The sequence below is a fragment of the Pantoea sp. 1B4 genome (assembly GCF_016925765.1).
Classification (GTDB): domain Bacteria; phylum Pseudomonadota; class Gammaproteobacteria; order Enterobacterales; family Enterobacteriaceae; genus Pantoea; species Pantoea agglomerans.
Window position 1 is genome coordinate 115344 of sequence record NZ_JAEUWZ010000005.1, and the last position, 55950, is coordinate 171293.

Here is a 55950-nt window from a genome sequence, read left to right on the forward strand (position 1 = left end):
CGCCCAGCCTTTCAGTACCAGAAAGACCGACAGCAGCGCACAGGGGATCGCCACCACCAGCGCAATCAGCAACGCGCTGTTCATAAAAGCGAACTGGAAAGGTTCAAAGATCCACATCAGCCAGGCTCCTTTTCGGGACGATGGCGGCCACGACGCCGGTTAGCCAGCAAGCCATGTTTGGGCGCAAAGATAAACGCCAGCAGGAACAACAACGTCTGCGCCACCACGATGATGCCGCCCGTTGCGCCATCCAGGTAGTAACTCGCCCACGCACCGAGAAAACTGGTGATACTGCCAATCGCTACGGCAATCATCAGCAGACGCGGGAAGCGGTCGGTGAGCATCCAGGCCGTCGCGCCTGGCGTCACCACCAGACAGATCACCAGAAATGCACCGACGGTTTGCAGCGCCGCCACGGTTGAGACTGCCAGCAGGGTAAAGAAGAGGACTTTCAGTCGTTCAGGTCGCAGTCCGATAGCGCGCGCGTGATTCTCATCAAAGAAGGTGACCATCAGATCCTTCCACTTAAACAGCAGAATGATGATCGACAGCCCGCCAATCAGCGCCAGCTGGAGTATATCCGCGGGCGCAATCGCCAGAATATTGCCGAGCACAATGGTCTGAATGTTTACCGCGGTCGGATTGAGCGACACCATAAACAGACCCAGACCAAAGAAGGAGGAGAAGATCAGGCCGATGATTGCATCTTCTTTTAAGCGGGTGCGCTGATTGAGTAACAGCATACTGCCCGCCGCCAGCCCACCTGAGAGAAACGCGCCCAGCGCAAAGGGCAGTCCCAGCATGTAAGCACCCGCTACGCCCGGCACGATGGAGTGCGACAGCGCATCGCCAATCAGCGACCAGCCTTTGAGCATCAGGTAGCAGGAGAGAAACGCACACAGGCCGCCGACCATGGCGGAGACCCACATCGCGTTGAGCATGTAGTGATAACCAAAAGGCTCCAGTAACAGTTCCATGGTCAGTTCCCGTCTTCAGGTGCCGTACGTGGCGCAATAAAAGGCCGCTCATCGTCGGTGATAATCTGATCGTCCAGCCCTTTCACCATTACATGACGCAGCACCCCACTGAACGCGCGCTCAAGGTTGGCGGCGGTAAAGGTGGTGCGGGTCGGGCCGCTGGCCAGAATGGTGCCTTTGACCATCACCGTGTAATCGCAGAACTCCGTGACCGATCCCAGATTATGCGTTGAGACCAGCATGGTCTTGCCTTCATCGCGCAGCTCACCCAGCAGGCTGATGATTCTGGCCTCAGTCTGAACGTCCACGCCGGTAAACGGCTCATCCAGCAGGATAACGCTGCCCTGCTGGGCAATGGCGCGCGCCAGAAATACCCTTTTCTTCTGTCCGCCGGAGAGTTCACCGATTTGACGATGGCGGTAATCCAGCATATCGACCCGCGCCAGCGCATCACTGACAATCTGCTGGTCGTGCGGTTTCGGTCGACGCAGCAGGCCCATATGACCATAGCGACCCATCATTACCACATCTTCCACCAGCACCGGAAAAGACCAGTCCACCTCTTCCGACTGCGGCACATACGCGACCAGACTCTGACGCAGTGCTTCACGAGTTGGCATGCCGAGCACTGAGATGCTGCCGCTGGCGAGCCGGACAAAGCCCATCAGCGCTTTGAACAAGGTTGACTTGCCTGAGCCATTGACGCCCACCAGCGCCGCAATCGATCCGCCCGGCACGCTGAAGCTGGCATCATGCAACGCGGTGTGACCGTTGCGATAGGTCACGGTAACATCGGAAACCACGATGGTGTCTGTCATTGCGCTTTCTCTCCCGCTTTGATGCCCTGTGCCAGCGTCTCCGTGGTGACTCTGAGCAAATCCAGATAGGTCGGCACCGGTCCCTGAGCGTTGCTTAATGAGTCGACGTAAAGCACCCCACCGTAATGCGCACCCGTTTCCCGCGCGACCTGGCGGGCTGGCTTATCCGACACGGTGCTTTCACTGAACACCGCCGGAATCGCATTTTTCTTCACCTGGTCGATCACTTTTCTCACCTGTTGCGGCGTGCCTTGCTGATCAGCATTTACAGGCCACAGGTAGAGTTCTTTCATACCCAGGTCGCGAGCCAGATAGGAGAATGCGCCTTCGCTGGTCACCATCCAGCGTTTATCCTCCGGGATGTCGGCAATCTGCTGGCGAAGCGGATCCAGCGCTGCGGTGATTTTTTGTTTATAGGCGGCGGCGTTCTGACGATAGGTTTCCGCATGCGCCGGGTCATATTTCACCAGCGCATCACGGATATTATCGACATAGATCAGCGCATTGTCCGGAGACATCCAGGCGTGCGGATTCGGTTTACCGTTATAAGGCCCCTCGCCAATACCGATCGGTTTTACCCCGGCAGAGACAATCACTTCCGGCACCCCATCCAGATGCTGATAAAAACGCTCAAACCAGCGTTCGAGATTAAGACCGTTCGCCATGATTAACTGCGCACCCTGCGCACGTTTGATATCGCCGGGCGTCGGCTGATATTCGTGTATTTCAGCACCCGGTTTGGTAATGGAAGTGACTTCGGCCGCATCGCCCGCCACGTTTTTTACCATGTCAGCGATGACCGTAAACGTCGTCACTACCTTAAATTTTTCTGCTGCATAGCTGCTGGTCGCCATCAGGGTTGTCAGTAGCGCACTCAGTAGCATCATGGTTATTTTTCTTTTCGGGACCATAGGGCGATCTCCAGAGGTGATTAAAAACAGAACACAATTAGCATAGGCTATTTTTTATAGCACAGGCTATACCTTTGTAACAGCGAAGGGTTGTGAAGTTTCTTCAGCGTCCGGGCCCGAATGTGAAGTTTTGTAAGCGAATCGCTTTACTTGTTGATATATAGAAATTTAATTTCAATGATGGGAAGTTTATGGAAAGCGTGATGTATAGCTATAACCGGGTTTTACGCCTTTCTCATCTGTGGTTGAGTAAACCGCAGGAACGATAACAGGATTACAAAAAGCCCATCCTGACGGCGCAATTTACCGAAAAGCGTTCTGACACCTGGCGGCACTCACATGACACGCATAGCAGACCGACAATTAAAATAATCTTATTGATAGGCTGAATTGATTAAGCTTCGTAAATTTTTTTGCTACAGTTAATGTTACTTACCGCAATCACCCAGGAGGATAATTTGTATTTTTCCAGCGACGAAAAAGCGAATGTCATCATTGGCGAAGCCGCAATGAACCTGTTTAATGCCGGTCAGGAAGTGAATGTTGAACTGCTGATTAATGAACTAAGGGTCATGGCTGACTCTGAAGTTAATGAGAGTCGCCTTGAGCAGATGCAGCATGCGCTTCAATGGCTGATGGGGTTCAAAACCATCGGTTCCCGCAGCACCGCCCCGGCGACCTGGCTTGCCAAAACCATTGGCAAAGAGCCCGCTGCTCCCGTCTCTGCTGATGACATCTTCTTTAAACACTAACCCAGGTGTGCCGTTCCTCTCCGGCCTTAATATTCAGGTCGGAGCGTCGGTGTGGTGTTAATGATACAAGAATCTGGTACAATTTTTACCTCGCTACAAACTCCTCGTAACACCCTGTTTTAAAAGCCTTAGCACTTTTTGCACAAAAAAATCAATCCCAAAAATCCAAAATTCTGTACAAGTTTTGCAAAGATGTATAACTTGCGCATCCAGAGTGCATACATTTAAACCACCTGAGGACAACAACATGCGTCAGAACGGACAAGCCCCGGAAACGATCAGCGATATTGCCCGTTACTTCAATCAGGCCAGCTCACCGTCGCAACAGGAGACGCTGGGTTCGGTTGTGGTGGAAATTCTGCGCGCAGGTCACAGCCTTAGTCGGAAAACGATTTGCAGTAAACTGCTGAGTCGCCTTGAACTGGCTGCCACGCCAGAAGAAGAGAGTCATCTGCATGAACTCATTGCGATGCTTTTTCGTCGCGAAGATTAATGCCCTCTCACGGTCGTGCATGTTAATCAGGACGCCTGTTTCAGCCATCACCCAGGAAGATCTATCCTAGCAATAAAGCCCAGTTCTGCTTCCCGTATCGGGTGCACTAAGTCGCACCCGCTGACGCATACGGACCCGCAGCATGGCCATTGATTCGCAATCAGAGAAGCCAGTATGTACAGAAGTGAAGATGAGAAACTGACAGATGTTATGATCGGCGAAGCCGTTCTGACATTACTCAAGTCAGACAAACCGGTATCCAGCAACGCCTTAATCGCACAGCTCGAACTGATGGCTGCTGATGCTGACGACGCCGTGAAAGTGTCAGTGATTCGCAAAGCCATCACTGAAGTCCGTAATGGTATGGTTGCCGCGCGCAAACGCGTGCAGGGCGACGGTGCCGAACGTGATAACACGGCTCATCGTATGAACAGTGATGGCCCGCCTGAAGGTTCGAAAAAGCACTGATTGAGCGTACTGCGTACCTGATACATGCGGCTAATTTTAAGCGAAGCGGCAGACCTGAACAGAATTTTTAAGGCGGGCTGGGCAAAACGAAAACTGCGCCTACACTCGTTTTTGACTTCAACCATTGCATCTGACCCATTTTCCTCAGAGAAAGAATAATCATGCAGCATTCATCATCAGATTCTTCAATCATTGACTACTTCCGTAGCGCAGGCGATCAGCTTGCTCCGGAAACTGAACTGCTGGGCGCAGTGATTCGTGACATTGTTGCTGATCAGGGACGTGTAACCAATAAAGCGATCATCCTCTATTTGATCGCTGAACTGGAATGCACTTCAGATGTTGTCAGGCTGGATGTGTTACGCAAAACGCTGGAAATCGTGGTTGGCCGCACGCCAGACGATACCGGCATCTGATACGCCATTCTGCGTTACCTCTGGTAACGCAGGATACTCTTCCCCCCTCGCCCGCTTTTGTTTCCTTCCCTCACTTTCGCTGTATACCCGATATGCCACACAGAAATTATCCGATATAAAAATTCTTTTGCAGGTTAATGATGTAGCAGGGATTTGATCCCGACGATAACGCTTTTTTTGCAATCATGCCAGATGATGATCATTCAGGCTTAATAAGACCTGCCAATGAAAAGGCGAACTTCTTTATCAGAAATTCGCCACCCCTAATGAATAATCAACAGAAAGATCTGACTGACATTTTTAATGCGGTCATCAACCGTCTCGCTGAATAAAAAACAAACGACTCACAAAAAATCCGTTTTAATGGCTGCCAGCAATATGCAATGCCTCTTATTCTCGCCGATGTCAAAGGTAGCAGGGCCGCTATCATGACACAGGCCGGGACAACGCCCGGCATCAGGCCTGGCAACCTTAATGCATCTTACGAGTGAAAAAGCTTATCGCTTCCTGACACAATGCTTTCAGCCTGCTGTCACGCGTCTCTTCGCTCAGGCGAAACAGCGCGTCCGTAATGTCGTGGAAATGAACCGGCTCTCCCGCCTTGATCAAATCACTGACTACCGCACCGACCAGCGCACGGATTTCATTATCGTTGTCGTACTTCACACGACCTCCCGATGGTGTATGCATATACAGTCTATCATTAGCGGGAGCCAAAAAAACAAAAAAAGCCGTCAAGCGGGAAATATAAGCGAAGCGGCAAAAAAGGTTATTAACTATACAACCTCAGAATATTATCTTGCTTTATTTTCACCCCATGCAGCCCTGAAGCTATAAATAGCCAAAACGTGGTAGCAACCGCTGTAATCTATTTATGCCCATGTATATTGAGAGTTGGATAGTTATATATCGCGGAAACAGACTTTTGGCTGAATGTGTTATAAACACTTTTACGACTCACTGTTTGTTGCGATAACCTGCGGGGCAGCTTTCCCGGCCTGATATGTGCTGACCAGCCTTTCACAAATGATCATCTGACAATGGCCAGCAGTATGATAAAACTATCGTCATCCTCTGGTGTCACGAGCAGCACATGGCTAAATTTACCCTGAAACAGATTGCTGCCCAGTCGGGACTCAGTCTGGCGACCATCGACCGGGCCCTGCATCAGCGCGGCAACGTGCATGCCACGACCCAGCACCGAATCCAGCAGGCGATAGCGGACCTGGAACTGATGCAAAAAGCGGGACTCGCCAGGGGAAGAACGATCTATTTCGACGTCATCATGCATACACCTGACCGCTTTCAGCCACTGATACGTGAGGCGTTCAGCAGTCAGATTGCCAGTTTTACTGCCTTTAAACTTCAGCTGCGTTTCCACTTCGGCGCGAATTTGACTGCGGAGGCGATTAACGCGCTGCTGAATAAAAAAGCGTTGCATAGTCACGGCGTCATTCTTAAGGCAGCCTGTTCTGGTGAACTTCATCCCACCCTTGAATCACTGCTGAAACAACGCGTTCCGGTGGTCACCATGATGAGCGACCTGCCCGGCAGCGCGCGCCTGCGCTATATCGGCATGGATAATTTTGATGCCGGTAAAGTGGCGGCTTTTCTGATGTCAAAATGGCTGCGGGTGAGTCGTTCGCATATTGTGGCTGTGACCGGCAGTCACGATTTCATTGGCGAACAGGAGAGAATTCAGGGGTTTCAGCGAGCAATGCAGGAGTTTGCGCCCCAGCATCAGGTGAGCGTGGTGGCAGGCGGTTATGGCATTGACGCCCGGATGCAGCAGTCGGTGACACAGTTTTTGCAGAGACATCCGGATGCAGATGCGGTCTACACAGTCGGTGGCGGTAATCCCGGCATACTGCGCGCTTTTGCCGAACAAAAGCGGACGGTTAACGCTTTTATTGGTCACGATCTCGATCGTGAGAATCGTGCACTGCTGCAGGCCGGTAAAATTGATGCATTAATCGAGCATAATTTACAGCTTGATGCGCTGCACGCTTTCAGAACGCTGCTGGCGTTTCATGGATTTTTGCCCGCCTCAGAACCGCCCGCGCCCTACTCTAAAATTAACATCATCACCCGTTACAACATGACAGCCTGAAAACTGTCAGGCAATTAATGAGCCCGGCTCATAACCGTTTGCCGACTGAGCGGGCTAATCACGCTCCGGCTTGCCGGTTACACTGTGCATGACACGTTAACAACAGGAGTGAGTAATGAAAATTATCGCCAACGGATCGCTGCCTTCGCGTAAGGGACCTGCTGAATATTTTACCGGCACGGTTCGGATTGATGCGCCATTCCAGGCAACCGAACCCGCCCGCGTGGGTGGCGCAACGGTGACTTTTGAACCGGGTGCCCGCACCGCATGGCATACCCATCCACTCGGGCAAACCCTGATCGTCACGCATGGCCAGGGCTGGATTCAGTGTGAGGGTGAAGCCATTCAGGTGATGAACACCGGTGATATCGTCTGGATCCCGGAAAACGTGAAGCACTGGCACGGTGCAACGCCGGATAACGCCATGACGCATATTGCTATCGCTGAGTCACTGAACGGCTCGCCGGTTGACTGGCTGGAGCAGGTCAGCGATCAGCAATATCAGCGCTAAATCAGACGTGCATTCTGTCGCTAAAGTCTGACGTGATCGATCAGCGCCCTCAGCTTGGGGGCCAGATTTTTGCGGCTTGGAAAATAGAGATAGAAGCCGGCAAAGGCAGGCAACCATGCATCGAGCAGGGTCACCAGTTCGCCACGTGCGATGTAAGGCTGGAAGGTTTCTTCCATGCCAAAGCTGATGCCGCCCCCGGCGCAGGCGGTGCGAATCATCACCCCCATGTCATTGGTGGTGAGTTGCGGATTGACGGCAACATCAAACTCGCGTCCCTGCTCTGCGAACTCCCAGCGATAAGGGGCCAGACCAGGCCCTTTTCGCCAGCCGATGCAGCGATGATTGACCAGATCCTGAGGATGTTGCGGCGTGCCTGCACGAGCCAGATAGGCGGGTGACGCCACCGCCACCTGACGCTGCGCGGTGGATACCGGTACCGCAATCATATCCTGAGCAATCACCTCCCCCCAGCCGCACGCCCGCGTCATAGCCCTGCCCGACAATATCAAACTCCTCATCGGTGACGGTGATTTCCAGCTCAACCTGCGGGTAAGCGGTAATAAAGCTCGCCAGTAATTTTCCCCCCAACATCCGCTCAGCAATCGAGGAGATCGCCAGCCGCAGCTGGCCCCGAGGTTCCGCAGCCAGTTCGGCAATATCGGTCACGGCGCGATTGAGCTGGTTGATCGCCGGCGCCACTTCGGCATAGAGCCGCTGTCCGGCTTCTGTCAGCTGAACCGATCTTGTGGTGCGCTGCATCAGCGTGATGTTAAGCCGGTCTTCCAGACGCCGCAGACTCTGGCTGATCGCCGGACGCGTAACACCTAATTGTTCTGCGGCCAGCCGGAAATTTCGCGTCTGCGCCACAATCACAAAAACTTCGAGAGCATTTTTATCGGCATTCATTGGTCAGATTGAGTTACCAGTGCGTAAAGCGTTCGGTGGATTATCTTTATAATGCAGTCGCCGTATGATCGCCAGTGACAACCTGACTGGAGAAACAAAATGACTCAGAAAGTGATTTTAATTACCGGCGCCTCAAGCGGCATCGGTGCAGGCATTGCACGTGAACTGGCGAAAACAGATGTCATTCTGCTGCTGGGTGCGCGGCGGGAAAGCCGCCTGGCCGCGCTGGCTGAAGAGCTGCAGTTCAATGGTGCAGAGGTGGCGATCAAAGCGCTTGATGTAACGCGCCGCGAAGAGATGACGCAGTTCGTTGAGTATGCGCTGGAGAGATGGGGCCGGGTGGATGTAATGATCAATAACGCCGGTATTATGCCCTTGTCACCGATGGCGTCGCTGCGGGTGGAAGAGTGGGAACAGATGATCGACGTAAACATCAAAGGGGTGCTGTATGGCATTGCGTCAGTGTTGCCGACCATGCTGGCCCACCAGCGCGGCCACATCATCAACGTCGCGTCGATAGGGGCGCTGGCCGTGTCGCCCACCGCAGCCGTCTACTGCGCCACTAAGTTTGCGGTGCGGGCGATTTCCGACGGATTACGGCAGGAGAACAGTCAGCTACGGGTGACCTGTGTCCATCCCGGTGTGGTGGAGAGCGAGCTGGCATCAACCATTACCGATCCGGCAGCCGCCGAGGCGATGCAGCACTATCGCGCTATCGCGTTGCAGCCGGACGCCATTGGTCGCGCCGTGTGCTATGCCATTGAACAGCCTGAAGAGGTAGATGTGAACGAAATCGTGGTGCGGCCAACCCGAACGCAGCAGTAAGCAACCCGCCCGATGCGCTGTGTGCATCGGGCGGGAGGTTTTACTGTCAGTAGAGGCTTCTGCGGGTACGCTGCACGGTGATAGCGATGGCCGTCAGTGCCACCAGCATCAGAAATATCCCCAGTCCAACCATGGCGTTAAAGCCATAGACTTTGAACAGCAGCAGACCGGCAATACAGCCGCTCAGGAATGAAAACACGGTAGTCAGATGGGTGTGCAGAACCTTCTGGAAAAAGCGACGATCGTCGGTTTCAAGATGCACGGCGTGCGACGTGTGGGCAAAGATCCACGACCCCAGCGCAATACCCGCATCGGTCAGCGTGCCGGTAATGTGGGTCGATCTGACGCGGCCATTGGAGAGCTGCGTCGATGTCGCATTATGAATCCCCATTAAAAAAGCCCAGCATTAACAGCACTTCCCCGTTAAAGCTTGGCCGGTAGAACACGATTTCAAAGATTGATGCCGCCGTCAGTGCCGCCCCTTCCGCCAGAATGATCAGACAGAATATGGTGCGTAACTTATGTTTGATCCCCACTACCACCGCCAGCCGGGCAACGGTACAGCCCAGCACAAAGGCAATAATCAGTGCCATCAAAAACAGCATGGTATGGAGGTCGCTGGTGGTCACTTCCTGGGAGATTTGCGAGGTGTTACCCGTCATATGCGATGGAAAAAATCCAAACGCGCCCAGCGCCATGGCATTAAGGATGCCGGCGGTGGTGGCAAGCACCAGCGCCAGCAGTCGATCTTCGGTATGCGAACGAACTTTCTTCTTTTTTATCAGCACAGGCTTCCCCACCTCAGGTGAATGCAAAACGTTCTTATAAGGCTTCTAGCATACAACCTGATGGAAATTATTCCTGTCAGAACCAGATAACTCTGATGAAATAAGCCATTAATTTTGCTGATTTTTATAAAGCTGATTCAGTTTACTTTTAAAAGTGTCAACGACGCGATGATTCACCAGCAGGTGATCACCAGAGAGGCTGATGGTGAACTCAGTCAACGATGAAGAGTTGCGCGCCTGTGGACGTAAAGGAGCGATGTGGTTCAGCATCGTCCGCCACCTGATAGCTGACGCCCGGTGTCAGCACGAAACGGCGACCATCTGCCAGTTCAGTATGCAACTCACCCGCCATGCACAGCAAAATATGGCCCTTTGTGCACCAGTGATCGGCGACATAGCCTGGTGAATAGTCGACCATCCGCACCCGGATATCGTTAAACTTCACGGTTCGCCAGGTCGCCTGCCCCTGGTCGCCGGGATGAATCGTCTCTTCAATCTGATCCCACTGGGTCAGGCCAAACGGCAGATTTTCAATTTTCATGCGATTCCCTCAAGGCTAAGTGCAGGATAAACGTCAGGCCAGCGCCTGGGTAACAGCCTCTTCCGCGTGGATAAGCGTGGTATCAAACAGTGGCACACTGGCATCCGTGGCATCCACCAGCAGTGTGATTTCGGTGCAGCCGAGAATAATGGCCTCCGCCCCCCTGCGCAACCAGTTGCTGCATGATCTCCCCATAACGGCGACGCGACGCGGGATTGATCTCGCCCAGACAGAGTTCGTGGTAAATCACCTCATGCACAAAAATCCGATCCTCTCTATCCGGCGTGATCACCTCAAGACCAAACTGCTGCTGAAGTCGCCCGCGATAGAAATCCTGTTCCATGGTGAATCGCGTCGCCAGTAATCCGACCTTACGCACCCCGGCCTGCTGAATGCGCCGTCCGGTGGCGTCGGCGATATGCAGCAGCGGGATGCCCGTTGCGGCGCTGATTTGTGTTGCCACTTTATGCATGGTGTTGGTACAGAGTACGATGAACTGCGCGCCAGCCCGTTCCAGATTGCGTGCCGCTTCAGCCAGTATCTCTCCCGCCTGCTGCCACTCTCCCGCGGCCTGTAGCTGCTCAATACGCTGAAAATCGACGCTATAGAGCACCAGCTCCGCCGAGTGCAGGCCGCCCAGCCGCTGTTTAACCTGCTGATTCAGAATGCGATAATAGAGCGCGGTAGACTCCCACGACATACCGCCTAACAGACCAATCACTTTCACAATGCACTCCGGGTTCAGGGGTTTTATTCCAGCATGCCAGATCGACATTGATCGGCAACGGCTTTGTTCAGTTGATACTGTTCTGAGGTCTGAAGCGTCGGGCAATCACCATTAACAGCACAACGCCAGCGCTCATGATCAGCCAGGCCTGAGTCATTGACGTTCCGCTATCACGCACCCAGCCTGCCAGCAGCGGCATCAGAGCCGCAATCATATATCCGCCTCCCTGCACGCGTGATAGCAGAATGCCCGCCTCTCTGGCACTGCGCGCATGATCCAGCGTGACGATCAGCGACAGCGGAAAGAGCGCACCGATGCCCGTACCCAGTAACAGTGAAGAGAGTATCGGCATCGTGCCCGGGTAAAAGACCAGACTCAGCAGCCCCAACAGCAACAGGGCCAGCACGCCGAGCAGCAGCGGACGGCGATCGGGAAAGCGATGTAACGTCGCCGAGACGATGAATCCTGCCACCACTTCGGTTAACGTCAGGGCCGCGAGCAGATAGCCACTGTGGCGAGCACTCCAGCCCAGTTGAATATAGAATGGCGGCAGCCAGGCCAGCACTAATGTATAAGCACCCGTGCCAATGCCGAAAAAGAGCATCAGCAACAGGGTACGCCGCACAGGCAGCGTCGCTGCATCAGAGGCCACGCTCACCTGCGGCGATCGTCTGACTAAAGTCAGCCAGATCAGCAGTGTGACCAGCGTTAACCCGCCGGAAAGCGCCAGCGCGGGTTGCAGGCCCAGCCATGAAAACAGCGGGTCGGCACCGGCAGCAGTCAGTGCCGCGCCCGCCATAATGCCCGTGCTGAACAGCGCCATCAGCGTCGCCGCGGCCTCAGCAAAGCGTTGCCGGATCAGAGCGGGCATCAGCGCCTGTATCACGCCAATTCCTGCGCCCCCCCGCCAGCGCGGTGAGCAGCAGCTGAGAGGGAGTAAGCGTAACGCCGCGCCACAGGCAGGCGAACGTCAGACAGAGCAAACCGGCGGCGATTCCCTTTACCGGCCCGATGCGGGCGATCAGCCACGGGCCAGAGAGTGCGGCCAGACCCATCATCGCCACTGGCAGCGTGGTCAGCAGACTGAACGTCGTCGACGACAATCCGGCCTGCAGTTGCAACACCGGGAACAGCGGGCCGATAATCGCCAGCATAGGCCGCAGATTCAGCCCGATAAGAAAAGCGATCACGGCAAACAGAATGGGGAACAACACCTTATTTTTCATCATCGACGCCTTAACAGAGGATTGACGATGACAGCTCCGGGCTGCCACCATTTATCTTAACGTTAAGATAAATTCCCCCCCGGTGTTAAGAGGCTGCGCACAACCCGACAACATAACCACAATATTTAAAGGTAATTTATGCATGACCATATTGATTTCGTTGTCAGTCAGTGGGACGACGCGATGCCCGATCTCGACGCCTCTTCAATGCGGATCTTCGGCAGGGTGCTGCGTCTGATGAAACATCTGGCGAAAGCGCGCAGTCAGGCACTGGAGCCTTTTGGTTTTCAGGAGGGAGAATTTGATGTGCTGGCGACATTGCGACGGGCGGGATCGCCTTTTCGCCTGTCGCCCACCCAGCTCTACCAGGCGCTGCTGGTGACTTCCGGTGCGATGACAAATCGTCTGAACCGGCTGGAGCAGCAGCATCTGATTGAGCGTATTGCCGCGCCAGAGGATAAGCGCAGCATGCTGGTCGGGCTGACGCCGCACGGGCAGCAGCAGATTGAGCATGCACTCCGCGTCCATACCGCTACGCAGGAGGCGTTGCTGGCACCGCTTGGCGCTTCAGAGCGTGCCGAACTGGAAAGGTTGCTGAAAACGCTGCTGCTGGCGTGTCCAGGCGAAGCGACAGCCGCAGAATAGTGCCGTCAGCGCTGCAGTTCGGCCACCGTCATGGTGAAGATAACCGGCAGGTGATCGGCGCTGGCATAGGCATGCGGCATATCGGTTCGCGCTACGGCTGCACAGCCCTGCTGCACCACGAGGGTCTGCTCACCCACCGTTAAGGCGAGCGTGCCCTGCTCGACATGCAACAGTTCGAGTGTGCCTGAGGAGTGACCGGCAGAACGGAAAGCTTCGCCCGCAAACATCTGCCAGCGCCAGAGCTCGATCATATCCGGCCCACGGGTTCCCGCCAGCAGTTGCGCATAACCGCCCTGCTCGCCCTGCCACAGCCGGGGCATTTCGCTGTTCTCAATCAGCCAGGCGTCAGGCGCATGCGCAACGTTGACGATATCTGCCACCGAGACGCCCAGTGCGGCAGCCACTTTACAGAGAATGGCAATGCTGGGATTGGCGACACCCTTCTCGATCTCCACCAGCATGCCTTTACTGACGCCAGCCCGGCGGGATAACTCATCCAGCGAGAGTTTCTGACTTTTACGCCAGCTTTTGATGCTGTCCGAAACAGCCTGATTGACACTGGCGACATCGGCACCCGCATCGGTCGTTATATTGACTTTTTTGGTCATCGGTCATTACTATGAAATAAATTAGTCACTGAGAGAGTATCCGATGTTATCTGTTCACCCGTCAATCGCTCCCGCTGTTTTCGCGCTCGCTCCCGGCTTTCGTGCCATGAGTATTGTGGTGGAAGCCACACCGATTACCCGACCAGAAGTTGCCAGCGAAGCACTGAAGAGCGCATGCCAGCAGGTGTTAAATGATGATGCGGCGTGGGCAGACGCGCATCTCGCCGCCTGGGCTGAGGTGTTTAAAGCCTTTGGTGCCAAAGCGAAACGTACACCCTGTTCGGCAGAAGCATTGCGTAAGCGTGTGCTGCGGGATGGCGCATTGCCTGCCATCGATCCGGTTGTCGATCTCTATAACGCCATCAGCATTCGTTATGCGCTGCCGGTCGGGGGTGAAAATATCGCGGCCTATGCTGGCGAGCCACGCCTGGTGATAGCTGACGGCAGTGAACGTTTCGATACCGTTAAAGAGGGCGAGGTGGTTTATGAGTCGCCGGAACCAGGCGAAGTGATCTGGCGCGACGATCAGGGCGTAACCTGTCGCCGCTGGAACTGGCGTCAGGGTGTAAGAACCCGACTGGATGCCAGTGCGCAGCAGATGTGGTTCATTCTGGAAAGTCTGCCCGCTATGCCGCTTTCCGCGCTGCAACAGGCCAGCGACGATCTGGTTTCGGGATTACAGCAGATGATGCCGGGTGCGCAAATCAGTACGACGCTAATTGAAGCGCCAGCAAACTGAACATTGCCTCAACAGCGGCTAAACGAGGTTAACGGTGAGCGGAAACTGTGGCAGGATACGCGCCCTGCGTCTGGCCATACCCGGCTGACTTAACGGCACTCAACCGGTGACTAAAATGGCTAAAGTAAAATATATCCTGCCCCTGCTGCTGATCCTCGCCCTGACCGCCTGGTGGTTTATCCCACAGGACAGTGAGGAAGATAAGGCGTATTACGTCGCGGTGTTCTGCGCGATTGATCATGATAGTAAGCAGCCCCTCGACCGGCAGATGCAGAACGTCATTGAAGGCGGCAACTCTGATTATGCGCTGCAAAAAATCACTTATAAATCGGGGCTGGGCCGCAGCGTGATTGCTCGCTGGCAGCAACTGACACCTGATGGACAGCAGCGCGCCGCCCAGGATAACCTCGCCTGCCAGCAGATGCTGAAGCGCTGATTTCTGACGGGCGTGTTGCATTGACAATGCTGATAATTTTCCAGGAGAACAGATCAACCACCACGGCCACATAAAGTCAGCCTTCATGCGGCCGGATGTACGTTATGCTCGTCACCCAGCGCTCATCAGGTGCCTCCAGATTGAACTGACGCTGGAGTCTGTTGGGTGACACTATGCTGGCTTCACCTTTGCGTGCTCGTAGGTTCCGGTACTCGATCTGAGCTTTTATTCCGGCACGCTTCATCAGTCGCCAGACCCGGTTCACTTCTTTCTGAAGTCGCCGACTCTCAGACCAGGTATCAGAATGCGCTTTAGTGGCTGATGAATCAGGGCCCTACTTTTTTACTCAGGCATAGAGGCTGTGCGTGATGATACCAGGACGGGTGGCGACACTTGCAAGGGAATGGCTACGATCAACGACCTGTTTAACCGCTTCGATTTTTGACTCTTCGGGATAACGTTTACCGCTCATGAGCACCTCTCTTTTGATAGCCGGTTGCAACCGTTGTCCTCAGCCGTCAGGCACGAACTCGCCTGCAAGTTTGACGGAGTGAAGCTCGACGACTGCCTGCCAGGGCAGGAGCCGGAGGGTTATGCAGTGAAGAGTTTGACGTAAATTCACGCATACTCCTGACCGGTTGCAAGCTGAACGCTCTCACAGCACCACTATTTTGTTTGCTGCACGCACGATAATGAGTCGGTTTTTTAGCTGTTGAGGTCCCGCCTGCCGCAGTTCTGATAATGCTTCATGAAATTTCTGAATTTCACAGGTTCGGTAAAACGAATTCAGAGTGGTTAAACAGTTTTCCCCATGACCATGCCTCATAAAAGTCAGATTAATTATATAAAAATGATATTTGCTTCTGTTTTTTTTTAAATTTAATTTTTTTTATTTTTCTGTTCTTTGACAAGCGCGCTACATTAATAAAAATGTAATGTGTATATTTTCATGAAAACAGTAAACTGTTAGCAGGATAATTATTAGTCTTTAATATCATTTAAATTTAAAGGCTTAACATTTAAATAACACCTCCGACAACTTCGATTTAATTCAAATAAAAACATTATAAAACATCGATAAACCTTTCATTACAATCCTTAGTTTTTAATTTTCAGTTAATTTACTTTTAATTAAACGGCTCATTAGCTACGGGATGGGCCAAAGATTATCTCATGTATTTCTTACCCTTTAAGGATGGATTATGAGACATAAAAAATTAGCTCTTGCTTTGGGTATTTTTGTTCTCTCTGCGGCGCGACTTTCTGTTGCCGCACCCTTACATAACGAACCGTTGACTGATCACTCCTCACATACCTTCTTACTTATCGACGATGCTAATGGTGGCAACGGCGGGAACGGAGGTGCTGGTGCCAATTCTCCTGGTGGCCCCGGAGGCGATGGCGGTAATAACAGCGGCAGCGGTAACGGGAACGACAGCGGTAATGGTAACGGTACTGGCAACGGCTCAGCTAACGGCAATGGTTCCGGAGACGGTGACGGTGGTGGTGATGGTGGTGACGGCGGTGGCGATGGTGGTGGTGCGTAATCAGGCTGCTGAATCTAACTAAAAATGGTCGCCTCCTGAAGGCGGCCATTAATTAAAGGATGAAACTTCTATGTCAAAGCTGCACAACACTCTGATTCTTTTCCCGCTTTCTGCAGGGCTGCTCTTTTCCCTGCCGGTATTCAGTCAGACATTCCCGCAAGGCATTATCCAGCTTTCTGCCTGTGAAAATCAGAACGGACAGGATGGGAACGCCGCTTCGCCTAACGGAGAAAATGGTAAAGACGGCGTGCCCGGCACCGGCTGCCTGAACGGAGGTAACGGCGGTAACGGTTCTGCTTCTGGGGGGTAACGGCGGAAATGGTGGTAACGGCGCAAACGGTGCAAACGCCGGGACTGAATCGCATCACAAACACCACAAACATCATAACAATGCACACGGTAGCGCTAATGGTGGAAACGGTGGTGATGGCGGGTCAACAGACAATGCCCCCCGGAGGTGCTGGCGGTGATGGAGGTAACAATGACCAGTCACAACATCTGTAAACGATGCCGGACCTTACTAAGGTGCTCAGCTCTGATACTGGCGGTTTTAACACATTACGGTTATGCCTCTCCGGCATACCCGATCCCTTCTCCTGATTCTTTGTCACTGATTTCTGATGGCGGAAACGGCGGAGACGGTGGTCCGGGTGAAAACGGAGGAAATGGCGGTAACGGCGGTAATGCTGGCACAGGTTCCGACTCCAATGGCGGTAATGGCGGTGATGGCGGCACAAACGGAGCCAATGGAGGGAATGGTGGCAACGGAGGAAGCGGGAATAATTCACCCGGTGGTGATGGTGGTGATGGCGGTGATGGTGGTGATGGCGGCAGCGATGGTGGTGATGGCGGCGGTATATAGTCCATAACTCAGGGGATGATATGAAAAACCTTCTCATGAAAGTTGCATACCTCATTATTCTAACCTCAGCATTACTGAGACCTTTCATTGTCGTATTCACTGTAACGTCCTCTCTGGCGGCCGGAATATTCAGCACTGCGGCATGGGCAGACGGTGATGGTGGCGACGGTGGTGACGGTGGCGGTGACGGAAACGGGGGAGACGGAGGGAATGCTGGTTCTGGCAGCAACGGAGATGGCGGCGACGGCGGTAATGGGGGTGAAAACGGCGGAAATGGAGGAAACGGAGGTAATGGTGATGGATCAGGTAATGGCGGAAACGGAGGCGATGCGGGGCCTGGCGGCGTCGGCGGTCAGGGTGGCAGCGGCGGGAGTCAGGGAGGACATGATGGTTCTCCCGGGATGAGTGGAGCTAAATAGCTATCCGTATGCCGTTAACGCGGTCTGCCGGAGGTTGATTGCTCCGGCGACCTCATTCCTGCAGAATAAACGGACAGCATAGCAATGCTGAGACGTCGTGCTGCAGGGCCTGAACGGCGAAAGTTCGTGAAGTCATATCAGTCGTTTTTACCAGCCCTGCAAACCCTGAGCATCCTAAAAAAATCGCATAGTTTCAGCCTGAGAAATGGCAGCTTATTCAGCACTACCCAACAATCCAGCTCCCGCCCGACCTCTGCCTACAGTTTCTACACTGGCAGGCCTTCTATTTCCCAGCGTTCACAAGCCTTCATGGAAGAGAATCCCTCACTCCAGCGATAAAACATGATCTCCAGTTCGATATGATGCAGCAGCGAATCTAACCAGCGGGATATCCATCTGATGACAGTTGCCGGCGTATGGAAAGCCAGATCAATCTCAGCCTGCCCTTTTGCCGTCTGATAAGTCCGTTTTCACTCCTCTTTCTCACGACGGAACTGGCGGGAATACTTCTCATCGCTAAGCTCCGTTTTTCGTCGCTGCCGCTCCGTGTCCTGACACCGCCATCCGGAAACAGATCGTGAGCATCATAACTGTTCAGTGGATGCGGGCAGTCCTCAACCGCTATAACAATCAGCCTATAAGTGCTGCCAGCCATGCCTGCCTGTTACCTCTTAATTCGCCGTCAGTCATTGAAGGCCGCAAAAAAGCGAATTTCTCTCTGTCTCCCCACTTGCTACCCCCCTGAGAACCCGAAAAAGGCTTGTGCATACGGATAGTCTGCACAATGCGCATTTCGTTCATGCCTGTTTTGACGACAGCAAGGGCCTGCATCGCTGCACGGCGTGCAGGAGAGAGCGGAACCTGTAAACGGCTGGCTTCCCGAACATCCTCGTTATTCAAAACATCCTTCAACCCGCTATCAACTTTCGGCCTGCTTTAATGCCAGTAGCTTGTATGGTATGAAATCCATTTAAAAGAGAAAAATATGACGATGCCAGAACGCAAAAATTACCCGCAACTGGGCGAAGTAAAAGCGCCTTATGTCCACGCAGTGAAGCATGGCGCGACGCTGTATGTCTCAGGACTGACCGCTTTCGGTACGGCGGCTCAGCAGGGAGATATGGCTGAACAGGCAGAAGCCATTTTTAATCAACTCAGGGCGGTTGCCGCGGCTGAGCATACGTCGCTCGCAGCGCTGCTGAAGGTCACGATATTCATCACCTCTTTCACAGAGATCACCGCGCTGCGGGAAGTGCTTTATCGCAACTACGGCGAGCATCTGCCCGCCAGCTCGCTGGTACAGGTCAGCGGACTTTTCTCCGCTGACCTGCGCATAGAGATTGAAGCCATTTTTGCCCTCTGAGTAGAAAACAGCGGCATTCCCGATGCTAGAGTTGCAGATCCGCGGCGGCTGCACCCCGTGCCAGATAACCGATGCGATAGACTTCCTGCTCGCCAGCGGGGCGCTGGTGTGAAGCGTTAACGTCTACTCCCTGCCAGCGGCTCACATCCCAGGCGCTGATCCCTGTTGTTACCGGCAGTGTCGTAAGGTCTGAATGCGGTGGAATCGTCCAGCGGTTCAGCGTTATAAAGCGGGCATCGGCCAGATCCGGCATGTGGGTCAGCCCCTCAAGCGCCAGCCAGCTTTCGATGATCGGCCAGCCAAAATCCCTGACCAGCGTCGCAAAGCCAGGACTTTGCAGGAAACGCTGCATACCACTCGCCTCCCGCCAGAAATAGAGCGGCGCATAACGGTTTTCATTCTGTCCGTCATCATCACGGCAAGTGTAAAGATATGCCTTGGCCACCAGCCCTGGAAAGCCATCAAGCCGGGCTCCGTTCAGACTGATGCGCTGTTCGATGATGCCCATGTCGTAGTCAGCGGGCAGGGTAAAACGGTAGTGCATGATAATCATAACGCCTCCTGTGCCAGCATCCGGCCGCCGCTAAAGCTCCACTCTTCGGTGCTGTTAAACTGAATAATGATCATCACGTCGTCAGGATCGATCGCCATCTCCGCCTGAAGCGTCGTACAGAGTGAATGATAAAACCGTTGCTTCTGTTGCCGCGTTCGCGGTCGGCCTGCCGTCACCTGAAACAGCACGAAATTGTCGCTACGCCCGCCGCTGAGATAGTGACGATCAAATACCCGCTGTCCGGCGGGCAGCATCTCAATCAACTGAAAGCAATCATGCTCAGGAACGTCAAATTCCGCGACCAGCGCCTGCTGAAGGAGCGTGGAGATCTGATGCAGAGCCGCCTCGCTGTAGCCCTGACGCAGGGTAATTCGGGTAAAGGGCATCAGTGATTATCCTCCAGATAACCCAGCGCGGTGACGGCGGCGGGCCAGCCTGCGTAAAACGCCAGATGGGTGAAGCTCTCCACCAGCTCATCCTGCGTCAGTCCATTTTGCCTGGCGAAATCGATGTGCCACGGCAGCTGCTGGACCCGCCCCAGCGCGGTTAACGTTGCCAGCGTCAGCAGGCTGCGTTCACGCGGTGACAACTGCTCGCGCTGCCAGATATCGCCAAACAGCACCTGCTGTGTCAGTTCGGCCAGTTTTGGCGCGCGCTGCGCCAGTGTTTCCCGATCAAGCGATTTTTTCATTGCACACTCCTCAGTGGTGAGACAGAGTGTCACTCAGGCCTTCAATCCTGAAAATCAAATTAATCAGCTCTTACCATCCATAATTACAGGACAATAATGAGCAAGGTACCGGAGTCCCTCGATATGGATGCGCTGCGCAGTTTCGTCGCGGGCATTGATGCCGGCAGCTTTGCCCTGGCGGCACAGCATCTGTGTCGGTCTGCCTCGGCCGTCAGTGCGCAGCTTAAAAAACTTGAGCAGCAATGCGGCACGGCGCTGGTGATGAAAAAAGGGCGTCATGTGCAGCTGACCCGCAGCGGCGAACAGCTGATGAGTTACGCCAGACGCCTGCTGTCGCTGAACGATGAGACATTGCGGGCAGTGAAAGGCGAAGCGTTGCAGGGCGAAATACGCATCGGGATGCAGGAGGATTTTGGCGAGGCATTGATGCCGGCCATTCTCGGCGCGTTCAACCGGCAGCATCCGGATGTGATGCTGACCGCACGCGTCGACAGAAATCTGCCGCTGCTTACGGCGCTGGCCCGTCATGAGCTGGACCTGGCGCTGCTGTGGCAGGCAGAGCAGCAGGCTGGCACGCAGTTAATTGGTCAGTGTCCGTTAGCCTGGATACAGCATCCGGCGTTTGATCTGGCGGGATATCTGCAACGCGGCGAGCCGCTGCCGCTGGTGGCATTCGATGCGCCGTGTGTCATGCGATCGCGCGCCATCGAGGCGCTGGATAAGGCAGGTATTCCGTGGCGGGTAGTGTTCACCAGCCACAGTCTTAGCGGGATCTGGGCGGCATTACAGGCCGGGCTGGGCATCACCCTGCGCACCCGCGCAGGGTTGCCGGAGACGCTGGTGATTGAATCACACCGGCTGCCAATGCCCGGCTATCTGGGTATCGCGCTCGCCCGCTCAGATCAGGGTGACGATCCGGCGCGAGCACTCTTGCAGCATCTGATCACGCAAGCCGCCCTGCCCTTTGTTCAGCGCTGACTACTGTCTGAAATGCCCGCTGAACCAGAGACGAACAGTATTCTGCTGAGATGTCGCGGTCGCCGAACAGAATATGAAACATCACCGGCGCCACGACCACATCGATGATGCGATCAACGTCAAAGCCTGATTCGCCGCGTGCCTCGGCCCGACTTTTCAGTGTTTCAAGATGCTGATAGGTAAACCCACAGCATTTCTGGCTCGCCACTTCAGCCTGACTTCCTATCACATCAGCCAGAAGCTCACGACCGACTTTGGACGACATCTCTTCAGCATACTGCTGGATGAACGCGGTAAGATCGCCGGCCGTCGATCCGGTATCTTCCGGTTCTGCAATGGGCCGCATCCGTGCCACGGCCACATCCGCCAGCAACTGGGACAGATCGCCCCAGCGCCGATAGATCGTGGAAGGTGTCACACCTGCCTGTTCGGCGATCATCGGCACTGTAATAGCTGAACGATCAAGCGTTTCAAGCAACCGGTTAACGGTGTTATGCACTTCCGCCTGAATACGTGCGCTGCGCCCACCCTGCCGAATCATCTCCCTCGCCATCACTTGCTCCCGCTTTTATCAGCCTGAACGTCATGGTTAAAGCAACGAAGTTGCATTAACAGATAGCGGCAGTGTACCGCATCTCAGACTGAGCAGGCGCTAATGTGTGCTATCGGACGATTGAGAATCAAGGCTGCAGTTTACTCAGGACAGATTTAACCGGCTCGGCGGTGAGATGTGACGAACGGTTATCTGATGCGCCTATCCATAAAAGACTGACTGCCATAACTGCTGAAATAAAAATTGTACGAATATCCATAAAGCCTCCCCCCTGATTAAGGTGGCTAAAGTAATCCACACAGCGGAGTATTAATCGCGGGATAAGAGAGGGTTTAAAGGGACTTAGTGCGAAAAGGTGGCGCAGATTTCGCCACGCCTGAATCACAAACGGGAAAGATCAGACAGATGCGGTAACGATGTTGCCAGCCGCAAGCCAGTCACGTCGTGTGAGGGTGTACATCAGGCTGGGAGGCAACCCCTCCGGATCGTCGACCTTTTTCAAAAAGGTTAAGCCGGCTTTTTCCAGTACCCGGCGCGAAGCCAGATGGTTTTCGCGCGTCACACCCGTAATGATGCTCAGCCCGGCCTCTTCGAATCCGTAACGAATGGCTCTGCGGGAAAGCTCGGTAGCATACCCTTTTCCCCAGGCAGCAGGCTCAAACCGGTAACCGAGATTATTCGTCTGACGACCGTCAAACTGGCTTCTGAACACACCGCCAAAACCAATAATTTTATCCGGATGGGCTTTCTCAAATATCGTCCAGTCGCCAAAACCCTGTTCCTGATAGCTCTGTAATATGCGCTCTATGGCCTGAATGGCATACGTTCTGTCGGGCCATGGACCTCGCGGGTTAAATTTATGCGTTTCGGGGTCGCCATAGATTCTGAAGAGGTCGTCAAGATCCTCACGAAGAGTATATCTGTAGAGCAGTCGCTCTGATTCCCAAACCATCCTGCGCTCCTTGTGGGTGCTGAATAAGCAATCTTTACTCTTTATATCAGCAACTTCTGCTGTCACCAACTCTGTTAATACTCTTAACGAACGGCGGCTAATTTCAGTGCACAAGTCGCGGTTTTCGTGCTCATCTGATTGCAGAAAATGGACCTCTCATCAGAGGCTGTCACTACGTTGTGTTGTGCTTCTGATATTGGTAAAGGGTGGAAAGAGGTTGCCGCCCCAGGTAATAAGCTGTTTTCGCGGCGGGAAGACGGATTCACCTGGGGCGATTGCCATAAAGGGTGGCGCACGGGTTCTGAATACGCTGCATGGGTGTTAAAGTGCTGCTTAAACTGGCGCGTCGGGTCTGTGTAGTCTCACCTTCAGCGTTATGAGGATCTGAATAGTGAAAGGAAAGTGCAAAAATGTCTGAACAGAGCAGCATTATCACTGAACTTACCGAACTTGAAGGTCTTTACGGCACGGTCGCCCGGCCCTCTGTCGCTAAAGAAACCGATCATATTCATCCCGCCTATCGTCCGTTTATCGCCGCCTCGCCTTTTGTGGCGCTGGCAACGTCGGGACCTGAGGGACTGGATGTTTCACCGCGCGGCGATCCGGCCGGATTTATCGAAATCGAAGATGACAAGACCCTGTTATTACCCGACAGACGCGGCAATAACCGCATCGACAGCCTGCGCAACATTCTGCATGACAATCGGGTAGCGCTGCTTTTTCTCATCCCTGGCATTGGCGAGACGTTGCGCGTGAACGGCACGGCAGCAATCAGCACCGACCCGGCGCTGCTTGAGCGCTTTGCCATCAACAATCAGCTGCCAAAAACCGTATTATGCATCACTGTGGAGAGCGTTTTCTTTCAGTGCAGCCGGGCGATTATTCGCTCCGGATTATGGGATGCCGAAACGCAGATCTCACGGCAATCGCTGCCCAGCACCGGTTCCATCCTCAAACAGATTGCAGAGATTGATGGCGATGCCTACGACAAAGCGCTGCCTGAGAGATTGAAGAACTCACTTTACTAATCGCCGTTCAGGGCCTGGAGGCTTCACTTGATCCGGCGTGCTGATGAGTGAAGTACTTATACTTTCGGAACGGAGATCACAAGTGCGCCTGCAGTCACGCCTCTAAGCGCAAACAGCGATAGCGTTACGCAAAGCTCTCCAGTATCTGCTTTGCATGCAGGTAGTCGTAAGAGGTCACTTCAATTTTATTATTGCTGAGATCGCTGAAATAGACGGACATCGACACGTCATGGTCGCTGACGCTGAAAGGGATTTTATTCTTACGGAGTACAGGCATAAGTTCGTTGAAAGATGAGGCTGCCACCCCGAAAGCCACCGTATGGCCTGGTGGCTGAGATTTTCGCAGGAAAAGAGAGAGTGATGCCCTGTTATTTCTTATGACCAGCGGCCCACCCTGTTCAAACCAGAAGTACAGGGAAGGGTCGCGTTCAAAGCCCAGGATCTCGTTGTACCACTTTTCTGCCTGTTCAATATTTTCAACGTAGAGATGGATATGATCGATCTCAGCTATCTTCATCATCTGGCTCCCTGATTGTTATTAACAGTGAGACTCGCCGAAATATTATTGATAAACAACCCGCAAAGCACATAACAACACGTATCAGGAAACGGACAGAGAAGAGTGCAGGAAAGCGGCCCGGAGAGACAAAGCGCAGGCAAAGGGAGAGCGGATGTGAGTTAGCATAAACGAGCCCCATTTGGGGTTGTAACGCTTGCATCAGGTCACACAATTACAATATGGACCAGACCTTTATGCTTTCCAGGAATTTATAATTATTAAGCTTTAACTGTCAGCCAGTGTTGATTTACCGCGGGTCGATAAGATCTACGACCAAAGACAATATTTCATCCATAACATGTGGCTCAACGGTGGCGGCATAGCTTGCCCTGCGCGCAGTCAGGTCAAGCGAGCGCACCTGATAGCACAGCGCCACGCCGGTCACTTTGCCGGTATCTGTGCTGTTACCGTCCAGATAAACGGTCACGCCCTGTGAGCGTGATGCGCCGCCGCCACTTGTTACCGGCACGCAAACTGCCGTTCCCAAAGCCGCAACCAACTCCCGTTGCGAGATAACAAGGTAATAATGCGGCCCTTTAAACTCTCGCCCTTCAACCGGATCGCCATTAACGTGCCAGATTTCGCCTTTCTGCGGCACTCTCCTTGAAACCATCAGATATGCTCCCTGCCCTGCGGCGCGTCGTTCAGCCCGTCGGCGGCCTCTTCGTTATACTGTTGAATTTCCTGCTGATCGATACCGGCCAGCAACTGAGCAACTGTGCGGCGACCGCGTGGTACACGCGTTACCGGCACAATATTCACGGATTCGCCTTCTGCGGTGACGTCCAGCTCAATGCCAACGGTCCAGCCCGCTCTGGCAGCAATCTCGCTGGGGATAGTCAGCACGACCGCCCCGCCCTGCTGACGAAGTCTTGTTGAAGCCATATCTCCTCCCATGTGTGACTTAGTAACACAAAGCTTACCACAGGGTGACACTAAGTCACACAGCAAAATAGGTTAAAGCAAAGATATTGCATTAAGGCACAGATAGCCGTATACCTTATTAAAAGCTAATACTTTGCATTAAGGTAATTTCATGAACCCCACATTGACGCCTCAGGCTGCTGCCCGCACCACGCTTTTCAGTTTTACCGGTGCGGCGCTGATCTCCGCCACCAGCAGTGCGCCAACGCCGCTCTACCCACTTTATCGCAGCCTGTTCCATTTGACGCCGACCATGCTGACGCTGATCTTTGGTGCCTATACTTTCGCGTTACTGGCCGCGCTGCTGACGGTCGGTAAAGTGTCCGACTATACCGGCCGCCGCCCGCTGATGCTGCTGGCGCTGGCGATCAATGCGGTCGCGCTGGTGATCTTTATGTCTGCCGGTTCTGCGGCGACCTTAATCGCCGCCCGGCTGGTGCAGGGCTTTGCAACCGGTATTGCCTTACCGACCTTTGGTGCCAGCCTGATTGACGCCAGTAAAACCCGTGGGCCACTGCTGAACTCATTCACCGCCTTTCTGGGGATGACGCTGGGCACGCTGGCGGGCGGCATACTGGTCACCTTTGCGCCCTTTCCCACGGTGACGCTTTACGCGCTGCTGCTGATACTGATGCTGGTTGCCATGGCGCTGTTGCCGCTAATACCAGAAACCATTGCGCCTCAGCCGGGTGTTCTGGCCGCACTGCGACCTCAGGTCAGCATACCGCGACGCGCGCTGGGTCCGCTGTTAATGGTGACGCCGGTTAATATCGCAACCTGGATGCTGGGCGGATTTTACCTTTCACTGATGCCCTCAATGGTGGCGAACGCAACCGGCCTGACCTCGCCTTTTATCGGCGGCTCGATTGTGGCGACGCTGATGCTGAGCGCAACGGCAGCAGTATTTCTCTTTCGCCCGTTACCGCCTGCGCGGGCATTAGTTATCGGTACGCTGATGCTGATAGCGGGCGTCAGCGTCACGCTTGCGGGCCTTTCTCTGCACAGCGTGGCCTGGCTCTATCTCGGCACTGCCATTGCGGGTCAGGGATTTGGATCGATTTTCTCCAGCGTGCTGAAGATCATTATGCAGTTAGCTGAAAGTCATGAACGCGCCGGACTGTTCTCCGCCTTTTTTGATCAAAAGCTATCTCGCCTTTGCCCTCCCTGCGATTGCCGCCGGAATGGCAGCGCCGCATATCGGGCTGAACCATACCGCCTGGTTCTATGGCATGACCATCATCGTGCTGGCACTGGTGTCGCTGCTGGCGATCAGAGGTCGCGCTTTAGCCGGAGCGGCCAGTTAATAAACGCGCCCGACGCGGCCAGATATCTGCCGCGTCATCCACAAACGGTAATTTTCACTTACACTCAACGGATTAATTTCAGGCGCAGTTGCTGCGTGATACCGTGAGTATGATGTCGAAATCCCAATCTGATGCGGTCTTAGCCCGGTTTTCATCCGCCACACGACGCTGGTTTTCTGCCACCTTTGCTGCTCCCACGCCGGTGCAGCAGGCGGCATGGCAGGCGATAGCCAGCGGAGAGCATGCGCTGGTGATCGCCCCGACCGGTTCAGGGAAGACGCTGGCGGCCTTCCTCACCGCCATCGACACGCTGTTTCAGTTCCGAACCACCCAGCCCTCACCTGCACGTGAAACGACCACCCGCATTCTCTATATTTCACCGGTTAAAGCGCTGGCCGCGGACGTACAGCGCAACCTTAATCTGCCGCTGGCAGGCGTTTACGCTGAGCGGCAGGCGCTGAATGAGCCAGAGATCACGCTGAATATCGGAATGCGATCCGGCGATACGCCCGGTGCAGAGCGCGCCAGGCTGGTGCGCCGCCCGCCCGATATCCTGATCACCACGCCCGAGTCACTGTTTCTGATGCTGACCTCAAAAGCGCGAACGACGCTGCAGGGCGTGACCACGGTCATCGTCGATGAGGTGCATGCGGTGGCGGGATCGAAGCGGGGTTCCCAGCTGGCGCTGAGCCTGGAGAGGCTGGATGCGCTGCTGCCACAGCCCGCCCAGCGTATCGGGCTTTCCGCTACGGTAAGGCCGGTTGAGCGGGTCGCCGCCTTCCTTGGCGGCTGTCAGCCCGTTCAGGTCGTTAATCCGGCCGCCGATCGGACGCTGCACCTGACCATCGAGGTGCCGGTCGAAGATATGACCGATATCGCCAGCCCCGATGACCTGACCGGTGAAGCCTCCTCTGCCAGCGGTTCGATCTGGCCGCACATTGAAGCGCGCATTCTGCAGCAGGTCATGTCCCATCGCGCCACGCTGGTGTTTGTGAATTCGCGTGGTTTGGCGGAAAAGCTGACTGCGCGTCTCAATGCGCGTTATCTGGCGCAGCAGACAACCGCTGGCGATTGGGATGCAGAACCGGACGACAGTGATGATCTTATTGCCCGCTCACATCACGGTTCTGTCTCGAAGGAGCAGCGAGGCGAGATTGAAGCCGCACTGAAGCTGGGCAGACTGCGTTGCGTGGTGGCGACTTCCAGTCTGGAACTTGGCATTGATATGGGGCCGGTGGATCTGGTGATCCAGGTGGGCGCACCGCTTTCAGTCGCCAGCGCACTGCAGCGGGTGGGACGCGCCGGACATCAGGTTGGCGGCGTATCAACCGGCATCCTGTTTCCGCGCACCCGGCGCGATCTGCTGGATTCGGCCGTCATATTGCAGTCAATGCGTGCGGGCCAGCTCGATGCGCTGGCTCCGCCGCGTAACCCGCTCGATATTCTGGCGCAGCAAACCCTGGCGGCCGTCGCAATGGATCCCTTAGATGTCGATGCGTGGTACGCGCGGGTCTGTCGGGCCGATCCGTTTCGCACTCTGTCGCGTCGGCTGTTTGATGCCACGCTCGATATGCTGGCGGGTAAGTTTCCCTCAGACGCTTTTGCTCAGCTGCGGCCGCAGCTGGTGTGGGATCGTCAGAGCGGATTGCTGACGCCGCGACCCGGCGCTCAGCATCTGGCAGTGACCAGCGGCGGCACCATTCCCGATCGCGGCATGTTCAGCGTCATCCTGCCGGAAGGCGAAGAGCAGGCTGGCTCACGTCGTGTCGGCGAACTGGATGAAGAGATGGTCTATGAGTCGCGGGTCAATGACATTATTACCCTGGGCGCAACGTCGTGGCGGATTCAGCAGATTACCCACGACCAGGTACTGGTGGTGCCTGCGCCAGGCCGTCCGGCTCGTCTGCCTTTCTGGCGCGGAGAAGGTGTGGGCCGCACGGCCGAATCGGGTGCCAGCCTCGGGCTGTTTCTGCGTCATCTGAGTGCGGCTTCACCGGTAGACGCGCAGGAGCAGTTGCGCGCGCTGGGGCTGGATGCCCGCGCAGTCACAAATCTGCTGGCTTTGCTGGCTGAACAACGCACCGCGACCGGCGTACTGCCGGACGATCGCACGTTGCTGATTGAACGCTGCCGTGACGAAATCGGCGACTGGCGGATGATCCTGCATTCGCCCTGGGGAAAGCGGGTCAATGCGCCCTGGGCGCTGGCGATTGCCGCCCGAATCCAGCAACGCCTGGGCATTGATGCTTCTGTTGCGGCCAGCGATGACGGCATCGTGGCCCGCTTTCCCGCCAGTGAGGGAGTATTACCCGGCGCTGACCTGTTTATGTTCGACGCCGACCAGTTGACCCGTGAGGTCACTGAGAGTGTCGGTCAGTCGGCGCTGTTTGCCGCCCGCTTCCGTGAATGTGCCTCACGCGCTCTGCTGCTGCCGAGGCGTAATCCGGGCAAACGTTCGCCGCTCTGGCAGCAGCGGCTGCGCGCTGGTCAGTTGCTGGAAGTTGCACGACAGTATGACGATTTCCCCATCCTTATCGAAACCGCACGCGAATGTCTTCAGGATGTCTACGATCTGCCTGCCCTGCACCAGCTGATGGAACAGATGGTACAGGGAAAGGTAAAGCTGGTCGAGGTGACGACCGAACAGCCCTCCCCTTTTGCCGCGCCGCTGCTGTTTGGCTATGTTGCAGAGTTTATTTACGCCAGCGACGCCCCCCAGGCAGAACGGCGCGCCTCACTGCTGGCGCTCGACAGTAATCTGCTGGGTGAGCTACTCGGCCAGACCAGCAAGCGTGATTTGCTGGCACCTGACGTCGTTGAGCAGGTTGAACAGGAACTGCAGCGCATCGATTCCCGCTATCAGGCGCAGCACACCGAAGGCATTATCGATCTGCTGCGCGATCTTGGCCCGCTCCCGGTTGCCGGTATTGCGGCACGTTTCAGTGGCAACGCTCAGCAGATCGCGGAAGCCATAACGCAGTTTGCTGCCGCGCAGCGAATGATCCCGATCACCCTTGCCGGTGAAGAGCGCTGGGCAATCATTGAAGATGCAGCCCGCCTGCGCGACGCACTGGCCGTTGTACTGCCTGACGATCTGCCCGAAACATTTCTGGAGCCGCAGGCCGATCCGCTACGCGATCTCATTAATCGCTACGCCCGAACCCATACCCTGTTCACTGCCCGACAGCTGGCCACGTATTTTGGTCTGGGTATCGCCATTGTGAATGAGGTGCTGCTTTCCCTGCATCAGCAGGGCAACCTGCTCAATCTGGGTTCGCCAGAGGGCGCATCGGATACGGAGTGGGTTTCCACAGAGATCTTCAAACGGTTACGCTTACGTTCACTGCAATCAGCACGTGAAGCAACCCGGCCTGTTCCACCTGCCGCCTGGATCAACCTGCTGCTGGAGCGTCACGGTGTGCTTAACACGCAGCGTGAAGAGCATCACGGGGTTAACGGGCTGTTGCGGGTAGTTGAGCAACTTGCGGGCGTGCCGCTACCGGCCTCGCTGTGGGAGTCACAAATCCTGCGCGCCAGGATAGCCGACTATCAGCCCGCGATGCTCGATGAACTGTTAGCCAGTGGCGAGGTTACCTGGTGCGGACATAAAGCGCTGGGTCAGAATGATGGGTTGATTTCGCTGCACCTCACGGAATATGCCGCTGAAACACTGCCGGTGATTGACACCACACAGCCTCTGACGCCGATTCAGCAGGCGACTCTCGACGCATTGAGCCGGGGTGGCTCGTGGTTTGTTCATGAGATCATGGCACAGATGGACGAGGCAGAGACGCAAACCACCGACGTTTATGCTGCCCTGTGGCAACTTGTGTGGCAAGGCTATGTCACCGCCGATAGCTGGATTGCGGTGCGTGGGCTGCTGACCACGCCAGGCGCCCCCCCGTTCACGTCCCGCGCGTTCCCTGCGCACCCGTTTTGGTCAGCGCTTCACCCCGGGCGCACTTTCTGCACGCCGACCGGCGGTCAACACGCTGGCTGGTCGCTGGTCGCGGGTTAACCGACAGGAGGTTGCTCCTGCCCGGCTGGCCCTGTCGCTGGTGGAAAATCTTCTCGACCGTTATGGGGTGATCAGCCGGGGTAGCGCGATATCGGAGCAGATCCCCGGAGGATTCCCGGCGTTACAGCCGGTATTACGCAGCATGGAAGATGCCGGACGGCTGCTGCGTGGCCGGTTTGTCGCTGGTGCGGGCGGCGCGCAGTTTGCCGACCATAACACCATTGAGCGGCTGCGGGAGCTGGCAGAAAAGCCGCTGACCGCGACAGAGGCTGTGGCGCTGGCCGCACCGGACCCGGCAAATCCGTTTGGCGCGTTGCTGAGCTGGCCGCTCCACGCCAGCGGCATCCGCCCGACCCGCCGTCAGGGGGGGACGCGTGGTGATTGCAGGCGGCGCGCTGGTACTTTACCTGACGCCGGGAGGCAAAGAGTTGCTGACATTCATCGACGATCCCGCGCTGCAGCAGGTCGCGGTGGCGGCGCTGGGCCTGGCACTGAAGCGTGAAAAGCCCGCGAGTTTCACGCTGGAGAAGGTAGATGGTGAACCGGTTTCGCAGTCACCGCTGCTTAACGCGTTGCGACATGCCGGATTTTCACGGGTGCCGCAGGGGTTTAGCTGGTATAGCTGAGCTGTTTTCGCGCTCGTTTTTTTCGCGGACAAAGTCGATAAATGCCTGAAGCGGAGCGGGGATCAGGCGGCGATCGTTGTAATAGAGCCACGGACCGGAGAAAGTCAGCCACCAGGGCTGCAGCAGCGGTTCCAGCCTGCCGCTGTCAAGGGCTGGCCTGAGCCACTCGTCAAACAGATATATCACGCCGCTTCCGGCGATGGCCGCCTCCACCGCCAGATCCATTGCGCCACCGACCGAAACCACCAGCGGCCCGCTGGTTTCAACGCTGATCTCTTCGCCCTCGTGGCTGAAGGTCCAGTCAGCCATGATGCCGCTGGCATAACGGCCACGCAGACAGCGATGATGGATCAGGTCGCGCGGATGTTCCGGTCGGCCATGTTCTGCCAGATAAGCCGGAGAAGCCGCCAGCGCGAACCGTTGCTGTCTGGGGCCAATGGGCATCGCCACCATATCCTGCTCCAGCCGCTCATCATAACGAATTCCGGCGTCACAACCGTCTCGAAAGACATCCTGCACGCTGCTCTCCGCCACAATTTCCAGCCGGATGTCGGGATAACGCTGCAAAAATTCCGGCACCAGCGCGGGCAGCACCAGCCGCGTAGCACTGACCGGCACATTCAGCCGCAGCGTGCCACCAGGGGTGTTACGGTAGCGATTCACCGCATCCAGCGCGGCGTTAACTTCATTGATCGCGGGCAGCAGACGTTCCATCAGCGCCCTGCCCGCTTCGGTTAACACCACGGTGCGGGTGGTGCGGTGAAACAGACGAATGCCCAGCTGTTGTTCTGCCCGTCGTACCGCATCGCTCAGGCGTGACGCATTGCTGCCGGTGACGCGTGCCGCTTCACGAAATCCCCCCCGCTTTTGCCACCGCCACGACGGCATCCAGCAGCGCCATATCGATCGCCATTGTGCATCACCCCGTACAGTCTGTCCTGATTTCACCGGATAGTTGCACAGCTGAATCACCGTTACAATTGATCTACATTCACGCAGGAGGTTTTCATGTCAAACACCACCATGACTTTTACGTTAGGCGATCGTGAAGTTAACCGTATTGGCTACGGCGCAATGCAACTGGCCGGGCCGGGCGTCTTCGGCCCGGTAAAAGATGAAGCCCGGGCAATCCAGGTTTTGCGCGACGCTGTCGCGGCAGGCGTTAATCATATCGACACCAGCGATTTTTACGGTCCGCACGAAACCAACCAGCTGATTAAAAAAGGCGCTCCATCCCTATCCGCAGGATCTCTGCATCGTCACCAAAGTGGGTGCCCGACGCGACGCCAAAGGCGGCTGGCTGGCGGCGATGGAGCCAGAGGCGCTGACGCAGGCAGTGGAAGATAACCTGCGCAACCTGGGGCTGGATGTGATTGAGGTGGTGAACCTGCGCAGTATGTTGCATCCGGCCAGGCCCAAAGAAGGCTCTCTTAAGCCACAACTGGAGGCGCTGCTGGCGTTACAGGCACGCGGACTGATTCGCCATATTGGACTGAGTAACGTTACCGCCACGCAGATCGCAGAAGCTCAGGCGATGACGCCGATTGTCTGCGTGCAGAATATGTATAACCTGGCGCATCGACAGGATGATGAGCTGGTGGATCAGCTGGCGCAGCAGGGAATTGCGTATGTGCCGTTCTTCCCGCTGGGCGGCTTCTCTCCGTTGCAGTCGGATCAGCTTAATGAAGTGGCTGCATCCCTGAATGCCACGCCGATGCAGGTCGCACTTGCGTGGCTGCTGCGGCGATCGCCAAATATTCTGCTGATTCCAGGCACCTCTTCCCCGGAACATCTTAAAGAGAATCTTGCCAGCGACAGCCTGGAACTGTCGGATGATGTGATGGAAATGCTGAACGCTATTTAACATCAGGCCCGCACGATGCGGGCCTGATGCTGTACTGATTCAGAAACTGCTGAGGCAGGCCGCAAGTTGCGGCTTGTCGCTACAACTGATGTGGTGATCGATTCGGTTAATCATATAAGGATAAAACGGGTTAGAGGTGGCGCGCATAATCGAGTCCAGCCCGACAATCAGCACCGCACTCTCGCCGCGCAGTGACAACGTCCCAAAACTGATACCAAACTCATTCTTCTGCGCGGGCGCACTGCCATATAACCCATCCTCGGCCGGGAACGGAATCGCAACGTGCGACAGCGAGTAGAGACCCGCCGGATAGGCAATTGCCAGCGGCTGAATCCGTTCCTGCATCTCTCCCACGGGAACGCTTTTTGTCACCATTTCGAGCGAGGTGGCGGAGGCATTGGTGATCACCGTGGATGAGTAATTCCGACGCGCCGCAGGCAACAGCTGATTAACCGCGGTATATGAGGAGTGGCGGAATAACGGACTGACGCTGACCGCCTGATTGATATCGAACAGCACCAGTTCGCTGCCGTTCACTGGCAGATAATTATAGAGCGAGCGGATGACCGAAGGCGTACTGACGGTGGAATCCATGACCGACTGAAAGGTCAGCACGGGCGGGAAACCGGAGAGCTGCTGATTACGCGCATATTGCAGGATCTCTTTCTGCAGCGCCTGCGTCAGTAAATAGGTCTGCCGGGCAGCGTGAACCGGAAAAGAGTTGTATTTAAACGGATTAAACTCCGGCACGATATTCAGCCAGGCCGTTTTCGAAAAGGCAGGGAAAACAGAGGGCAACCCGGCAACACCTGCGAACCGGGCAAAACGAGTCACACCGATCATCGGCGATAACAGAATCAATTGCTGCGGACGACGCAGCGTATGATCGCCCAGGCTGTCGAGCGCATATTTTACCGCCAGCGCCCCGCCGTTCGAGAAACCCACCAGATGCAGCGGCGTCTGCGTGCCCGCCAGCCGGGTCGCTTCCCGCACCGCCAGACGTGTGGCGGCCATCCAGTCCTGCCAGTCAACATCGGTCAGACCCGAAGGCACCGTACCATGACCCGGTAACCGTATCGCCACTGCCACATAACCCTGCTGACGGTAAGCCTCCGCCACATGCCGCAGACTATAAGGACTGTCGGTCAGTCCATGTAATAGCACCACCGCACCGCGCGGCGTGCTCGTCGGTTGCAGAATATAGGAACGGTTCCAGTCCTGCGCGAAATGCCCCGGATAGATCATGCTGCCGGCATAGTATCGGTTGAGTGGCGTTTTTTCTTCCGCATCCAGCCGGTTGCTGACCTGCTGCTTCATCTCGTCGAACAGATGATTTTCGGCCTTGAGGTAGTCGGCATAGGTCGCATTATCAAGCTGTTCCACTGTCAGTTCATGCGGGACCCAGGTGTGCCAGCGATGTAACTCCGGCCCGCGCTCCGCTTCATAGATTCGAATAATCAGTAGCAGCAGTAACAGTACTCCAGACGCAATCGCAAGACGCCAGAGCCTGCGGGTAACGGTTTTCCACCTCCGGGTCATAAATCCTTTCCTGAAAAATTAAAATGCATAGCGAAACCACGCGAATAGCACGTTGCCATTATTGTACGTGCCCGGAATATAGGTGAACTGTACATTCAGCGCCTTATAACCGGCAGAGAACAGCGGCAGAATAATCGGTAGCGGAATATAGTTACCAAAATCTTCGCGTGCAGTGATACCGGCTGTTAATCCCGCGCCAAGACGAAAGTCCTGATTCGAATCTGGATACCAGCCCTTCTCCCAGCCATAACCGACAATCGGCTGCCACTCATTATGTGAGTCTTTAAAAGCCATTGCATAAAGCGCGCTCCAGTTGCCGCTGTCGCTGTAGCGGGAAATGCCCAGACCGCCTCCCCAGGGATTCTCGTTATAGTTATCGGTTTTTTCTTTGTCGTACATAAAGCGGGCGTGCCAGCTGATAAATGGCAGGTAGAGATCGGTATGCTGAGGCGCGTTCCAGGTCTGCGCAACATCGTCAGTGAATCCATTCCACCAGGAGGAGATTGGTGTGTTTTCAGCATGCAATGGCGCAGTAGTCAGCAATGCGGCAAAAACTGCCGTAGTGGTTGAAATTTTCATAGTGCGTACCGGTCAGCGTGCGGAGCAGATGAAAAATGAGTATAGCGCAGAGCCTGAGGCAATCTTTGTCAGCGGTCATGCTTCGCTTAATCGGTAGTTTCTGAAGACAATAACGACAGCTTATTCAGTCAGGGTCTGGCGATTTCAGCCTGAAATCGCCAGACCTGTTTGAAAATTAATCGAGGAAAAATGGCTGATTACAGTGAATGTTGTCTGCTGGGATTTAGTGAGGATAAGGACCGGGAAAATGCGGTGCAACGGTATGTAAGAAGATAAGGAGGTAACAAGATAAGGCGATAAGGAGGTAAAACCGGATTCAGCCGGTGGGCTGAATCCGGTGGGAGACTCAGGAGGCTTCAGCCTCTTTTGGCTTTTCACCAAACTTCTCTTTCATGTGTGACTCAATCTCTTCCAGGCTTTTGCCCCGCGTCTCTGGCACCATCGCCATCACGAAGATCAGCGACCCGACGTTAATCGCGGCAAAGATAAAGAAGGTGGTGCTGCCGGCATATTCCATTATCGGTGGAAAACCGAAGGCGACTATCGCGTTAAAGATCCACTGTAGTGAGACAGCGCCGCCAGTTAACACGCCGCGCAACTGCATCGGGAACAGTTCCGACATCATCAGCCAGTAGACTGGCGAAATGCACATCTGCATGCAGAACAGGAACAGCAGAATACAGGCCAGGGCGAGGTAGCTCTGCATCAGGCTGGGAGCGATAAAGGTCATCACGCTGCCCAGCATAATCTGCGAAGCGACCACCAGACACAGGCCGGTAATCAGCATCGTCCGGCGCGGGAAGCGACTGACCGCCCAGATACCTACAATCGCCGCCACCACTGAGACCACGCCGTTACCGATGGTCGCGGCAATCGAGGCGCTGGTGCCAAGTCCGGTCTGTTTAAGGATGATCGGGGTGTAATACATAAAACCATTTACCCCGGTGAACTGTGCGACAAAGCCCAGACCGACGCCGATAACCATCAGGCGAATCACCCACTTTTCACGGATCAGGGTTTTCGCATCCGGCCCACGTTCCGCCGCTCTCGCCTGCTTCTTCATCTGCGCCATTTCATGGCGCACTTCACGCGGCGTTTCACGCAGATACTTCAGGATCTTTTTAGCCTCTTTCAGCCGCCCTTCCGCCACCAGCCAGTGTGGTGAGGCGGGAACGAAGAACGTGCCGATAAACAGTAAAAGACCCGGCACCATGGCAATTGCCAGCATATAGCGCCACAGGTGCTCATCATGTAGCAGATAGCTCAGCAGCGTACTGGCAACATAAGCAATGAGCTGTCCGGTAACGATCATCAGCTCATTGCGGCTGACCAGCGGCGCACGCAGGCGCGGTCCGGCAATTTCGGCGATAAACACCGGCACGGTAGAGGAACCGCCACCGACAGCAATCCCCAGCAGGAAGCGCATTGCCACCATGACATTGACAGAAGGCGCCAGCGCTGTTCCCAGTGAACCCAGCACAAAAATAACCGCCAGGCTGCGTAGTGTAATACGCCGGCCAAACCGGTCAGAGAAGAAACCACTCAGGAAAGAGCCTATCGCGGCACCGAACACCAGCGAAGAGGCTACCAGCCCTTCAGTGAATGAATTCAGTCCAAGTCCACCCTGATCGGGTGGTGAGGTCATGTAGGGTAACGCACCCGAGATTATCCCGGTGTCATAACCAAAAGCCAGCGCGCCCATAGTGGCAACCAGTACCACTAAAAAAATGCGCTGGCGTACCGTATCCGCAGGCGCGTGATCGCCCGCTTCACCAGAGTCTGGTGTATTCGTACTCATAATATCCCTGCCATTAATTAGTTAAACATCCGTTTGATTAAATTTCATACGGAATAGAAATGGAACATATTTACCGAGTGGGTAAAGAAGTGTAGACGGTATTTAAAAGTTAGCTTTAGCAATGCGATTTTTATAACAGGGATAGTTAACCGGATAAATAAACCAGCGCAATAATGACGTCGTGAAAGTTATTTTAACATTAGGTTAACACTTTCAGTTCCTGCTGGATCCAGCTCAGGAAATGCGCGACGCGGGGAAACTGGGCAAATCCACGCGGGAAGACCAGATGATGGGCGCTGACGGGCAGACTCTCCTGTTCGGACAAGACTCTGACCAGTTTTCCACTGCGCAGATAATCCTCCGCCAGCAATTCACTTTCAAATATAAGACCGTGGCCTAACATCGCCGCCTCAAGACTCATATAAGAGCGATCAAAGCGAAATAACCACTCTTTATCTGGCTGAGGTAATTGCTGAGAAGCAAACCACTGCGGCCACTGAATAAGCGGCGACTCCGATAATATCAGCGCATGATGAATTAAATCAGCGGCCTGATTAACAGGATGTTTTTTCAGATACTCAGGCGAGGCCAGCACCGACATTCTTTCGTGGCGGATCGTTTTAATCTCGAATGCGTTCCAGTCCGGGAATCCATGGCGTATCGCAATATCAATATTGTCGCGGCTGAAAGATAAATTCTCGTAAGAGCAGTAGAGCGTGAGCTGGAACTCGGGATAGCTGTCGCGAAATTTATGGATGCGCGGCAACAGCCACAGCAGACCGAAACTGGGCGCGCAGTGGATCCTGAGGTTGCTGCGGGCTTTCTCGTTACTGATGCGTGCAGTCGCCTGCGTCAGACTCAGCAGTATCGGACCAATCTCCCTGAGGTAATGCTCACCCGACAGCGTCAGCACTACGCCCTTTGCCGAACGATTAAACAGAATACAGCCCAGTTCACGCTCCAGTTTTGCCAGCTGATGACTGGCCGCCGAAGGCGTAATACTTAATTCCTCGGCCGCACGCGCGACATTACCAAAATGGGCCACCTGCTCAAAAACCCGCAGTGATTTAATCGAAGGTAAGTGATCAGACTGCTTTTCCATCCGCCTCTCCACACTGGAATTTTGTGATGTGTGCCCATTTTTAAATCGCAGAATTGTTAACTGCATCAAACCAACAAATTCATTCAGCATCAAATGAATTTTTTTGCATTGCCAATATTAGCCGCTTTATCAATTCTGATCGTGACCCTGCCGGTAGCGATACCGAACCACTAATAATTATTTTTCTGGAGTAAACAATGTTACTCGAAAACAAAGTTGCGATTATTACAGGTGCCGCCTCTCAGCGCGGCATTGGCCGGGCTACAGCCGCCTGTTTTGCTCAACATGGTGCGCGCGTGGTGGTGCTCGATTTAGATCTGCAGGCCGCCCAGGCCAGCGCACAGTCTTGTGGTGAGGGGCATCTCGGCCTGGCCACCGATGTGACCGATCCCCTCTCTGTTCGTCGTGCCATCGACCAGGTTCTTGAGCATTTCGGCCGTATTGATGTGCTGGTCAACAATGCAGGTATTACTCAGCCGGTTAAAACACTGGAAATCGGCATCGAGGATTACAACCGTATTCTTGATGTCAATCTGCGCGGCACGCTGCTGATGTCTCAGGCGGTCATCCCCACCATGCAGCAGCAGAAAGGCGGCAGCATCGTCTGCCTGTCCTCGGTCTCAGCACAGCGCGGCGGCGGGATTTTCGGTGGGCCGCACTACAGTGCCGCTAAAGCGGGCGTACTGGGCCTGACTAAAGCGATGGCGCGCGAATTTGGCCCTGACCAGATACGTATTAATGCCCTGACGCCCGGTCTGATCCAGACGGACATTACTGGTGGACTGTTACAGGATGAACGCCGCCACGCCATTCTCGACGGAATTCCGCTCGGCCGCCTTGGGTCCGCCAGTGACGTCGCCAACGCTGCGCTGTTTCTCGCCAGCGATCTCTCCGGTTATCTCACCGGCATCACGCTGGATGTGAACGGCGGCATGCTGATCCATTAAATAGCACCCTTCCCTGCCCGCACGCCTGGCGGGCTAACTTCGGGAGTGAACACCATGACCACGCTTAACCTGAGCGCAGCCTCTGCTGCGCGCGATATCACCTATCGCAAAATTGCCTGGCGCCTGATGCCCTGGCTGATGCTCTGTTATCTCTGCGCCTATCTTGATCGCGTCAATGTGGGCTTCGCTAAATTACAGATGATGGATGATTTGTCACTCAGCGAAACCGTGTATGGACTGGGTGCCGGGATCTTTTTTTATCGGCTACTTCTTCTTTGAGGTGCCGAGTAACCTGATCCTGCACCGTGTCGGCGCACGCCGCTGGATTGCCCGCATTATGATCACATGGGGAATCATCTCAGCCCTGTTCGCCTTTGTTGAAACCGCGTGGCAGTTTTACCTGCTGCGCTTTCTGCTCGGCGTCGCCGAGGCCGGTCTTGCGCCAGGTTTACTGCTCTACCTGACCTACTGGTTTCCATCACATCGTCGCGCGCGTATGACCGTGCTCTGGTTTGTCGCCATTCCGCTCTCAGGGATGATTGGCGGCCCGCTCTCAGGCTGGATTATGGCGACCTTTGCAGGCTTTCACGGATGGGCAGGCTGGCAGTGGATGTTTATGCTGGAAGCTATCCCCACCATTGTTATGGGATTAGTGGTACTGCTGGTTCTGAAGGATCGTGTTGAACAGGCCGAGTGGCTGGACGAAGATGAGAAACGCCGGGTGCGTGCCGATCTGGATGAGGATAATCAGCAGAAAGCCTGTCATGGCACGGTAAAAGCTTTTGTCGCCGACCGTCGTCTGTGGCTGCTGGCGCTGATCTACTTCTGTGTGGTGATGGGTCAGTACGCCCTGACTTTCTGGTTACCGACGCTGGTGAGAAACTCAGGCGTTAGTGAACCGCTGCATATTGGGCTGCTGACCAGTCTGCCTTACCTCTGCGCCATTATCTTTATGCTGCTGGCCGGGCGCAGTGGCGATCGCTATCGTGAACGCCGCTGGCATCTGATTGTTCCGATGCTGATCGGACTCACCGGACTAACGCTGGCGACCCTGCTGAGCCATAGCGTCTCCCTGTCACTGCTCTCCCTTTGTATTGCCGCTGCGGGCATTCTTTCCGCCTCATCGCTGTTCTGGATGTTGCCGACCAATCTGTTAGGTGGCGTCTCTGCCGCCGCAGGCATCGCCGCCGTGAACTGCATTGCTAATCTGGCCGGTTTTTTCTCACCGTGGCTGATAGGCACCATCATCACCGCAACCGGTACGCCCGCTTCCGGAATGTACTTTATTGCTGCCGTCCTGCTGGGTGGCGCGCTATGCGTGCTGCGCATCCGGGCAGCGGACGTTAATCGTTAATCAGGAGGTAATATGACTGACTCTCGTCACGCTTCACACGTGCTCTCATTGCAGCAACGAGCCACCAATATTCGCCGTCATGCCTTATTAATGGGGCAGGTTCAGGGGCAGGGATATATCGGTCAGGCGCTGGGTGCAGCCGATTTGCTTGCTGTCAGCTATTTCCACGCCATGAATTACCGGCCGGATCAACCTGAGTGGGAAGACCGCGATCGCTTCTATCTGTCGATTGGCCATTACGCTATCGCCCTTTACGCCGCCCTGCTGGAAGCAGGCGTGATACCTGAAGAGGAAAGGGAAACCTATGGGACTGATGAGAGCCGCTTGCCGATGTCCGGCATGGCTGCCTATACCCCAGGCATGGAAATAACCGGCGGTTCACTGGGTCATGGCTTAGGTATTGCTGTGGGTGCCTGTCTGGGGCTGAAACAGAAAGGCTCGCAGGCACGAGTCTATAACCTGCTTTCAGATGGTGAACTGAATGAAGGCTCTACATGGGAAGCGGCAATGTCCGCCTCACACTGGCAACTTGATAACCTGATCGCCCTTATCGACGTCAACAATCAGCAGGCTGACGGCCATAGCAGTGAGATTCTCGCTTTTGAACCCATTGTGGATCGCTGGCAGGCTTTTGGCTGGTACACCCAGCGGGTTGATGGCAACGATATCTCTGCTTTGCAGGCCGCCTTTGATGCGGCTCGCAGCTGGCCCGAACCCCAGCCGCGCGTCATCATTTGCGATACCCGAATGGGCAAAGGGGTGCCGTTTCTGGAAAGTCGTGAGAAAACCCACTTTATTCGGGTTGATGCCGATGAGTGGGACAAAGCCCTGACTGCACTTGAGCAAGGAGTCTGAGATGAGTTCACAACCGCAAAAAAAACGTCTGACCACATCCGCCATGATCGCCTCGATCGCCGCTGAAGGCCAGCCCACGGTTTCAGCTCCTTTTGGGCATGCCCTTGTCTCTCTGGCAGAGCAGCGCTCCGATGTGGTCGGGCTGACGGCTGATTTAAGTAAATACACCGATCTGCACCTGTTCGCAGAGGCTTTTCCGAAACGTTTTTATCAGATGGGCATGGCGGAACAGTTACTGATGAGCGCCGCAGCGGGCATGGCGCGTGAAGGCTTTATGCCTTTTGTCACCACTTATGCCGTCTTTGCTTCCCGCCGCGCTTATGATTTTATCTGCATGGCCATCGCCGAAGAGAATCTGAACGTTAAAATCGCCTGCGCACTGCCGGGCCTGACCACCGGTTATGGACCGAGTCATCAGGCGACTGATGACCTGGCAATCTTCCGTGGCATGCCGAACCTGACTATCATCGATCCCTGCGATGCACTGGAGATTAGCCAGGTGATACCGGCTATTGCTGAACATCAGGGCCCGGTTTATTTACGCCTGCTGCGCGGTAAGGTTCCGCTGGTGCTGGATAAATATGACTATCGCTATCAGCACGGTAAGGCTCAGCGCCTGCGCGGCGGTAAGCATGCCGTTATTATCAGCAGCGGATTGATGACCATGCGGGCGCTTGAGGCCGCTGAAGCGCTGGAGAAGCAGGGGATTGAGGTCGGTGTGGTTCACTCACCCATGATTAAGCCTCTGGATGAAGAGACCATCCTGCGTGAGGCGGGAGTAGCACTGCATCATAACCAGCTGGTTATCACCGCTGAAAATCATTCGATAACCGGTGGCTTAGGCGAAGCTATTGCCGGCCTATTAATGCGAAACCATGTGACACCGCGCTTTAAACAGATTGCGCTGCCGGATGCTTTCCTTGCAGCAGGCGCACTACCGACGCTGCATGACCGTTATGGCATCTCAACGGATGCCATGGTTAAGCAAATCACCGCCTGGCTTGAAGCCTGATTCATATCAAAACCGGGCCTGGCCCGGTTTTCTTCTGCATAGGTTCGCTGCTGCCGTGGAAGATCATCATTGCATTACGTCACTTCACATCGGTCTGATTACTGATTGCAGTGGTCAGCACTCTCTGCGCATCAGCAACTACGCTGTATGCTGATAACAGCCACTTATAACCCGGTTCAATGCCATACAGACGTTATTTCTCGCAATTCACTGCAAACAGCAGTGCAGTGAGCCATCGCCTTTTATCAGGTAGGCCGATAGGGGCTCTTCGTCCGTAAGCTGCCGATTTCATCTGCTTTACCCAATACAGTGAATCTGATGCCATGCAACTACCTTTCCGTCATGAGCAGACTGTGACAATCTTTTCGCGCTGATCAGGTTTTAATGGAGTTCCCTGCCAAAGCTGCATCTTGTATCGCACCTCTTCAAAAAAAATTTTATCGCGCAGAAAAAGTTATCCACTTTTTCTGTGGATAAGTGAGGGATAGTTTCTGAGTATCTTTTTTTCACTCTCTGTTCAGGACTTTACTGCTCTCAAGATACGCCTCTTTTCTGATCTTATCCGTTCGCCCTCAGGCCTGAAACGAGAGAGCGTTTAACTGCAGGCATGGCGATTTCAGGCTGAAATTCTTGCATCTTTTATATTAAAAACAAACAGTTAATCACGAAATATCGCTGGCGGGCTAATGTTTGGAGAAAGGCCAGGCAGAGGGTTTAGCGGAGTGTGTGAAGCCGGTACGCTGTTACTGAGGTTCAGTGGGGGTTGATTGGTCACTAATGAACCAGCCCCGGAAAATCATTACTTGCAATATTCTGACCGTCGGATGCGCGCTGACGGCGATGAGATTCATCAACGATAGCATCAGACGAAAAACGTTATCTCTGTTTATAGTGACCTGTGCGGTTTGGAAGGGGCCTGGGTATCTGGCGAAAGAGTTCAGCGAAGTGGCGATTTCATTCAGTTTTTCAGCAAGAGATAATAAAGTAATTTATTATATTTCAATAAGTTAAACAGAAAATCACCCTTTAAATTCTGGCGATTTCAGCCTGAAATTTGGGTGTCCGCCATCTCTTTTAACGACGACTCGCTACAAAAATCGAAAAAAAAGCCAGCGTTTATCGCTGGCTGATTTGAGTGCTGATGCCTTAACGGTTGAGATATTTTTTCAGGGTCTCCGCAATAACTTTATCCAGCTCTTCCTGCAACTCTTTCGACTGCCGGTTAAATTCATAACTGAACATCCGTCCGCGTACCTTTTTTACGGGCGAAGCGATCTTTATCCGCAAAAGACCAGAGCGCAGTCGCCTGGGTTTTATCTTTCTCCGGTTCTTTGATCAGAGTCTGGCTACCCTGTCGAATCAGACGCAGAATATGATTTTTAAGCTCGTCCTCGGCCAGACCTTCACGGGCACAGACCACATCAATTTCCCTGGAAATTGACTTGATCAGTGCTTCAACGCTTTGCCCGGACTCACTCAACTTGTCAGCTGCCTGTAACAACGCTTTATAGTCGGGATAGGTCAGCTCGGCGTGATTAGGAAAAAGTGAAATCAAATCTGACGGAACGCTGGCGGCCTGCAGGGCACGCGTCACTTTTGCCTGGGACAAACCCTGATTTTCAGCAATCTCCTTCTGCGACAAACCGCCATCTTTAAGTGTTAACAGACGCATCCCCACTTCGCGCAGATTGTGTTCCCGTGCCGTCTGAATATCCTGCGCCAGTCGGCGGGCTTCATCAGCGGTGATGGCCGCGTCAGTGATCAGCACGTCCAGGCCGGTTTTGCAGTAGAGTGCGGCTGCCCGACGACGTGAGCCATCGAGGATTTCGATGCGGTCATCGCGCATCACGCCAATAGCGGGAAAGAACTGCTGCAGCTTAATGGTCCGGATAATGTCGCGCAGCGAATCAGGTGTCAGGCCTGCCTGATCGCGACCGTTGGTTTCCATTGTGACAAACGTTTTGCTTTCAACGTCGCTGGCGGCAATGCGTTCAAAACGAAACAGGGCGCGTTTGCCCGTTGCCAGAACGAAAGTCTGGTTGTGCTGGCTGTCTGGTGTGTCATTTTCCAATGGAGTCTGGCTGAAGGTTCTGCCAATCGTAATTCTTTTTGCGCTCATACAAACCTCAGTTCAGGCGAATAAATTCGATACGGTCGAAGACGGCTTTAGCAAAATCTTCTGCGGCGGATCGTGCATTCTTCAACGCTTCGCTGCTGCCGACGTAGGTCGAAGGATTGGCGGAGATAACCGTATCAAAGGATTCGCCACAACGTTCGAAACCATCAAGGCGGGGAAGGGCAGCATCAAGCATGTCACCCCCAAAAATCTCTTTCGCCAGGCTATGACAGAGTTTGTGGTCCGCTTTATTGGAGAGCTTCGACATGAAGCCAATATTGCCCTGCAGCCGACAGGTCGCGCCGGAGTCTTCGATAATCGCAATCAGTTCCGGAAGACGTGTCAGGTATTTTAGTGTCGAGTGAAAGTCTACCTGAGCCGGTGGCACCGGAGTCATCAGAAGATCTGACGCTGCAATCGCATTCTTCAGGAAGGCATCAAGATGCGGGCCGCTATCGATAAAGATGAAGTCATAATCTTTTTTCAGTTTGGCAATAACGTTGTCATACAACACGGCGTGAACGTTCTGTTGCGGAAGATGCTCAGCACAAAGCTGATCCCAGCTTGAGGCGATAAAGGCGTCATCAATCGATGCAGGCAGCACATCCACACCCGGAATGATCGACGGAACGATAAACTCGTTGACCAGCTCATCTCGTGAGACATTCTGCAGCATTGCCTGCGCCGCAGTCGCTTCCACCAGCCCGACGGAGCGCTCGTGGTTCAGAAACATGGTTGCTGAGGACTGCGGATCAAGGTCGATAACCAGGATGCGCAAATCTTCAAAAAGCAGATGGGGATGTGCGCGCAACGCATGTGCCAGCGAGACGGTTGAAACCGTTTTGGAGACACCGCCCTTCAGATTACCGACAAACAGGGTGTAAGCGTCACTATGGCGATCGCGATACTTCGGCACGCCACGATGATGATAGATATCGATAATATTCTGAATCGACATAGCATATTTAACGGAAGAACCGGCCGCACGTTTATCAAATTGATAACCGCTCTCTTCCATCTCATTGACTGCGTAATCCACACTGGCTCGGGTCAGTTTGGGCAACTTTGCCAGCGCCGCTTTGGCATAGACCTGATAGTAGGTATTTTCATGCAGTTCCTGCTTTTGCGCCTGAATTTGCTCGGTGAGACTTAGCAGCATGCGTTCTGAACGCTGCGCAACCTTCATCACCTGCTTGTCATCATTAGCCATAGTTGCTCCAAACATGTAGGATTTATGACTTTATACAGAAATCCTGCACGTGAGGCAATAAATTATCTTCTCAACATAATCTCCGTTTTTATGTAACCACACGGGTTTTGGTGAGCTTCATCACATTATTTCGTCTGGCCGAATATATTTTGCAGGTTAATTGCGGTAAGCATTCACTGTAATCAGTAGAACATTCACTGTAGTGAGCAAACAGGTTTAAAAAATCATCAGCCAAACCGGGTACATTGAGCGGGAAAGGGGAGAACACAGAAGACGAACCTTGAGATCAAACGTTCACTGCAGTCAGTAAAGCTTGTGTCTCATTCGGTGAAGTTATGGAGCAGGCGAAAGAGCGATGGATACATTGATAAATGGATTTCAGGCAGTGACTGCAGGTTGCTGTGCTGATCTTTGCCACTGCATCACTTCAACATTCACTATAGTCAGTAGCGTTTTACGTGTTCAGCTCTGTGAAGAGCAACGTTCACTGTAATCAGTAAACTTGCCGATCAGGAGCCAGAAGAGGGAGCAGGGCAGAGTAAACGTTCACTGTAGTCAGTAAGGATGGGTTGAAAAATCCTCATCGGATGATAAAAGCATCGGAATCTGGAGAGGGAATATACACCGGCAACGTCACAACCGATTCTGTTCTGCGATACAGAAGCGTAAAAGCCCATAAACGTTCACTGTAATCAGTAAATCCAGAAAGCAGTAAACATTCACTATAGTCAGTAACATCACAAACAGAAGAGGGATTAGAAGGAGAACAGCCGCGCAAACATTCACTGTAGTCAGTAGTTCCTGGTTAGCAGTAAGTAGACAGAAGCGATTCTGTTCTGCATCAGCGCGTGCCGACAGGGTCGTAATATGAGTCAGTAGATAGCAGTAAGAAGACAGAGGCGATTCCGTTCTGCATCAGTGTGTGCCGAGTGGTCGTGAGTCATGAAGTGACCAGACCTTGCGAGCAACGGCTTCTTCTGTCGCCCTTCAGCCAGTCATGCACCAGCCCCGTATCGTATACATCAGCAATGCCGTCAGCAGGTTTACTTTAACGTTCACTGTAATCAGTAGAATGCACGATGCCTTCAGGTACACCGCAGCAAACATTCACTGTAATCAGCAGAACGTTCACTGTAATCAGTACAAGATTAGCATCCCGCCATGGCAGTTATGACTCGACTCAGACCGGGCATCTGGCAACAACATTCACTGTAATCAGTAGCGATTCGGAAAGCCGTTAAAGAGATTCAATGGTGAGGCGAAGGTAGCGCCCATCAACAAACATTCACTGTAATCAGTAACAGTGTCACGCTGTTCTCTATGGTTACGTGTGTCATTCAGTTCATACGTATCATGTGAATCACGCTGAGCAGACCCCTCATGGTAAACCGCATCCAACCCTGATTTGCTGGCCAGCCAGTAATGCTCTTTGAGAACAGGGCAGAGCAAAGGCATTCACTGTAGTCAGTAAAAAAGGATTCACTGTAATCAGCAGAGAGAGGCTTAGCCAACCGAAGTCAGGGCATTCACTGTAATCAGTAAACACAGTATAATTGAGTGCTAACCAATATGAGAGTAAGCACTAACTTACTTATAAGCCCTTGTTATCAGGCGCATTGAAGGGGGGGTAGGGTCTGAACACACTTTTGCACGGCGGCCCGGTTACTGATTACAGTGAACGTTACTGATCACAGTGAATCCCTGGGGAGTACTGATTACAGTGAATGAAGAGTGGATGGCGCAATGTCACCGGTGACGCAGAAAGTGACACTGCCACGCAGGAATACTGATTACAGTGAACGTGAGGGGTTAATCATCAAACTCGATCTCATCCAGCGAATCGATGCTCTCCAGATTACTGATGCCATCAAGCTTAGGCGTACGGCTGTGGATAATAAAAAAAGACTGAGCGGCCACGCTTCACTTCTGAGTATTCCAGATAACCGATCTCTTTCAGCTGCTCCATCGCGCGCCGCACGACATGGTTCTGCGTGGTGGTCTTAGAGCCGAGGTTCAGGCGCATACGCAGGCGTGCAAGCGAGATAGGCGCCGGATTGGTTGGCAGGCTTTCCAGGAAAGTGTAAAGCGCCTGCGCAGACTCTTTACGCTTCAGACGGGATATTGCACGGAGCTGAAGCAGGACCTTGTGGTCGAAGTTATAGAGTTCGAACAGCTTGGGGTCGGCCTGGATGCGCACAATATCTTTTTCGCGATCGTAATAAGCAGACTGAACAAGGTGGGTGTGATAGGCCTTGCCGTTGCCTTCAAAAGAGAGCGTATTAGTCGCGATACGGCGCAGAGAGGCATCAAGACGCTTGCGCAGGGCAGCTGAAGAGTTGGCAGAGGGAATGCCACACATCTTCACAAAATCGATAAACGGCAGCGTGACGGTATCGCCTTTGGTCGGATAGCGGGAAAACGATTGAATAATACCCGCCCAGGTTTTGAAATCGTTATCCATATCCAGCCGCGCGCCGGTAATGGTAATCTTTTTCGTAGCCTTCCGCTTTCACCAGCGTCAGATTCTTCAGCTCTTTCGTCGCATCCGTTGATGCCATAGCACCGGATTTACCGCGTGCAGTAGATTTCAGCGTCGGCACGAACAGCCCAAGACGCATTAAAGCGACAGGCTGAACGGTATTATTCTTGTTGGGATGAAGCTGAATAACTTCACCGCTGTTTTTTGTCACTGACAGAAAAGGTTCAAGTAACGCTTTGTTTTCGTTGTCTTTATCTGCCATGGCGTAAGATCTTCATTCTGTGGATGAAAGGGATCGTTTTCTGACTACAGTGAACATTAGCACTGTTTACAGTGAACATTCTACCTGGTACAGTGAATAAAGTACTGATTACAGTGAACACTTTACTGATTATAGTGAACGCGATCACCCTTTCAGCCCTTGTGGGGTGCGGCCTGCGACGATCGGGGATCTCTTAGGATCTCTATATGATCTATTAAGGATCGTTTATTAGGATCTGGTCACTGTATAAGTGGAAAACTTAAGGCGTAACATCATTTTCAGACGTGTTGACCACCAGCAAAAACTGGCCCGCAATCTGCCCACTGCCTGACCGACTAATAGGTCATAGCTGCATTCATTCTCAATCAATAAACAACTTCCTCACTATTATTCATTTTTCATCATCAACTACAGCGCGTATCGTCTCTCCATCACTGACAGAATGAGGAAAACGGCACCATGACTGAACATGCCTTATCACGTAACCCTACAACTGGTGAAATTCTGGCACGCTATCCTTTGCAGAACAGTGCAGAGCTGGAACAGACACTGACTGAAAGCGCATCTGCTTTTGCAGCATGGAAACAGAGCACCATGACGGACCGCATTCGCGTATTGCGTCAGCTTGGCGAACAGATCCGTCTGCGTGAGCAGGATCTTTCCCGCATGATCACCCTGGAGATGGGTAAACCCATTGCACAGGCACGCGCTGAAGTTCTGAAATGCGCTAACTTATGCGACTGGTATGCGGAACATGGCCCTGCAATGCTGGCCGATCAGCCTACGCAGATTGCCGATGCGTGGCAGCGATTCCGTCCCATCGGGGTGATCCTGGCTGTAATGCCATGGAATTTCCCCTTGTGGCAGGTTCTGCGGGGCGCAGTGAGTATGTTGCTGGCAGGCAACACCTATCTGCTCAAACACGCGCCTAACGTCATGGGAAGCGCCACACTGATGGCTGAGCTGTTCAGGGCAACTGATCTGCCTGCTGGCGGCTTTAACCTGATCAACGTTGACAACGATGGTGTCTCCGTAGCCATCAAAGATGACCGCATTGCCGCCGTTGCCGTTACCGGAAGTGTCCGGGCTGGCGCCGCGATCGCTGCACAGGCGGGCGCAGCACTTAAGAAAACCGTGCTGGAGCTGGGTGGATCCGATCCCTTTATCGTGCTGGCGGATGCCGATCTTGATGAAGCGGTTAAATCAGCCGTTATTGGACGTTTCCAGAATACCGGGCAGGTGTGTATGGCTGCCAAACGCTTTATTGTGGAAGCTCCGATCGCTGAAGAATTTGAAAAACGCTTCACTGCCGCGGTCCAGGCACTCACCATGGGCGATCCGCTGGATGAAAATACCTTCCTGGGCCCGATGGCACGCGCCGATCTGCGTGACGAACTGGATGGACAGGTAAAGGCCACGCTGCGTGAAGGTGCACGTCTGGTACTGGGCGGCGAGAAAGTGGCAGGGCAGGGTAACTACTACGCGCCGACCATTCTCGCTGATGTCACCAGCGACATGACCGCGTTCAGGCAGGAGCTATTTGGCCCGGTAGCCGCTATTGCGGTCGCCAGGGATCCACAACATGCGCTGGAGATCGCCAACGACAGCGAATTTGGCCTCAGCGCCACCGTCTGGAGCGGTAATGAAGAGATAGCCGATCGTCTGGCGCTCCAGCTGGAAGTCGGTGCTGTGTTTATTAATGGCAACGGCGCGTCCGATCCGCGCGTTACCATCGGTGGTGTGAAGAAAAGCGGCTACGGCCGTGAGCTGTCGCACTTTGGTGTGCACGAATTCTGTAACGTGCAGACCGTGTGGAAGAATCGTCGCTAGTGTTTACTGTGCCGACGGAAGATAAGCGGGCGCTGTTTTAGCGACCGCACTGAGCGGACGCAGCAACCGATGCGGTGCAAACGCACTCAGCATTGGTGAGCCTGTGCCGCTCAGCATCTCCTCAGCCACCAGCCTGCCCAGCAATGGGGCAAGTGTCATGCCGCTATGGCTTACCATCAGATAAACGCGTGCTGACTCGCTGATGTAGCCTAATGCCGGCAAGCCATCTGCCGGACGCGACCGCTGTCCTGTTTCAATCCGCTCAATTCTCGCGCCTTCCGTGTTTCTAAACAGCCGCCGCAATCGACGCAGCATCTCTTTGCCAATCAGTCCATCTGGCGAGACCGGCCGCGCCGGATCGGCATGCTGATCCAGATCCAGCGCCTGCAGCATCAGACGGCCACCGCCATCCGGCCGCACATTCAGTTCCGGGGTGATCAGATTGCATTTAAGTGGGATCGGCAGAGGCTGGGTCTGCGCCAGAAAACTGCAGGCAACAGGATCGGCTCGATTCGCATCGGTCATCGCCAGTTCAAGCCCGCACTGACTTATCAGTTCCGGTGCCCAGCGGCCGGTCGCCAGTACCAGCTGATCGCCGCGCCATTCATCACCACTGGCCAGCGTAAGATGGACATCCTGCGCCGATTCAGTGAGCGTCGTCACTTCATTGTTGCAGACCAGCTGCCCGCCACTGGTACGCAGGTCTGCCAGCAGAGAGGCGATAAACAGGCTCGGATAAAGCAGACACTCCGACGGGAAAGACCAGGCGTGCTGAACGCGGGGATCAAGCCGCAACTCGGGCATTGCACCCAGAAGTGCGGCGCGGCTACGTTTCTCTACGGGGTAATCGAGCGTCGTAAGCTTTGCTGCGCGCTGCGCCAGCTGGCGCAGGGATGATTCATCGGCCGCCCACTCAAGCGTGCCGGTTTCCAGCAGCCATCGGGGTGATGCAGGATGGCTTGCCTGCCAGCGCTTGTGCTCGTCTATCGCATGGGCATTAAGATCATGGTAGCTGGTGGGTTCTTTGCCGTTGGCATTGACCCAGGCATAGCTGATCTGACTGGTTCCGCTGCCAGGATAGTTTTTATCGAAGACGGTGACCTGTGCGCCCCGTCGCGACAATGACTGCGCGACGGCTAAACCCAGCACGCCTGCACCGATTACGGCAATACGTTGTGGCATATCTGGTCTCTCCTGAACAGGGATTAGTGGAAAACTGCTACCCGCCGGTTCGTTTACTATTGCGAAGTCAAAGAAGTACGTCAACCGCAGCGTCAGGCGGTGGTTTCATCGAACCATGCGGGCACCGGATCGGCCAGGGTGATCCACTGTTCAGGCCCCGCAGCCATCTCCTGTGGTGTCAGCAGCGCATGATCCAGCGCGGCACGGACGCTCTTCTCGTCCATCTCAATGCCGATAAAGACCAGTTCCTGGCGCGCATCGCCGGTACCTTCCTGCCACTGTTCAGCGATAAAGTTGAGCGAATCTGCATCCTGTGGCCATTCAGTTCGCGGCACGCTGACCCACCAGCGCCCGGCATAACCCTGACGTGCCACCGCGCCCGCCTGCGACCACATCGCGGCATATTCCGGCCGACTGGCCAGCCAGAAGTAGCCTTTAGAGCGGATAACGCCGTCAAGCTGGTGGTTTACTGCATGCCAGAAACGCTGCGGATGGAACGGACGACGGGCGCGATAGACAAAGTTACGAATGCCATACTCCTCCGATTCCGGCTGATGCTCACCGCGCAGGGTCTGCAGCCAGCCGGGTGCCTGCGCTGCCCGGTCAAAATCAAACCGGCCGGTATTCAGCAGGCAGTCTAGCGGAACCTGCCCAAACTCACTGTTCACAATAAGCGCGTGCGGATTAAGCGCCTGCAGCATGCCCTTCAACTGGTGCAGCTGCGCCGGGCTGAGCAGGTCCGTTTTGTTCAGCACCAGCAAATCACAAAACTCAATCTGATCCACCAGCAGATCAACCACTGAGCGCTCATCCTGCGCGCCCAGCGATTCGCCACGTGATTGCAGATCATCGGCTGAACGATAATCGCGCAGGAAGTTAAAGCCATCGACCACGGTGATCATACTGTCCAGCCGGGCATAGGCTGACAGACTTTCACCCGCTTCATCTTCAAACGTAAAGGTTTCGGCAACCGGCAGCGGTTCAGAAATGCCGGTAGACTCAATCACCAGGTGATCAAAACGCCCGGCCTGAGCCAGACGTTTTACCTCCAGCAGCAGATCTTCACGCAAAGTGCAGCAGATGCAGCCGTTACTCATTTCGACCAGCTTTTCATCGGTGCGGGAGAGCTGCGCACCGCCATCGCGCACCAGTGCAGCGTCAATATTAATTTCAGACATATCATTGACGATCACCGCGATCCGCCGTCCTTCGCGGTTGTTCAGAATATGATTAAGCAGGGTAGTTTTACCGGCACCGAGAAAGCCGGAGAGAACGGCAACCGGCAGACGGGGATCGTCGGATGTCAGAGCAGAGAGTGTCATGATGTTACCTGTAAGAACGGGATTATAGATACGTTATAACATAACATTGGTGAGTTTGTTTTCAACCCGGATTTGTGTTTTTGTTTCGGGTATCAATGAGCGTTTAAAAGGGAGTGGAAATGCAACAACTCACGCTTGTCCCGCGTCTGATGCCAGCCGTCAGGTCCGGAGAGAAAACCTCGACGATTCGCTGGCAGGAGGGCGATATCACTATGGGTCCGCTGAGACTGGTGAATCAGCACGATGAAACGGACGCGGTAATCGTGTGGGTGAAGCAGGTCGACACGCTGCGCTTAAGCGAAGTCGCCGCGACACAGGGGAAACAGGAGGAATGGCCAGATGAGGTGCTGCTGGAAGGGATGCGCGAGCACTATCCGGAGATCAGGCTGAGCAGTGAGGTGCAGCTAATCACTCACCTCACGCCCGCAGAAACCCTGCAGAAGCTCACTAAACAGTGATCAGCTGTGCTCAATCACCAGCAGCGCCATCGTATCGGCTTCCAGCGCCCGAAAGATATGCAGCTCATCGCCCGGATAGGTAATGTAATCCCCCCACATCCAGCTCCACCGCACTGTCGACCGGGCCCACCAGCGCACGCCCTTTAGCGATAATAATATGCTCAATGGTATTGGGGATATGGGGCTGGGAAATGCGTTCGCTGCCGGGCTGAACTTCCAGCAGATAGATATCACGCCGAACGCCGGGCGGGCAGGAGGCCAGCAAAACGGCCTGATAATCGGCAAGATCGGCGGTAACCGTCAGGCCCTCTCCACGCCGAATCACCTGCAGACGACGCGCATCCGGCTCCAGCAGACGTGAAAATGGAATGTTCAGTGTTACGCAAAGCGACCACAGGGTTTCAATGCCCGGATTGCCATTACCCGCTTCCAGCTGTGACAGCGTAGATTTAGCGATCCCTGCGCGGCGCGCCACTTCAGCCAGTGAAAGACCGGCTCGCTGGCGTTCACGTACTAAGGCATTGGCAATAATGCTGATAGGGGTATTCAAACGCACTCCTGATAACCTGAATGTTTTTTATATCGAACATAACGTTCATCTTGTAAAACGTTTTCGCAGTGTTCATTATATCGGATTATATGTTCATTATGAGACAGAGTGATGCTTTTTCCGCAAATGCAGTTGCTGGACAAAGGGGTGATCAAAGCGATTTTTCTGGTCTGCCTGGCTGATGGAATTGTTGGTTTATCCTATGGCTCGCTGGCGTCGGCCGACGGGTTTCCGCTCTGGGTGCCGCTGGCGCTCTCAACGCTGGTGCTGGCGGGGGGCGTCGGAGTTCCTGTTTATCGGCATTGTGGCCGGTGGCGGCAGTCCATTTACCGCCGCCGCAGCGGGCCTGCTGGTAAACGCACGTCATTTGCCGTTTGGCATCGCGGTCAAGGATCTGGTGGGGCAGGGTCCGTCAGGCTGGCTGGGCTGTCACATCATGAACGATGAAAGTGTGGTGTTTGGGATCTCTCAGCCGCAACTGGCGCAGCGCCGCAGTGCTTACTGGCTGTGCGGTATCGGTATCGGCTTGATATGGCCGGTCAGCGTCATGATCGGGGCAGCAATCGGGCAGTTTATTCCTGATGTCTCGGTGATCGGACTGGATGCGGTGTTTCCGGCGATCCTGATTGCCCTGATCTTCCCGGCGCTGCGCCAGCGACGCACCCGGATCCCCGCGACCGTCGGCGCGCTGCTCTCCTTGCTGGCGACGCCACTGGTTCCGGCGGGCATGCCGGTGCTGTTTTCACTGCTGGGCCTGCTGACATGGAGATCGCGCAAATGACACATCAGGGAATGATTATCGCCGGGATTGCCCTGCTGGCTGCCGGAACCTATCTTATGCGGTTTGCAGGCGTCAGGCTGGGAAACCGTCTGCCGATCAGCGAGCGCACCCAGCAGATGCTCTCCGACGCCGCCACGATATTGCTGCTGGCGGTAGCGGCCACCACCACGCTGTTTGAAGGCCAGCATTTTGCCGGTGTGGCACGGGTGGCGGGCGTGGGCTTTGCCCTGTTGCTGGCGTGGCGTCGTGCGCCGCTGATTATGATTATTCTGGGGGGCGGCGGCGATGACGGCGCTGTTGCGTTTTCTCGGCGTGCCCTGAGGATGTCATTAACCCCGGCAAAAGCGGGGATGATATCGCAGTGAAAATTTGTCAGGATGGCACTCTCTCAGGCGTGATTAGCCCGATAACCTTGCAGGGATTGCTGAATGAACACTATCCGTATCTGTTTCCTCCTGATGCTGCTGACCGTGATGACAGCCGGTTTAACCGCCGTTCCGGCCATTGCCCGACCCGATATGCGTCCGCTGGGCAAGAACATCGCCGACACAGGTTCCGCCTGGTATCGCTTCCAGAGTAAAAAGTTTGTCTCACAGGATGGGGAACGGCACTATCGGGTGTGGCTTGCTATCCCCAAAAGCGATGCGCCGCCAGGCGGCTATCCGGTGCTCTGGCTACTGGATGGCAATGCGGCGATGTCACATTTGACAGAACCTCTGCTTAAAAAGCTGAGCAGCGGCACGCCGCCAGTGCTGGTCGCGGTGGGTTACGACACCCATTTGCCCTTTGATGTGGGGGGCGCGTAATTACGACTACACCCCACCCAATGATGCGCCTGATACTCTGGTTACTCAGCCTCATGGCCGCAAAGGCGGAGGCAGCCATCAGTTTCGTCAGCTGCTGCTGAACACAATTGTCCCGTGGGCAGAACGCCTTGCGCCCAGTAATCCGCAGCGGCGTGCGCTCTGGGGTCACTCCTACGGCGGACTGTTCGTGCTGGATACCTTCTTTCATGCCGCCTGGTTCAGCCATTATTTTGCGGCCGCTCCCTCGCTGAGCTGGAATCATCAGCGCATTCTTACCCTGGCCCGACGCGCCGACGCCGGACCGCTAAAACATTTGTCGCTCTATCTGATGGAGGGCGATGGCATCACCGAACGCCGAACCGGCCACTCTGACGATCTTCAGCAGGAAGAGCGTGCGCTTACCGACATCCTGCGCCCGAGCGGTGCCAGACTGATTCTGACGCGTTATCCCGGTCAGAGTCACGGCCAGATATTACCCTCATCGCTGGTGGATACGCTGGAAATAGTTTCCGGTAGCCGGGATTGATATCTGACCGGGCATCGCGGCATGATGGCGTTTCATCACCTGCCCGGAGTTCACGCATGAATCGTCCGCTACAGATTGGTCTTTTGCTGTTCCCTGATGTCACT

General features: G+C 54.5%; 51 protein-coding genes and 14 pseudogenes (2 of these 65 running past the window's edge). 32 read left to right on the forward strand and 33 right to left on the reverse strand.

Annotated elements, in window-relative coordinates:
* The 4 genes in view from JNO11_RS21980 to JNO11_RS21995 are tightly spaced (at most 2 nt apart) and all read right to left on the reverse strand, a layout consistent with a single transcriptional unit that may run on beyond the window.
* Positions 1 to 117, reverse strand: the beginning of a protein-coding gene (locus tag JNO11_RS21980) for a metal ABC transporter permease (RefSeq protein ID WP_245115056.1). The gene continues 735 nt to the left of window position 1, outside the view; the window shows 117 of its 852 coding nt (coding positions 1-117); the start codon lies at positions 115 to 117; its stop codon lies off the left edge, out of view.
* Positions 117 to 977: an iron/manganese ABC transporter permease subunit SitC gene (sitC, locus tag JNO11_RS21985; protein WP_325177923.1), complete on the reverse strand. Its 861-nt coding sequence runs from the start codon at positions 975 to 977 to the stop codon at positions 117 to 119. The genes JNO11_RS21980 and sitC overlap by 1 nt, the downstream gene beginning before the upstream one ends.
* A 2-nt stretch (positions 978 to 979) precedes the next feature.
* Positions 980 to 1795 (reverse strand): manganese/iron ABC transporter ATP-binding protein, encoded by an 816-nt coding sequence (locus JNO11_RS21990; RefSeq protein WP_031591112.1) that lies wholly within the window; start codon positions 1793 to 1795, stop codon positions 980 to 982.
* Positions 1792 to 2706 carry a metal ABC transporter substrate-binding protein gene (locus JNO11_RS21995; RefSeq protein WP_010246894.1) on the reverse strand — a complete coding sequence of 305 codons (915 nt, stop codon included), beginning with the start codon at positions 2704 to 2706 and terminating at the stop codon, positions 1792 to 1794. The genes JNO11_RS21990 and JNO11_RS21995 overlap by 4 nt, the downstream gene beginning before the upstream one ends.
* Before the next feature lie 458 nt (positions 2707 to 3164).
* On the opposite strand from JNO11_RS21995, the gene JNO11_RS22000 reads away from it, so the two are divergent.
* The 4 genes from JNO11_RS22000 (at position 3165) to JNO11_RS22015 (ending at position 4835) form a co-directional block, all read left to right on the forward strand.
* Complete coding sequence (locus JNO11_RS22000) at positions 3165 to 3458, forward strand: hypothetical protein (RefSeq protein WP_325177924.1); 294 nt, start codon at positions 3165 to 3167, stop codon at positions 3456 to 3458.
* A 247-nt stretch (positions 3459 to 3705) separates the two neighbouring features.
* Positions 3706 to 3951, forward strand: a complete 246-nt coding sequence (ycgZ, locus tag JNO11_RS22005) for a regulatory protein YcgZ (RefSeq protein WP_010246891.1) — start codon at positions 3706 to 3708, stop codon at positions 3949 to 3951.
* Positions 3952 to 4125: 174 nt separating this feature from the next.
* Positions 4126 to 4419 (forward strand): hypothetical protein, encoded by a 294-nt coding sequence (locus JNO11_RS22010; RefSeq protein ID WP_010670560.1) that lies wholly within the window; start codon positions 4126 to 4128, stop codon positions 4417 to 4419.
* A gap of 161 nt (positions 4420 to 4580) precedes the next feature.
* Positions 4581 to 4835: a biofilm/acid-resistance regulator YmgB/AriR gene (locus JNO11_RS22015; protein WP_010246887.1), complete on the forward strand. Its 255-nt coding sequence runs from the start codon at positions 4581 to 4583 to the stop codon at positions 4833 to 4835.
* Positions 4836 to 5306: 471 nt separating this feature from the next.
* Here JNO11_RS22015 and JNO11_RS22020 read toward each other — a convergent pair whose 3' ends face one another.
* The gene (locus JNO11_RS22020) at positions 5307 to 5501 is read right to left on the reverse strand and encodes a hypothetical protein (RefSeq protein ID WP_010246886.1); all 195 of its coding nucleotides are present in this window, start codon (positions 5499 to 5501) and stop codon (positions 5307 to 5309) included.
* Between the two features lie 427 nt (positions 5502 to 5928).
* Here JNO11_RS22020 and JNO11_RS22025 point away from each other — a divergent pair, with 427 nt between their 5' ends.
* Positions 5929 to 6945: a substrate-binding domain-containing protein gene (locus JNO11_RS22025; RefSeq protein ID WP_033760784.1), complete on the forward strand. Its 1017-nt coding sequence runs from the start codon at positions 5929 to 5931 to the stop codon at positions 6943 to 6945.
* A gap of 115 nt (positions 6946 to 7060) precedes the next feature.
* Positions 7061 to 7456, forward strand: a complete 396-nt coding sequence (locus JNO11_RS22030; RefSeq protein WP_010246880.1) for a cupin domain-containing protein — start codon at positions 7061 to 7063, stop codon at positions 7454 to 7456.
* Positions 7457 to 7476: 20 nt separating this feature from the next.
* On the opposite strand, the pseudogene JNO11_RS22035 reads toward JNO11_RS22030, so the two are convergent.
* Positions 7477 to 8362: pseudogene (locus JNO11_RS22035) on the reverse strand (LysR family transcriptional regulator).
* A gap of 99 nt (positions 8363 to 8461) precedes the next feature.
* On the opposite strand from JNO11_RS22035, the gene JNO11_RS22040 reads away from it, so the two are divergent.
* Positions 8462 to 9187, forward strand: coding sequence for an SDR family oxidoreductase (locus JNO11_RS22040; protein WP_192073036.1), 726 nt, complete (start codon positions 8462 to 8464; stop codon positions 9185 to 9187).
* 46 nt (positions 9188 to 9233) lie between these two features.
* On the opposite strand, the pseudogene JNO11_RS22045 reads toward JNO11_RS22040, so the two are convergent.
* The 4 genes and pseudogenes from JNO11_RS22045 to JNO11_RS22060 form a co-directional block, all read right to left on the reverse strand.
* A pseudogene (locus tag JNO11_RS22045) lies at positions 9234 to 9975 on the reverse strand (YoaK family protein).
* Between the two features lie 211 nt (positions 9976 to 10186).
* On the reverse strand, positions 10187 to 10516 hold the full coding sequence (locus JNO11_RS22050) for a DHCW motif cupin fold protein (RefSeq protein WP_010670565.1): 330 nt from the start codon (positions 10514 to 10516) through the stop codon (positions 10187 to 10189).
* Positions 10517 to 10549: 33 nt separating this feature from the next.
* Positions 10550 to 11243: pseudogene (locus JNO11_RS22055) on the reverse strand (aspartate/glutamate racemase family protein).
* A gap of 67 nt (positions 11244 to 11310) precedes the next feature.
* Positions 11311 to 12469: pseudogene (locus tag JNO11_RS22060) on the reverse strand (MFS transporter).
* A 138-nt stretch (positions 12470 to 12607) separates the two neighbouring features.
* Here JNO11_RS22060 and JNO11_RS22065 point away from each other — a divergent pair.
* A complete protein-coding gene (locus JNO11_RS22065) occupies positions 12608 to 13114 on the forward strand; it encodes a MarR family transcriptional regulator (protein ID WP_022624551.1) in 507 nt (168 codons plus the stop codon).
* Between the two features lie 5 nt (positions 13115 to 13119).
* Here the strand turns inward: JNO11_RS22065 and JNO11_RS22070 are convergent, their stop codons facing one another.
* A complete protein-coding gene (locus JNO11_RS22070) occupies positions 13120 to 13722 on the reverse strand; it encodes a helix-turn-helix transcriptional regulator (RefSeq protein WP_158149798.1) in 603 nt (200 codons plus the stop codon).
* A gap of 43 nt (positions 13723 to 13765) precedes the next feature.
* Here JNO11_RS22070 and JNO11_RS22075 point away from each other — a divergent pair, with 43 nt between their 5' ends.
* Positions 13766 to 14461 carry a B3/4 domain-containing protein gene (locus tag JNO11_RS22075; RefSeq protein ID WP_325177925.1) on the forward strand — a complete coding sequence of 232 codons (696 nt, stop codon included), beginning with the start codon at positions 13766 to 13768 and terminating at the stop codon, positions 14459 to 14461.
* Between the two features lie 115 nt (positions 14462 to 14576).
* Entirely contained in the window at positions 14577 to 14897 is a 321-nt protein-coding gene (locus JNO11_RS22080; protein ID WP_325177926.1) for a hypothetical protein, read from the forward strand.
* Positions 14898 to 14976: 79 nt separating this feature from the next.
* Here the strand turns inward: JNO11_RS22080 and JNO11_RS22085 are convergent.
* Positions 14977 to 15369: pseudogene (locus JNO11_RS22085) on the reverse strand (transposase); the annotation flags it as partial.
* Positions 15370 to 16265: 896 nt separating this feature from the next.
* Between JNO11_RS22085 and JNO11_RS22090 the strand changes: the two are divergent.
* The 4 genes from JNO11_RS22090 (at position 16266) to JNO11_RS22105 (ending at position 17711) form a co-directional block, all read left to right on the forward strand.
* Positions 16266 to 16466 carry a hypothetical protein gene (locus tag JNO11_RS22090; RefSeq protein ID WP_241689615.1) on the forward strand — a complete coding sequence of 67 codons (201 nt, stop codon included), beginning with the start codon at positions 16266 to 16268 and terminating at the stop codon, positions 16464 to 16466.
* 48 nt (positions 16467 to 16514) lie between these two features.
* On the forward strand, positions 16515 to 16754 hold the full coding sequence (locus JNO11_RS22095) for a hypothetical protein (protein ID WP_325177927.1): 240 nt from the start codon (positions 16515 to 16517) through the stop codon (positions 16752 to 16754).
* Between the two features lie 310 nt (positions 16755 to 17064).
* Entirely contained in the window at positions 17065 to 17313 is a 249-nt protein-coding gene (locus tag JNO11_RS22100) for a hypothetical protein (RefSeq protein ID WP_325177928.1), read from the forward strand.
* A 149-nt stretch (positions 17314 to 17462) separates the two neighbouring features.
* Positions 17463 to 17711: a hypothetical protein gene (locus tag JNO11_RS22105; RefSeq protein ID WP_231905515.1), complete on the forward strand. Its 249-nt coding sequence runs from the start codon at positions 17463 to 17465 to the stop codon at positions 17709 to 17711.
* A 644-nt stretch (positions 17712 to 18355) separates the two neighbouring features.
* Here JNO11_RS22105 and JNO11_RS22110 read toward each other — a convergent pair.
* Entirely contained in the window at positions 18356 to 18637 is a 282-nt protein-coding gene (locus JNO11_RS22110; protein WP_325177929.1) for a hypothetical protein, read from the reverse strand.
* Positions 18638 to 18710: 73 nt separating this feature from the next.
* On the opposite strand from JNO11_RS22110, the gene JNO11_RS22115 reads away from it, so the two are divergent.
* Positions 18711 to 19088 (forward strand): RidA family protein, encoded by a 378-nt coding sequence (locus JNO11_RS22115; protein WP_033787194.1) that lies wholly within the window; start codon positions 18711 to 18713, stop codon positions 19086 to 19088.
* 25 nt (positions 19089 to 19113) lie between these two features.
* Here the strand turns inward: JNO11_RS22115 and JNO11_RS22120 are convergent, their stop codons facing one another.
* The 3 genes from JNO11_RS22120 to JNO11_RS22130 are packed head-to-tail and all read right to left on the reverse strand — an operon-like array spanning position 19114 to position 20332.
* Positions 19114 to 19641, reverse strand: a complete 528-nt coding sequence (locus tag JNO11_RS22120) for a DUF4865 family protein (protein WP_010246862.1) — start codon at positions 19639 to 19641, stop codon at positions 19114 to 19116.
* Positions 19638 to 20027: a tautomerase family protein gene (locus tag JNO11_RS22125; RefSeq protein ID WP_022624557.1), complete on the reverse strand. Its 390-nt coding sequence runs from the start codon at positions 20025 to 20027 to the stop codon at positions 19638 to 19640. Before JNO11_RS22125 ends, JNO11_RS22120 begins: the two co-directional genes overlap by 4 nt.
* The gene (locus JNO11_RS22130) at positions 20027 to 20332 is read right to left on the reverse strand and encodes a carboxymuconolactone decarboxylase family protein (protein WP_039387870.1); all 306 of its coding nucleotides are present in this window, start codon (positions 20330 to 20332) and stop codon (positions 20027 to 20029) included. The genes JNO11_RS22125 and JNO11_RS22130 overlap by 1 nt, the downstream gene beginning before the upstream one ends.
* A 96-nt stretch (positions 20333 to 20428) precedes the next feature.
* Here JNO11_RS22130 and JNO11_RS22135 point away from each other — a divergent pair, with 96 nt between their 5' ends.
* On the forward strand, positions 20429 to 21310 hold the full coding sequence (locus JNO11_RS22135; protein ID WP_325177930.1) for a LysR substrate-binding domain-containing protein: 882 nt from the start codon (positions 20429 to 20431) through the stop codon (positions 21308 to 21310).
* Here the strand turns inward: JNO11_RS22135 and JNO11_RS22140 are convergent.
* From JNO11_RS22140 to JNO11_RS22150, 3 genes are all read right to left on the reverse strand, one after another.
* A complete protein-coding gene (locus JNO11_RS22140; protein WP_124890711.1) occupies positions 21276 to 21863 on the reverse strand; it encodes a TetR/AcrR family transcriptional regulator in 588 nt (195 codons plus the stop codon). The genes JNO11_RS22135 and JNO11_RS22140 overlap by 35 nt on opposite strands.
* A gap of 127 nt (positions 21864 to 21990) precedes the next feature.
* Entirely contained in the window at positions 21991 to 22122 is a 132-nt protein-coding gene (locus JNO11_RS22145) for a hypothetical protein (protein ID WP_010670579.1), read from the reverse strand.
* A gap of 138 nt (positions 22123 to 22260) precedes the next feature.
* Positions 22261 to 22815 carry a GNAT family N-acetyltransferase gene (locus tag JNO11_RS22150; RefSeq protein WP_089414709.1) on the reverse strand — a complete coding sequence of 185 codons (555 nt, stop codon included), beginning with the start codon at positions 22813 to 22815 and terminating at the stop codon, positions 22261 to 22263.
* A 410-nt stretch (positions 22816 to 23225) separates the two neighbouring features.
* Between JNO11_RS22150 and JNO11_RS22155 the strand changes: the two genes are divergently transcribed.
* Positions 23226 to 23843: a pyridoxamine 5'-phosphate oxidase family protein gene (locus tag JNO11_RS22155; RefSeq protein WP_325177931.1), complete on the forward strand. Its 618-nt coding sequence runs from the start codon at positions 23226 to 23228 to the stop codon at positions 23841 to 23843.
* A 124-nt stretch (positions 23844 to 23967) separates the two neighbouring features.
* Here JNO11_RS22155 and JNO11_RS22160 read toward each other — a convergent pair whose 3' ends face one another.
* The 3 genes from JNO11_RS22160 to JNO11_RS22170 all read right to left on the reverse strand — a co-directional run bounded on the left by JNO11_RS22160 (position 23968) and on the right by JNO11_RS22170 (position 25287).
* Complete coding sequence (locus JNO11_RS22160; protein WP_064690974.1) at positions 23968 to 24360, reverse strand: VOC family protein; 393 nt, start codon at positions 24358 to 24360, stop codon at positions 23968 to 23970.
* A 289-nt stretch (positions 24361 to 24649) separates the two neighbouring features.
* Entirely contained in the window at positions 24650 to 25015 is a 366-nt protein-coding gene (locus tag JNO11_RS22165; RefSeq protein ID WP_029519587.1) for a type II toxin-antitoxin system PemK/MazF family toxin, read from the reverse strand.
* Complete coding sequence (locus JNO11_RS22170) at positions 25015 to 25287, reverse strand: antitoxin (protein ID WP_022624564.1); 273 nt, start codon at positions 25285 to 25287, stop codon at positions 25015 to 25017. Before JNO11_RS22170 ends, JNO11_RS22165 begins: the two co-directional genes overlap by 1 nt.
* Before the next feature lie 151 nt (positions 25288 to 25438).
* Between JNO11_RS22170 and JNO11_RS22175 the strand changes: the two genes are divergently transcribed.
* Positions 25439 to 26737 (forward strand): MFS transporter, encoded by a 1299-nt coding sequence (locus tag JNO11_RS22175; protein ID WP_325177932.1) that lies wholly within the window; start codon positions 25439 to 25441, stop codon positions 26735 to 26737.
* Positions 26738 to 26739: 2 nt separating this feature from the next.
* A pseudogene (locus tag JNO11_RS22180) lies at positions 26740 to 31274 on the forward strand (ATP-dependent helicase).
* Here the strand turns inward: JNO11_RS22180 and JNO11_RS22185 are convergent.
* A pseudogene (locus JNO11_RS22185) lies at positions 31239 to 32187 on the reverse strand (LysR family transcriptional regulator). The pseudogenes JNO11_RS22180 and JNO11_RS22185 overlap by 36 nt on opposite strands.
* A 95-nt stretch (positions 32188 to 32282) precedes the next feature.
* Between JNO11_RS22185 and JNO11_RS22190 the strand changes: the two are divergent.
* A pseudogene (locus JNO11_RS22190) lies at positions 32283 to 33138 on the forward strand (aldo/keto reductase family oxidoreductase).
* Between the two features lie 39 nt (positions 33139 to 33177).
* Here JNO11_RS22190 and JNO11_RS22195 read toward each other — a convergent pair.
* From JNO11_RS22195 to JNO11_RS22210, 4 genes are all read right to left on the reverse strand, one after another.
* Positions 33178 to 34677 (reverse strand): alpha/beta fold hydrolase, encoded by a 1500-nt coding sequence (locus JNO11_RS22195; RefSeq protein WP_325177933.1) that lies wholly within the window; start codon positions 34675 to 34677, stop codon positions 33178 to 33180.
* 18 nt (positions 34678 to 34695) lie between these two features.
* Positions 34696 to 35256, reverse strand: a complete 561-nt coding sequence (gene pagP / locus JNO11_RS22200; RefSeq protein WP_325177934.1) for a lipid IV(A) palmitoyltransferase PagP — start codon at positions 35254 to 35256, stop codon at positions 34696 to 34698.
* Positions 35257 to 35602: 346 nt separating this feature from the next.
* Positions 35603 to 37054 carry a sugar porter family MFS transporter gene (locus JNO11_RS22205; RefSeq protein ID WP_022624569.1) on the reverse strand — a complete coding sequence of 484 codons (1452 nt, stop codon included), beginning with the start codon at positions 37052 to 37054 and terminating at the stop codon, positions 35603 to 35605.
* A 199-nt stretch (positions 37055 to 37253) separates the two neighbouring features.
* Positions 37254 to 38156, reverse strand: coding sequence for a LysR substrate-binding domain-containing protein (locus JNO11_RS22210; protein WP_325177935.1), 903 nt, complete (start codon positions 38154 to 38156; stop codon positions 37254 to 37256).
* Positions 38157 to 38353: 197 nt separating this feature from the next.
* On the opposite strand from JNO11_RS22210, the gene JNO11_RS22215 reads away from it, so the two are divergent.
* The 5 genes from JNO11_RS22215 to JNO11_RS22235 are packed head-to-tail and all read left to right on the forward strand — an operon-like array spanning position 38354 to position 42324.
* Positions 38354 to 39103, forward strand: a complete 750-nt coding sequence (locus tag JNO11_RS22215; protein WP_010246831.1) for an SDR family NAD(P)-dependent oxidoreductase — start codon at positions 38354 to 38356, stop codon at positions 39101 to 39103.
* A gap of 54 nt (positions 39104 to 39157) precedes the next feature.
* Positions 39158 to 39382, forward strand: a complete 225-nt coding sequence (locus tag JNO11_RS22220) for a hypothetical protein (protein WP_325177936.1) — start codon at positions 39158 to 39160, stop codon at positions 39380 to 39382.
* Positions 39336 to 40457: an MFS transporter gene (locus JNO11_RS22225; RefSeq protein ID WP_325177937.1), complete on the forward strand. Its 1122-nt coding sequence runs from the start codon at positions 39336 to 39338 to the stop codon at positions 40455 to 40457. The genes JNO11_RS22220 and JNO11_RS22225 overlap by 47 nt, the downstream gene beginning before the upstream one ends.
* A gap of 12 nt (positions 40458 to 40469) precedes the next feature.
* Positions 40470 to 41312 (forward strand): transketolase, encoded by an 843-nt coding sequence (locus JNO11_RS22230; protein ID WP_033773622.1) that lies wholly within the window; start codon positions 40470 to 40472, stop codon positions 41310 to 41312.
* 1 nt (position 41313) lies between these two features.
* Positions 41314 to 42324: a transketolase family protein gene (locus JNO11_RS22235; RefSeq protein ID WP_022624574.1), complete on the forward strand. Its 1011-nt coding sequence runs from the start codon at positions 41314 to 41316 to the stop codon at positions 42322 to 42324.
* Positions 42325 to 43470: 1146 nt separating this feature from the next.
* Here the strand turns inward: JNO11_RS22235 and JNO11_RS22240 are convergent.
* The 3 genes and pseudogenes from JNO11_RS22240 to JNO11_RS22250 form a co-directional block, all read right to left on the reverse strand.
* Positions 43471 to 44443, reverse strand: a pseudogene (locus JNO11_RS22240) (ParB family protein).
* Between the two features lie 7 nt (positions 44444 to 44450).
* Complete coding sequence (locus JNO11_RS22245; RefSeq protein ID WP_010246822.1) at positions 44451 to 45650, reverse strand: AAA family ATPase; 1200 nt, start codon at positions 45648 to 45650, stop codon at positions 44451 to 44453.
* A gap of 1809 nt (positions 45651 to 47459) precedes the next feature.
* Positions 47460 to 48391 (reverse strand): annotated as a pseudogene (locus JNO11_RS22250) (RepB family plasmid replication initiator protein).
* Between the two features lie 459 nt (positions 48392 to 48850).
* Between JNO11_RS22250 and JNO11_RS22255 the strand changes: the two are divergent.
* Positions 48851 to 50221: an aldehyde dehydrogenase family protein gene (locus tag JNO11_RS22255; protein WP_033768736.1), complete on the forward strand. Its 1371-nt coding sequence runs from the start codon at positions 48851 to 48853 to the stop codon at positions 50219 to 50221.
* A gap of 3 nt (positions 50222 to 50224) precedes the next feature.
* Here the strand turns inward: JNO11_RS22255 and JNO11_RS22260 are convergent, their stop codons facing one another.
* Together JNO11_RS22260 and zigA are read right to left on the reverse strand one after the other, a co-directional pair.
* Entirely contained in the window at positions 50225 to 51403 is a 1179-nt protein-coding gene (locus JNO11_RS22260; RefSeq protein ID WP_033779975.1) for an FAD-binding oxidoreductase, read from the reverse strand.
* A 92-nt stretch (positions 51404 to 51495) separates the two neighbouring features.
* Complete coding sequence (zigA, locus tag JNO11_RS22265; protein WP_010246814.1) at positions 51496 to 52725, reverse strand: zinc metallochaperone GTPase ZigA; 1230 nt, start codon at positions 52723 to 52725, stop codon at positions 51496 to 51498.
* Between the two features lie 119 nt (positions 52726 to 52844).
* Between zigA and JNO11_RS22270 the strand changes: the two genes are divergently transcribed.
* On the forward strand, positions 52845 to 53183 hold the full coding sequence (locus tag JNO11_RS22270; RefSeq protein WP_033773632.1) for an ASCH domain-containing protein: 339 nt from the start codon (positions 52845 to 52847) through the stop codon (positions 53181 to 53183).
* Here the strand turns inward: JNO11_RS22270 and JNO11_RS22275 are convergent.
* A pseudogene (locus tag JNO11_RS22275) lies at positions 53184 to 53733 on the reverse strand (XRE family transcriptional regulator).
* A gap of 111 nt (positions 53734 to 53844) precedes the next feature.
* On the opposite strand from JNO11_RS22275, the pseudogene JNO11_RS22280 reads away from it, so the two are divergent.
* The 5 genes and pseudogenes from JNO11_RS22280 to JNO11_RS22300 form a co-directional block, all read left to right on the forward strand.
* Positions 53845 to 54514, forward strand: a pseudogene (locus tag JNO11_RS22280) (AzlC family ABC transporter permease).
* Positions 54511 to 54835: pseudogene (locus JNO11_RS22285) on the forward strand (AzlD domain-containing protein). The pseudogenes JNO11_RS22280 and JNO11_RS22285 overlap by 4 nt, the downstream one beginning before the upstream one ends.
* 107 nt (positions 54836 to 54942) lie before the next feature.
* Positions 54943 to 55320, forward strand: a complete 378-nt coding sequence (locus tag JNO11_RS22290; RefSeq protein WP_325177938.1) for a hypothetical protein — start codon at positions 54943 to 54945, stop codon at positions 55318 to 55320.
* Entirely contained in the window at positions 55304 to 55846 is a 543-nt protein-coding gene (locus JNO11_RS22295) for an alpha/beta hydrolase-fold protein (protein WP_325178060.1), read from the forward strand. Before JNO11_RS22290 ends, JNO11_RS22295 begins: the two co-directional genes overlap by 17 nt.
* Positions 55847 to 55902: 56 nt before the next feature.
* Positions 55903 to 55950, forward strand: a pseudogene (locus tag JNO11_RS22300) (DJ-1/PfpI family protein) (it continues 646 nt past the right edge of the window).

Excerpts from the sequence above, each read along its gene's own strand:
- sitC (WP_325177923.1), bottom strand. The coding sequence starts at position 977 with ATGGAACTGTTACTGGAGCCTTTTGGTTATCACTACATGCTCAACGCG.
- JNO11_RS21990 (WP_031591112.1), bottom strand. The coding sequence starts at position 1,795 with ATGACAGACACCATCGTGGTTTCCGATGTTACCGTGACCTATCGCAAC.
- JNO11_RS21995 (WP_010246894.1), bottom strand. The coding sequence starts at position 2,706 with ATGGTCCCGAAAAGAAAAATAACCATGATGCTACTGAGTGCGCTACTG.
- ycgZ (WP_010246891.1), top strand. The coding sequence starts at position 3,706 with ATGCGTCAGAACGGACAAGCCCCGGAAACGATCAGCGATATTGCCCGT.
- JNO11_RS22010 (WP_010670560.1), top strand. The coding sequence starts at position 4,126 with ATGTACAGAAGTGAAGATGAGAAACTGACAGATGTTATGATCGGCGAA.
- JNO11_RS22015 (WP_010246887.1), top strand. The coding sequence starts at position 4,581 with ATGCAGCATTCATCATCAGATTCTTCAATCATTGACTACTTCCGTAGC.
- JNO11_RS22025 (WP_033760784.1), top strand. The coding sequence starts at position 5,929 with ATGGCTAAATTTACCCTGAAACAGATTGCTGCCCAGTCGGGACTCAGT.
- JNO11_RS22030 (WP_010246880.1), top strand. The coding sequence starts at position 7,061 with ATGAAAATTATCGCCAACGGATCGCTGCCTTCGCGTAAGGGACCTGCT.
- JNO11_RS22040 (WP_192073036.1), top strand. The coding sequence starts at position 8,462 with ATGACTCAGAAAGTGATTTTAATTACCGGCGCCTCAAGCGGCATCGGT.
- JNO11_RS22050 (WP_010670565.1), bottom strand. The coding sequence starts at position 10,516 with ATGAAAATTGAAAATCTGCCGTTTGGCCTGACCCAGTGGGATCAGATT.
- JNO11_RS22065 (WP_022624551.1), top strand. The coding sequence starts at position 12,608 with ATGCATGACCATATTGATTTCGTTGTCAGTCAGTGGGACGACGCGATG.
- JNO11_RS22070 (WP_158149798.1), bottom strand. The coding sequence starts at position 13,722 with ATGACCAAAAAAGTCAATATAACGACCGATGCGGGTGCCGATGTCGCC.
- JNO11_RS22075 (WP_325177925.1), top strand. The coding sequence starts at position 13,766 with ATGTTATCTGTTCACCCGTCAATCGCTCCCGCTGTTTTCGCGCTCGCT.
- JNO11_RS22080 (WP_325177926.1), top strand. The coding sequence starts at position 14,577 with ATGGCTAAAGTAAAATATATCCTGCCCCTGCTGCTGATCCTCGCCCTG.
- JNO11_RS22095 (WP_325177927.1), top strand. The coding sequence starts at position 16,515 with ATGTCAAAGCTGCACAACACTCTGATTCTTTTCCCGCTTTCTGCAGGG.
- JNO11_RS22100 (WP_325177928.1), top strand. The coding sequence starts at position 17,065 with ATGGCGGAAACGGCGGAGACGGTGGTCCGGGTGAAAACGGAGGAAATG.
- JNO11_RS22105 (WP_231905515.1), top strand. The coding sequence starts at position 17,463 with ATGGTGGCGACGGTGGTGACGGTGGCGGTGACGGAAACGGGGGAGACG.
- JNO11_RS22115 (WP_033787194.1), top strand. The coding sequence starts at position 18,711 with ATGACGATGCCAGAACGCAAAAATTACCCGCAACTGGGCGAAGTAAAA.
- JNO11_RS22120 (WP_010246862.1), bottom strand. The coding sequence starts at position 19,641 with ATGATTATCATGCACTACCGTTTTACCCTGCCCGCTGACTACGACATG.
- JNO11_RS22125 (WP_022624557.1), bottom strand. The coding sequence starts at position 20,027 with ATGCCCTTTACCCGAATTACCCTGCGTCAGGGCTACAGCGAGGCGGCT.
- JNO11_RS22130 (WP_039387870.1), bottom strand. The coding sequence starts at position 20,332 with ATGAAAAAATCGCTTGATCGGGAAACACTGGCGCAGCGCGCGCCAAAA.
- JNO11_RS22135 (WP_325177930.1), top strand. The coding sequence starts at position 20,429 with ATGAGCAAGGTACCGGAGTCCCTCGATATGGATGCGCTGCGCAGTTTC.
- JNO11_RS22140 (WP_124890711.1), bottom strand. The coding sequence starts at position 21,863 with ATGGCGAGGGAGATGATTCGGCAGGGTGGGCGCAGCGCACGTATTCAG.
- JNO11_RS22145 (WP_010670579.1), bottom strand. The coding sequence starts at position 22,122 with ATGGATATTCGTACAATTTTTATTTCAGCAGTTATGGCAGTCAGTCTT.
- JNO11_RS22150 (WP_089414709.1), bottom strand. The coding sequence starts at position 22,815 with ATGGTTTGGGAATCAGAGCGACTGCTCTACAGATATACTCTTCGTGAG.
- JNO11_RS22155 (WP_325177931.1), top strand. The coding sequence starts at position 23,226 with ATGTCTGAACAGAGCAGCATTATCACTGAACTTACCGAACTTGAAGGT.
- JNO11_RS22160 (WP_064690974.1), bottom strand. The coding sequence starts at position 24,360 with ATGAAGATAGCTGAGATCGATCATATCCATCTCTACGTTGAAAATATT.
- JNO11_RS22165 (WP_029519587.1), bottom strand. The coding sequence starts at position 25,015 with ATGGTTTCAAGGAGAGTGCCGCAGAAAGGCGAAATCTGGCACGTTAAT.
- JNO11_RS22170 (WP_022624564.1), bottom strand. The coding sequence starts at position 25,287 with ATGGCTTCAACAAGACTTCGTCAGCAGGGCGGGGCGGTCGTGCTGACT.
- JNO11_RS22175 (WP_325177932.1), top strand. The coding sequence starts at position 25,439 with ATGAACCCCACATTGACGCCTCAGGCTGCTGCCCGCACCACGCTTTTC.
- JNO11_RS22195 (WP_325177933.1), bottom strand. The coding sequence starts at position 34,677 with ATGACCCGGAGGTGGAAAACCGTTACCCGCAGGCTCTGGCGTCTTGCG.
- pagP (WP_325177934.1), bottom strand. The coding sequence starts at position 35,256 with ATGAAAATTTCAACCACTACGGCAGTTTTTGCCGCATTGCTGACTACT.
- JNO11_RS22205 (WP_022624569.1), bottom strand. The coding sequence starts at position 37,054 with ATGAGTACGAATACACCAGACTCTGGTGAAGCGGGCGATCACGCGCCT.
- JNO11_RS22210 (WP_325177935.1), bottom strand. The coding sequence starts at position 38,156 with ATGGAAAAGCAGTCTGATCACTTACCTTCGATTAAATCACTGCGGGTT.
- JNO11_RS22215 (WP_010246831.1), top strand. The coding sequence starts at position 38,354 with ATGTTACTCGAAAACAAAGTTGCGATTATTACAGGTGCCGCCTCTCAG.
- JNO11_RS22220 (WP_325177936.1), top strand. The coding sequence starts at position 39,158 with ATGACCACGCTTAACCTGAGCGCAGCCTCTGCTGCGCGCGATATCACC.
- JNO11_RS22225 (WP_325177937.1), top strand. The coding sequence starts at position 39,336 with ATGGACTGGGTGCCGGGATCTTTTTTTATCGGCTACTTCTTCTTTGAG.
- JNO11_RS22230 (WP_033773622.1), top strand. The coding sequence starts at position 40,470 with ATGACTGACTCTCGTCACGCTTCACACGTGCTCTCATTGCAGCAACGA.
- JNO11_RS22235 (WP_022624574.1), top strand. The coding sequence starts at position 41,314 with ATGAGTTCACAACCGCAAAAAAAACGTCTGACCACATCCGCCATGATC.
- JNO11_RS22245 (WP_010246822.1), bottom strand. The coding sequence starts at position 45,650 with ATGGCTAATGATGACAAGCAGGTGATGAAGGTTGCGCAGCGTTCAGAA.
- JNO11_RS22255 (WP_033768736.1), top strand. The coding sequence starts at position 48,851 with ATGACTGAACATGCCTTATCACGTAACCCTACAACTGGTGAAATTCTG.
- JNO11_RS22260 (WP_033779975.1), bottom strand. The coding sequence starts at position 51,403 with ATGCCACAACGTATTGCCGTAATCGGTGCAGGCGTGCTGGGTTTAGCC.
- zigA (WP_010246814.1), bottom strand. The coding sequence starts at position 52,725 with ATGACACTCTCTGCTCTGACATCCGACGATCCCCGTCTGCCGGTTGCC.
- JNO11_RS22270 (WP_033773632.1), top strand. The coding sequence starts at position 52,845 with ATGCAACAACTCACGCTTGTCCCGCGTCTGATGCCAGCCGTCAGGTCC.
- JNO11_RS22290 (WP_325177938.1), top strand. The coding sequence starts at position 54,943 with ATGAACACTATCCGTATCTGTTTCCTCCTGATGCTGCTGACCGTGATG.
- JNO11_RS22295 (WP_325178060.1), top strand. The coding sequence starts at position 55,304 with ATGTGGGGGGCGCGTAATTACGACTACACCCCACCCAATGATGCGCCT.